Origin of the sequence: Streptomyces sp. NPDC058145, from assembly GCF_042884245.1 — a bacterium.
Classification (GTDB): domain Bacteria; phylum Actinomycetota; class Actinomycetes; order Streptomycetales; family Streptomycetaceae; genus Streptomyces.
In genome coordinates, this window is the sequence record NZ_JBHVUH010000004.1 from 1 (window position 1) to 55,383 (window position 55,383).

Here is a 55,383-nt window from a genome sequence, read left to right on the forward strand (position 1 = left end):
GTGGCCGACCACCGCTTCGTGGCCGCATACGGCTACCGGGGCCGCGTCACCGCGGCGGTGAGCTTCAACAACGCGAAGTGGCTCGACCACTACCGCCGACTGATCGAGACGGCCGCGCCCTTCCCGCCGCCCAGCCCCACACCCGACCAGCCCGTCGACATGAAGCCCGTACCCGTCGACTTCCCCGGCCCCCAACTACTCGCCCAGGGCGCCACCGTGGTCGTCACCGGTCACGACCCGGGCGAACGCCGCGTCACGGCCGCGTACCAGCACCACCGGTAGGAGGGACAGCGAGATGACCACGACTCAGAGGCCCGACACGCTGCACCGGATCCTCGACTACTCCTCCCGGCCCGACCCGTACCCCCTGTACGCCGAACTGCGCGAGACGCCGGTGGCCCAGCAGGAGGACGGCAGCTACGTCGTCAGCACCTACCGCGAGATCGCGGACCTGCTGCACAATCCGCACCTCAGCTCCGACGTCCGCAATCTGGCGCATCCGATGCCCACGCACGAGGGGGAGGCCACGCCGGCGTTCATCAACCTCGATCCGCCGGAGCACGACCGCCTCCGGCGCATGGCGATGCGTCACTTCGGCCCCCCGCACGCCCCCGGGCTGGTGGCCGGTATGGAAGGCGATATGACCGCCGTCGTCAACAGTCTGGTCGAGGGCTTTGCGGGCAAGGAGCAGATCGACGTCGTCGACGACTTCGCCTACCCGTTCCCCGTCACCGTGATCTGCCACCTGCTCGGCGTGCCACGCGAGGACGAACCGCGATTCCATCTGTGGGTGGACGCCCTCGTCAACTCGATCGACTACAACCCGAAGACCGACCCGAAGGAAAAACTGGAAAACGGGCTGCGGGCCCGTAAGGACATGCGTCACTACCTCGGCGGACTGCTGGAGCAACGCCACGGGCAACCGGGCGACGACCTGCTGACACGGCTGGCCAACGACGACGGTCCTGACGGGCGGATGACCGACGAGGAGATCGTCTCCACCGCCCACCTGTTGCTGATCGCCGGCCACGAGACCACCGTCAACCTCATCACCAACGGCATGCTGACACTGCTGCGTCACCCACAGGTGCTGCAGCGACTGCGTGACGACCCGGGCCTCGTCGTCCCGCTGGTGGAGGAACTGCTGCGCTACGAGCCGCCCGTGCACATCATTCCGTGGCGGGCGGCGTACAGCGACATCACCGTCGCCGACACCGTCATCCCCAAGGGCTCGCAGATCATGCTCATGCTGGCCTCGGGCAGCCGCGACCCGGACCGCTTCCACGAGCCCGACCGCTTCGACCCCGACCGGCGGGACAACCAGCACCTCGGCTTCGGCAGCGGCATCCACCTGTGCTTCGGCGGTCCGATGGCCCGGCTGGAGACCCAGATCGCGCTGACCGAACTCGTACGCCGTCTCGACCGACCCAGGCTGGTGGCCGACCCACCGCCGTACCGGCAAAGCCCCATCCTGCGAGGACCCATTCATCTCCCCGTCGAGCAGAGCTGATGGTGAACGCGGCAGCCGCACGCTTCCGGCCAGGCTGCGGTCTGCGCGGTTGATCTTGCGTCGCCGGCGGTGATCGACTCCTGTGACGATCCGCAACACACGACGGGTCCTGCCGCGTCACGAACGGCGATCGCGACGCGGCCTTGGTGAAACTGTTGTCCAACCATCCGTGGCCATCGCCGTGACCACCGCCTGCAGGCTCGTCAGCCAGATGGCGGCGTCGACGGCGTAGTACCCTCGCCGGTGATCAGGATGACCCGCTGGGCGTCCTGGGCGGCGACGGCCGCGCCGACCGCGGCGGGGGTGGCCCAGCCGATCGAGCCCCATAGGGTCTGGTTCTCAAGGGTGGCACCGCTGGGCAGCTTGGCGAACGCCATGCCCATGGAGGCGGTTCCGGTCAGGTTTCGTCGGCCACAGTCCTGCCGCCCGCGAGCACGTCGTAGCGCTCGCCGGCCGCCCGATCATCGGGCGGCAACCGGGTGCCCGTCCCGTCGCACCGTCCCACTGCTCCTGGCACACCAGCCAGGTCTTTCACGGCAGCCCACGCCCGCCCCGGCCGCCTGACCGTCGAATCGTCGACCGCGCCCACTGGTAAGGAGCGTGACACCAAGAGTATGGTCTCTTGTATGGCGACAAAGAAGGTGACTGTGACGATTCCCGAGGATCTCCTGGACGAGATCCGCGCGGAGGCGGCAGAGCGGGGCCTGTCGGCGTACGTCGCCGAGGCGTTGCGCTTCAAGCGTGACCGGGACCGGCTCCAGGAACTGGTCGGCTGGTTGCAGGAAGAACACGGCCCCGTCACTGAGGACGAGCATGCGGCAGCCCTCGACGAGCTGGAGGAACTCGACACCGAACACGAGCGGCGTCGAACCGCCGAAAAGCACAACGCCGGAGAGGCTGCGTGAAGAAGCGAGCCGGTGAGCGGGGACAGCGGCCGCTCCGTGTCTTCGTGCTGGACTGTGAAGCCCTGTCCCTTGCGGTGCGTGGCGACCGGAAGATGATCGCCTGGCTCGACCTCGCTGCGCGAGGAGAAGCCGAGGTGGTGACGTCCCCGATGACGCTGGTCGAGGCGTACGACGGCAGAACCACCGAGCAGCGTTGGGACTGGGTGCTTTCCCGGCTCAAGGTCGCCGACATCGGGAAGGACGAGGCCCGCCAGGCCCGCCGCCTCCTGACTGATGCCAAGCTGCACGGCCACAAGTACGCGATCGACGCCGTGCTGGCCGTCATCGCGCGACAGCAGAAAGGGCTGGTCACCGTCTTCACCTCGGACGTCGACGACCTGGAGAAACTGGTGCCGGACACCATCGTCGTCAAGAAGGTGTGACCCGGCCCCTTTCCGGGCCGCAGCCAGGGTTCGCGTGAGACCGGGCGTCGCTGTCGAAGTGAAACGCCCTACTTCATGCTCTGCCGCCGCTTCGATACCTGCAACCGGTTCGCCCTGCCTCCACGGCGGCCTGATGTCACCAGCACCTTTCTCGGGCAGGGGCAGTGTCCGGAGCGCGTGCCGGACGCGTGCCGGACGGCGCCGACGAACCGCTTGGAGCACCTCGTCCCCGAGCGCTTCCGAGATCGGGAGGAAGACACGGGATACCTGACCGCAGTCGACGCTCGATCCAGCCGTCCGGCTCGACGCGCGCCACCAGCCAGGCGTGCCTACGCTTTAGTGGCAACCTCCGGTTGTGCAGGGGGGATTCCCGCTTGGCGGGTGATATCTCAATTCCCTACATCGCGAGGAGGCAGGCCGACCATGGCTACTGCACCTGAGACTCCGGTACTCGACACGATCGCCGCCATGACGATCGACTCCATCGAGCACTGCCACATGGACGAGCGGACACTCATCCTTTCCCGCATCGCAGCACTCGTGGCCATGGACGCACCAGCGATCTCCTACCTGGCCCACATCAACCCCGCGGTCAAGGCCGATTTCACCGTCGAGCAGCTGCAAGACCTTCTCGTCGCCATCGCCCCCGTCGTCGGGACAGCACGCGTCATGTCGGCCGCAGGCCACATAGCGCATGCGTTCGGTGTCGCACTCGAGCTGGCCGAGAGCGAAGCCGAAGCCATCGCCCAGGCCGAAGCCGACAGCCGTACCGCCTCCTAGAGACCCCCGGGCTTTCGCTGGAAGTCGGCCTCGACCGGTCCGGCGTCGAGTTCACCGAAAGGCCACCGCTGGGCGTTCACGCCCCGGGCGGTGGCCTTCGTCGGTGATCCGACGGCTAGTTGGAGAAGTACAGGTACTTCCAGGAGCCGTACGTCGTCGTGTTGACGGTGTCGCCCGAGGAGCCGTTGAGGTACGACGAGCGCACGCGGGCCTTGAGGCCGGACTGGCCGGGGGCGCCCAGGTTCACGGCGCACTTGCCGTTCGAGGCGAGCTTGAAGTACTGCGAGCTGCCCTCCGTGGAGTACCACTCGCCCTGGTAGTAGACCTGCAGGTCGACGCGCTCCTTGCGGCCCGGGTAGTACGACATGGTCGTGGTGATCACCGGGGCGCTGTTCTTGTGAAACCAGTAGTACGTCGTCGAGCCGATCTTGGCCTTCTTGTAGTGCTTCGACACCACGGTGGCGTTCTTCACCTTGGCGTAGCCCGTGGACTTGACCGTCTTCGGCTTGTAGCGGGCGTCGCCCTTGAAGACCGCGGTGACGTCGGTGTCGCGGGTCATGTCGACCGTCGCGGAGATGTTGCCGTGGGAGTCGACCTTGCCGGTCCTGAGCAGCTTGTTGGGCTTGTCGCCGCCGTAGGGATTGGCCCAGATCTCGACCGTGCGGTTCTTGTACGTCGTACCGAGGTGCGCCGTGAACTTCACGTCGGCGCCGTAGGCGTACACCTTGCCGTTGTTGTTCAGGCTCAGCGAGGTCGAGGCGCGGGAGACGTCGACCTTGTCGGCCGCGGTGACCGCTGAGTGCGCGGCGTCGCCCGTGTACGTCACCTTGTAGGTGACCGTGCCGCCGGCGGGCGGGGTGTCGGAGAAGGAGTACGTGCCGTCCGACTTCACCGTGACGGCGGGCAGTGCCTTGCCGCTCGGGGAGTCCAGGTCGGTGCGGGTGACCTGGAGCTTCACGCCGGCCGGCAGCGGGACCGACGCGGTCAGCTTGCCGGTGACGGTGAGCGCCTTGGCACGGGTCGCGGTCGCCGGGGCCTTGACCGTCAGGGTCGGGCTGTTCAGCGCGGGGTCGGTGAGGGCCTTGAGGGTGTAACCGCCGCTCTCGGTGCCCGTGCCGACCAGCGCGAAGACCCGGGAGTCGTCCGGCGCCCAGGCGAGGTCGACCGTGCGGGAGGTGCTGCCCTGGTCGTAGGTGTGCAGCGGCAGGGTGGCGCTGGGCTGATACGTGAGGACCTTGGTGCCGCTGACCTGGGCGAGGAGGCCGTTGGAGGCGATGTCGGCGAGCCGGCCGCCGGGGTAGGAGCCGGCGGCCGTGAACCTGCCGTCCGCGTAGGCGTCCCGGTTCTTGCCGTTGACCAGCACCTGCTTGCCGCCGGGCACGAGGTCGATGTCCCCGATGCCGTCGTTCAGCGAGTAGTCGCCGTGGTGCCAGGCGATCAGGGTGGGCTTGCCACTGGAGACGTCGAGCACGCCCATCGAGTCCGTGGACAGCCCGGTCTCGCCGACGGCGAGGATGCCCGGCTGGTTAGGGTCGGTGTCCAGCAGGGCCTGGCCCCAGACCTTCAACGGGAACTGCCCCAGCGTCACCGGGTCGGTGCCGCTCGCCGGGTCCACCGTCGGATCGACGGAGCCGAGGTCGCCGTCCCACTGGTCGCCGTAGGAGAACCACACCTTGCCGCCGCTGAAGGCGACATGGACCGGGCCGTCGTTGGTGGAGACGGTGTAGCGGGCCTGCACGGCGAGGGTGCTCGCGTCGATGGCCCAGATCTCGTGGATCTGCGGCGCCGCCGCGTACACGGTCGACCCGTCGTCCGAGACCGCGAGGTCGCTGACGCCGGTGACTCCGCCGACCGAACCGAGGACCGTACCGGAGTAGTCGGTGGCCGCGACGGTGCCCTCGGTGCTGTCGCCGACGAACACCCGCTTGACGGCACCGTCCACCGCGAGGCCGCCGGGCGAGGTGACACGGGCGGCCGAAGCCGCCGAGGCGGTGCCGGCCACGCCGACGCTCAGCGCCGCCGAGCCGAAGAGGACCGCGAGAGCTGTCGCGGTCGAGATGCTGCGCATACGCACAGTGCTGTTACCCCCACGAGGAAACCCGGTGCGCGACCGGGGAGACGAGTGCGCCGCGCAGCGCCCGGACATGACCGCTTGACTGCGGTGACGCGCGGGGCGCGGCTGCTGGAGGCAGCGTATGGCATGCCTGTGACAATTGAGGAGGGGGTTTCGAGGATGAGGAGATCCAGTGTGCGTGCTTGCCGCCTCACGCACGCGACGATCTCCGGCGGTACCAGCCAGAGGGGGCTCGACCTCGTAAGAGTCGCCCCGTCAAGGGTTCACCACGTCGCTCGCCCGTTTCAGCGCCCACACTCGCCATTCGGGTGACATATGCGGCACCCGCTGTCGATTTACGACCATTTGTTCCACTCTGGGAAGGTCGCGAGGCACGAAACAAGATCACGGAGAGGATCGCCCATGACCACGACGATGCAGGACGTCATCACCACCAAGCTCGAGCGCAGCTTCGATGCCGTGGACGTCAACCACGACGGGTATCTGGACTGGACGGACTACCAGAAACTCGCCGACCGCTACATCCAGGCCTACAGGCTCGACAAGAACGACCGCCGGGCCAGGGCGATCCAGGTCTTCTGCCAGATCTACTGGCTGGAGCTGCTGCGGCACGCGGGCGTGGACGGGGACCGGCTGACGAAGGACCAGTTCGTCACCGCCAACCGTCTCGCGGTCATCGACACCAGCCGGCTCAACGTGACCGAGGGCGGCGGCCACGCGATCTTCGACGTCATCGACGTCGACGGGGACAACGAGATCAGCAAGGACGAGTTCGCGCGCTTCCTGCGGGACGTGTGGAAGAGCGACGCGCCCGACGCGATGGACTCGTTCACCAAGCTGGACACCGACGGGGACGGCGCCATCTCGCGCCAGGAGTTCATCCGCGCGATCCGTGAGCACTTCCTGTCGAACGACCCGGACGCTCCCGGCAGCATGTTCTTCGGGCGCGTCTGAGGATCGATCGCTCCGAGTGATTCGCCGGCTTCGGCCGGAGGACTGAAGCGGAGCCGCAGCCTGAGACGGCCGCCCCTGGACCCTGTTCCCCGTGGGCGGCCGTCACTCTGCCCGTGGCTTCCCGGTGCCGGGCGCCGGGCCGATCGTGCTCCTACGAACAAGCAGCCGAGCACGGCGGACGCAGCACCTGCCGTCAGGACTGGACCGACATCACCGACGCCTCCAACGGCGCGGACGCCACGCCCTGGCAGCAGCCGGCGTCCTGCCCGATCACCTCAAGCTCTTGTTTCGACATGCCTCTATGTTGACGTTTCTCGAATCAGGGCGCAAGGTTGTATCGAAAAGCATCGATACAGGCCGTTCCGAAGTCATGGAGGAAGCCATGCGCGAGCAGTCCACCGAGCTGCGGGAAACCGTCCGCCGGCGATACGCGGACGCGGCCGCGAAGGTCACCGAGGGCGGGACCGGTTGTTGCGGCCCGCAGCCGGTCGAGGTCGACGAGAACTTCGGCTCCACCCTCTACGCCGCCGACGAGCGGGACGCTCTTCCCGCCGAGGCCGTCGCCGCCTCCCTCGGCTGCGGCAATCCGGCCGCGGTCGCCGAGCTCCGCGACGGCGAGCGCGTCCTCGACCTCGGCTCCGGCGGCGGCATCGACGTCCTGCTCTCCGCGCGCCGCGTCGGCCCGGCCGGCAAGGCGTACGGGCTGGACATGACCGAGGAGATGCTGGCCCTGGCCCTGGCCAACGCCGAGAAGGCGGGCGCCACCAACGTGGAGTTCCTCAAGGGCACCATCGAGGCCGTCCCGCTGCCCGCGGGCACCATCGACGTGGTCATCTCCAACTGCGTGATCAACCTGTCCGTCGACAAACCCGCCGTCTTCGCCGAGACCTTCCGCGTGCTGCGACCCGGCGGCCGACTCGGCATCTCCGACGTCGTCGCCGACGACACCCTCACCCCGCTCCAGCGGGCCGAGCGCGGCGACTACGTCGGCTGCATCGCGGGCGCGCTCTCCTTCGCCGAGTACCGGGCGGGTCTGGAGGCCGCCGGCTTCGCGGACATCGAGATCACCCCGACCCACGCGGTCGCCGACGGCATGCACTCCGCCATCGTCCGCGCCCGCAAGCCGGTGCACTCCGAGGCGGCCGCCGGTACCGCCACGTCGGCCAGCACCTGTTGCGGCGTCAACTCCTGCTGCACGCACGCCGAGACGGCTGTCGACCCGGCTCTCGGCGTGGCCGAGGCCAAGTCGGCGTCGGGATGCGGTTGCCGGAGCTGACACCGGCGGAAGTGGTCGCGGAGCGCGACCAGTTCCGCCGTCCGTGTGGCACGATCGCCGATGTGGAGTGGGGGAGTCTGGTGGGGACCGGGATGGGGGCCGTGCTCGGCGTAGGGGCCACGCTGGCCGGCGAGCACGTGCGGTGGCGGCGCGCCAGCAGGGAGACGAGGCTGCGAGACCGGCAGACCGCGTACGTGGACTGTCTCGTCGCCTTCCGCCGGGCGCACGAGGCCATGCGGCTGGCCGCGGATGAGAACCACGCGAGCCCTCAGGTCAGGGGTACCAGGATCAGGCAGGCGTTCCAGGCGTCCGGGTGCGATGAGGCCCGGGAGCGGCTGATACTCACGGCGACCGAGGACGTGGCCACGGCGATCGACGCGTCGTACCACTCGCTGCGCGAGGTCCGCGAGGTACTCGCCTCGGGCCGCGGCATCACATCCGCCGACTATCACGCCGCCAGAGAGGCACACGGCGACGCGACCCGCGCGGCCCGTACGGTTCTGCGACGCGACCTGAGCAGTCAGGAAGCCTGACCTGCCGGGTGACGGGAACCCCGCCGCTGGTTTCCACGTTGCCGTAGAAGATGCGGTCGCCCTTTTGGTGGCCGCAACGCCGTCTACCGCATGTGGAGTTGGTTGGCATGGCCCTGTGGGATCGCGTCAAGGAGTCCGCGTCTCAGATGCAGACCCAGTTGGTGGCGAAGAAGAACGACCTCAAGAGCGGTGCCTTCCGCGACGCGAGCATGGCCATGTGCGCGCTGGTCGCGGCTGCCGACGGGACCGTCGATCCCTCCGAGCGGCAGCGCGTGGCCCAGCTCATCGGTACCAACGAGGTGCTGCAGAACTTCCCCGCCGACGATCTGCGCCGGCGCTTCGAGGAGAACCTGAACAAGCTCACCGCCGACTTCGCCTTCGGCAAGGTCAGCGTCATGCAGGAGATCGCCAAGGCGAAGAAGAAGCCCGCCGAGGCCCGGGCGGTGATCCAGATCGGCATCGTCATCGGCGGTGCCGACGGCGACTTCGACAAGGACGAGCAGGCCGTCGTGCGGGAGGCGTGCTACGCGCTGGATCTGCCGCCGCACGAGTTCGACCTCTGACGGCTCGGCCCTGAGGCGGAGGACGCCAGTACGGCCTGCCGGTCGCTCTTGGCGTCCAGCACCGTGCGCATCTTCCGCGCGGCCAGGTCCGCCTCGTCCGAGACGGGCGTCCAGGCGCAGGACCGACCGGCCCGCCCGCTCCCTCGTGACCGCGCCCTGGCCAGCAGCCGGGTGAGGATCGTGACCACCGTCGTACAGGCGAAGTCCCCGCCCAAGGCGCTCCTGCACCCGGCCGGCCGTCGCGGGCCCGCACGCCTCCCGCAGCGCCGACAGGACCTGCGCCTCAACTCGGCCTGCCCGCGCCGGGAACGCCGCCGGTCAGCCGTCACACCCTGTCTCCCGGCCGCTGCCCCATATGTCATGGGCGGTACACCGTGGGGACATGGACTACGTCGACACCTCCGCCCAGACCGTCTTGCCCATGGGATGACGGGGTGTCCAGCCCCAGCGTGCGGCCAGGACGTCCACGAGGAGCAGGCCGCGGCCCGACTCGCCCTCCGGGTACGAGGAAGGCGGGGCGGAAGGCGGTCGTTTCGCGGTGGCGGCGTCGGACACCTCGATCCGCACCAGGGCCGAAGCCTCGTCGAGGTCGAGACGGAGCCGGAAGTCGTGGCCCATGACGCGGCCGTGCTGGACGGCGTTCGCGGTGAGTTCGCCGACGACGAGGGCGACCGCGCACGACGTGTCCGAGGCCGGCGGATACCCCCACTCCTCCAAGCGCCGCACGCTCATGCGCCGGGCGAGACGCGCGCCGCGGGGTGTCGACGCGAACTGCGCCGTGAGCACGAGCCGCGGGTCCTCGGCCGAGGTGGTCGTTCCTGTCAGCACGCCGTGTCCGTCCTTGCCAGTCGAGCCGTCGGACGCCCCGCGCCGTACGCGAGTCGTCACGTTCCGTACTCAAGGTTGGCCGGGCGGCCCTACGCTCGGAAGGGGACGCAGCCTTACCTTTCGGCTCGTAAGGAACGGAAGTGACGCCTTGGCCAACGGAATCGACCCCAGTACGTCGATGGCGGCGCTCTTCGGCGCACGGGTACGCAGACTCCGTACGGCGGCCGGGCTGACCCAGGCCGAACTGGGCGCGAAGACGCATGTGGTGAGCACCCGCATCACGCAGATCGAACGGGCCTCCGGGGCGAAGCCGACACTGGAGCTGGCGCGAGCGCTGGACGCTGCGCTGGGCGCGGACAATCTGTTGGTCGAGCTGTGGCCCTACGTCTACCGGGAGGCGTTTCCGGACTGGTCGAGGGCGTTCATGGCCCACTCGGAGCGGGCGGTGTCCGTCGGCGAGTACGCGGCGCATGTGGTGCCGGGTCTGCTTCAGACCGAGGAGTACGCGCGAGCCGTCTTGAGCGTCGGCCTGACGTTGAGCAGCGAGGCGCAGTTGGAGGAGAGGCTGACCGCCCGCCTGGGACGCCAGGAGCGGCTTGACTCAGTGGATCGGCCTGCGTTGTGGGTCGTCCTTGACGAGGCGGTGCTGAGGCGGCCGGTCGGGGGCAGTGCGGTGATGCGTGAGCAGTTGGAGCGACTGCTCGAAGCCGCGGCGGAACCTCACATCACCCTGCAGGTACTGCCGTTCGACCAGGGCGCGCACGACGCGATGGGCGGCTCGCTGACGATTCTCGTGCTGCCCGACAGCTCGGAAGTGGCCTACACGGAAGGCGCGCACTATGGCCAACTCATCGAGGATCCAGCCGAGGTGAGCCGGTTCGCACTCACCTACGATCGGTTACGGGCAGCAGCCCTGCCCCCGCTCATGTCGCTCGACATGATCCGATCCGTGATGGAGGGCAGCCACCGTGGAGCGAAGGTTCCGTCCCGAACTGAACGGCGCCGAGTGGCGCAGGAGCAGTCACAGCAATCAGGAGGGCGGCAACTGCGTCGAGGTCGCGGACGGAGTCCCCGGCATCGTCCCGGTCCGTGACAGCAAGGTTCCGCATGGGCCCGCTCTGACCTTCGAGGTCGGCTCCTGGGCAGCGTTCATAGGTGAGTTGAAGGCCGGTCGGCGCCGGGGCTGAGTGCGCCGGATTCCGGTCGGAGGCCGTTCTCCGGGGCCGCCGGGTCCTTGTCAGCGAGGGTCCGGCGGGCCGCCGTTCTCCGGAAAGAACCGGGGGAAAGAACCACCCGCCCACCCACCCTCCCTGCCATGTCACCCGTCCGAGTGACCAGCTTGCAGGGGCGGGATACGGACGGTTACGTTCACGGCAACAACCGCAAACAGATACGGCCCCCGGCCGGGACTGGCATCCCGATCGAGGGCCTGACCGATCAGGAAGCGATACCTTCCCGATGGCTGACTCGCAGTCTAACGCGCGCCTGCGCGCCGACGCCGGAGCTCCGACCTCCGGCGTGATCCACGTACGCACCCGGCTCGCCGCCGACTTCACCGTGCTCTCCAACGCCCTCGCGCAGCGGCGCGGGAGCGCGGTCACGATCGGCGTCGCGGCCTACATCCTCTCCCTGCCCGACGGCTCCCCCGTGAGCATCGCCGCCCTGTGCGAGCACTTCACCGAGGGCGAGATCCTGATCTCGCGGGCACTGAGGGAGCTCGAAGCGGCCGGCTATCTGGAGCGGCGGCGCGAGCGGCTGTCCTCCGGGCAGATCCGCACCCGGACGTACCTGTACGACGTTCCCGGCGGTGATCCGGGCCCCGATGGGCCGCCCGGGCCGCCCGGGCCGCCGAAGCCGCATCGGCGGCCGGTCCGGTCGCGCCCCGCACCGGCGCGGGCCGAGCCCACGCCCGCCCCGGCCGAGCAGCGGTCACCGGCCCCGCCGGCTGACCCCGAGGCCGAGAGCGAGGCACCGGATCCGGCCCCGCTCGCGGACGCCGATCCGCGGGCGATCGCCGTGCTCGCCGCGCTGCGCCGGGTCGATCCGCGGCTGGTGCTCTCGGGGCGGGAGGCCGCGCGGCTCGCCCCGGCCGTCGCCGAGTGGCTGGCGACGGGGCTGGACTCCGCTCAGATCACCGGGCTGCTCACGGCAGGACTCCCCGGCAGTCTGCGGGCGCGCCCGGCCCACATCCTCGCCTTCCGTCTCCGCGAGACACCCCTGCCCGCCCCGCCCGAGCCGTCGCACCCGGTGGCACGCCCAGCCGCCTCGCCGCTCCAGAACTGCGACGGCTGCGACCGCGCCTTCCGCGCCCCGACCCCCGGCCACTGCCGCGACTGTCGGCCCGGGGTCCTCCTGAGCAGGGCCTGCTGAGCCCGTCGGCCGGGTGCGTGCGCGGGCGCCGTCGGTGTCCTCCTCAGCCGAACATGCCCGGCTCGTAGTCGCCGGCCGGCTGCTGGACGATGACGTTCATGCGGTTGTAGGCGTTGATCAGGGCGATCAGGCAGACCAGGGCGCCGAGCTGGTCCTCGTCGTAGTGCTTGGCGGCGTCGGCCCAGGCCTCGTCGCTGACGCCGCCGGCCGCGTCGGCGATGCGGGTGCCCTGCTCCACCAGTTCCAGGGCGGCGCGCTCGGCGTCCGTGAAGACCTTCGCCTCCCTCCAGGCGGCGACCAGGTTGAGGCGGATCGCGGTCTCCCCCGCGTGCGCGGCGTCCTTGCTGTGCATGTCGGTGCAGAAGCCGCAGCCGTTGATCTGGCTGGCGCGCAGCTTCACCAGTTCCTGCGTCGCGAGCGGCAGCGTCGAGTCCGACAGGACCTTCCCGGCCGAGTTGATGTAACGGAAGAACTTGCCGGCGACCGGGTTTCCGAAGAGGTTCAAGCGAGCGTCCATGACGTCCTCCAGTGCGGTTGCTGTTGGCTACACCTCATTGACGGAGTGGGCCGGAGAGATGTGACTGCAACAGTTGTGACCTGGGTCACTTTGCGCAGGCGGGGTGCTGAAACCGGCGATCCCGAGTCGGTCATGGATCCGCAGGAAATGTGTGCAGGAGCGCCACACAGGCCGCACACAGTCTGCGGAATGCCTCGTTACCTTTGCCGTTCGATCTCCCGTAAGAACGTGAACAGGCCCCGGCCGTGGCCGCAGGCGCCGCCGACTCAGGAAGACCGTAAATGGACTACTGCTCCTCGTGCCGTCGGCATCTGAACGGCGCCCTGGTGTGTCCCGGGTGCGGCGCCTACGCCCCCGACATCGCTCCGCCGGTGGCGGTGAGCACCCCCGGTGCGACGCCGGGCATACCGACGGCGGGGGCGGAGACGCATCCGTTCGACGCGTTCGGCACCGGTGACTGGTACGACGACTCCGTGGACGCCGACGAAGAGCCCGTGCCGGCCGGTGCGGGCGGGGCGCCCCGGTTCCAGCCGTCCGGCGAGGTGGCGGTTCGTCCTGCCGCGTCGCAGGGGCGGGCGGCCCGGCGCCGGCAGCTCGCGCGCTGGAAGAAGAACAAGCGCCGGGCGGCGGTCGCGACCGCCTTCGCGATCGTCGGCGGCGGGCTCACAATGGCATCCATGGACCGGCAGTCCGGCGACCGGGCCCAGGCGGCCTCGGCAGCCGACAACCACAGCATGGGCATCGCGGAGCGGCAGACCTCCGCCGAGTCCCAACCCGACGCGACACCGCCCACCGGCCGCCATCGGGCTTCGCGCCCGGCGCACACCCCGGCGGCGCCCGCACACGCCGACACCCGTCGCTCCGCGCCCGACGGGCAGGGCCGGCACACCATGGCCGCCGGGACGCGGACCACCGCGCCGAACCGGCCGGACGCCGCCGCCTCACCGCTTCCGGCGGTGACCCGGGCCGTGACGCAGACCGTCGGCTCGGTGTCCGGGTCTGCTTCCGGGTCCGGGGCCGAGTCCGGCTCTGGTTCCGGGTCCGCTTCCGGGAGCACCGGTTCGGCGGCTCAGGCGCCGGCCACGTCGACGCCCACGAACGGCGGGGGTACCGGCTCGGGCACGTCCCGGACGAGCCCCTCGCCGGCGGCCACCTCGCCCTCCCAGCTCTGCCTGCTCGTGGTGTGCCTCGGCTGACCCTGAGTTCACCCGGTTGCTGGAACCACCTATCGGCGTGCGGCAGTCTTCTTCCTCGTGGCGAGCGTTCCGAACCAAGGTGGGCCCGGCGCCGGGACGGCGGCGATGGTGGTGTGCGGTGACGACGGTCTCGCGCACCGGCTGACCGCCGAGTTGCGCACCGTCCACGGCGAGCAGGTCACCCTCGTCGTGCCGCCGAGCGAGCGCCTGACCCGGCCCCCGGTGGTCGGACGGGCGCGTGCCGCCTCGGCCGCGCTGCTCGACCGGATGGTCAGCGCCGCCGTCGGACGGACCGGCAGCGGCGGCAGCAGCAATGGGCTCGCCGGGGCCGGTGTGGGTGCGCAAAGCGTCGACGGCGTACGGGTGTTGGAGGCCGTCGATGTCACCGAGGCCGTACTCGCCGAGGCCGGGGTGGAGCGGGCCGCCGCGCTGGCGCTCGTGTACGACGACGACGAGACCAACATCCGGGCCGCGCTGACCGCCCGCCGGCTCAACCCCCGCCTCCGGCTCGTCCTGCGGCTGTACAACCGGCGGCTGGGCCAGCACATCGAGGAACTCCTCGACCAGGCGGCGACGTTGGCCTCCGGCGAGGGACCCGACGGCGGGCCGGACGCCTCCACGACCGTGCTGTCCGACGCCGACACCGCCGCGCCCGCGCTGGCCGCGGCCGCCGTCGCCGGCACCACCAAGGTCGTACAGACCGGTGGACTGCTGCTGCGGTCCGTCGAACGGCCGCCGGCACGCGACGGACAGCTCTCTGACCAGGGGCTGTGCACGCTGGCCCTGCTCTCCGCGAACGGCGGCGGACCCGGGGGAACGGGCCGGGCCGACGGGAGTGGGCACGGTGGGGAGCAGGAGCCCCGGTTGCTGCCGGACGACGACGAGGTGCGGCTTGCCCGCGGGCGGTCCGCCCTGGTGCTGGAGCAGGTGTCGGCCGTCGGCGGGGCCGCACCGGACGCGGCGGGGCGGGGTGTCGGCGTGGGGGGCGGGGTCGTACCGCCACTCGCCTCCCTCTTCTCGCGGCGGCTGCGGTGGTCGCTGGCCGGAATGGTGGCGTGTGTGGTCGCGCTCGCCGTCGCGCTGTGGGTGGTCACCGACATCGGTGCCTTGCAGGCCTTCTATCTGACGCTGCTGGATCTGTTCGCCATCGACGATCCCGCGATCGGGCAGTCGCTCGGGCGGCAGGTTCTTCAACTCCTCTCGGGGCTTGCCGGGTTGCTGCTTCTGCCGGTATTGCTGGCGGCCGTTCTCGAGGCGCTGGGCACCTTCCGGAGCGCCTCCGCGCTGCGAAAGCCGCCGCGCGGGCTCGGGGGGCATGTGGTGCTGCTGGGGCTGGGGAAGATCGGTACGCGGGTGCTGACGCGGCTGCGGGAGCTGAACATCCCGGTGGTGTGCGTGGAGGCCGACCCGGAGGCGCGAGGACTGGCGACGGCCCGGCGGCTGCGGGTGCCGGTGGTGCTGGGGGATGTGACGCAGGAAGGGGTGCTGGAGGCCGCCAAGATCCACCGGGCGTACGCGCTGCTCGCGGTGACCAGCGCGGACACGACCAATCTGGAGGCCGCGCTGTACGCCCGGTCGGTGCGGCCGGATCTGCGGGTGGTGCTGCGGCTGTACGACGACGACTTCGCCACGGCGGTGTACCGGACGCTGCGGGCCGCGCATCCCGGTGCCCCGACGCGGAGCCGGAGTGTGTCGCACCTCTCGGCGCCCGCGTTCGCGGGGGCGATGCTGGGGCGGCAGGTGCTCGGGGCTCTGCCGGTGGAGCGGAGGGTGTTGCTGTTCGCCTCGGTGTCGGTGGCCGGGCATCCGGAGTTGGAGGGGCGGACGGTGAGGGCGGCGTTCCGGGCCGGGGCGTGGCGGGTGCTGGCGGTGGAGGGGCAGGCCGATGTGGGCCCGGAGTACGCGTTGCGGGCTGGTGATCGGGTCGTCGTTGCCGCTACCCGCCGGGGGCTGGCGGAGTTGGGTTGAGCGCACCCCACACCCACCCGTCCCGGTCGGTTGTGAAGGGCCCGGACCCGGCCGGAGCGTAGAGGGCCGGTCGGTTCAGCCGAGGCGGGTGGGTGGGTGGGTGGGTGGTCGGTCGGTTGTGAAGGGCCCGGACCCGGCCGGGGTACATGAGGCTAAGCGTCGTTCAGGTGGCGGTTGGCGAAGGCCAGTTCCAGGCTTACCTGCTTGATCCGTTCGTCGACCACCAGGGAGCCGTGGCCCGCGTCGTAGCGGTAGACCTCGTGGAGCGCGTCGCGGGCCTGGAGGCGCTGGACGTAGTTGTCGATCTGGCGGATGGGGCAGCGGGGGTCGTTGACGCCCGCCGAGATGTACACCGGGGCCTTGACCTGGTCGACGTAGGTCAGCGGGGAGGACGCCTCGAAGCGGTCCGGGACCTCCTCCGGGGTGCCGCCCAGCAGGGTGCGGTCCATGGCCTTCAGGGCTTCCATCTCGTCGTGGTACGCCGTGACGTAGTCCGCGACCGGCACCACCGCGATGCCCACCGCCCACGCCTCCGGCTGGGTGCCGAGGCCGAGGAGGGTGAGGTAGCCGCCCCAGGAGCCGCCGGTGAGGACCAGGCGGGCCGGGTCGGCGAGGCCGGAGGAGACCGCCCAGTCGCGCACGGCGGCCACGTCCTCCAGCTCGATCAGGCCGACCCGGTGCTTCAGGGCGTCCGTCCAGGCGCGGCCGTAGCCGGTGGAGCCCCGGTAGTTGACGCGGATCACGGCGTACCCCTGGTCCACCCAGGCGGCCGGGCCCGCGGCGAAGGCGTCGCTGTCGTGCCAGGTCGGGCCGCCGTGCAGGTCGAAGACCGTGGGGAGCGGACCCGTCGCGCCCGCCGGCTTCTGGATCAGGGCGTGGATGCGGCCGCCGGGACCCTCCACCCAGGCGTCCTCCACCGGCACCGACGGCGGGCACTTCATGCCGGGCGGGTCCAGGACGACGCGGCCGGAGGTGGAGCGCACCGCGGGCGGCTCGGCGGCCGACGACCACAGGTACTCCACGCTGCCGTCGGGCCGGGCCGTGGCCCCGGAGACCATGCCGGGCGGGGTGGGGATGCGGGTCAGCTCGCCGGCGGCCAGGTCGTAGCGGAACAGCTCGCTGCGGGCCTCGTAGCTGTGGACGACGAGCAGGGCGGTGCCGTCCGGGTACCACTCGGCGCTCACGTCGCCGGGCAGGTCGAGGCAGAGGTCCGTCTCCGTTCCCGCCGCCACGTCCCACACCAGGGGCTCCCAGCGGCCCCGGCGCTGGTGGCCGATGAGCAGCCGGGTGTCGCCGTCCACGGGGGCGAAGCCCAGGACTTCGAGGCCGAGCTCCTCGGTGCCGCCCTTGGTGTCGTCCAGTTCGGCGACGGTCGTGCCGTCCGGGCGCAGCACGCGCAGGGCCGCGTGCATCGCGTCGCCGTGCTCGGTGTGCTCGATGGCGATCAGCGTGCCGTCGTGGGAGAGGTCGCCGACGCCGGCCGACTCGCGGTGGCGGTAGATCTCCACCGTGGCCTCACCCTCGCGGGCGAGGTGGATGGTCGTGCCCTCGTCGTCCGTGGAGCGGCCGACCACCGCCGTACGGCCGTCCCGGGCCAGGGCCAGACCGGCCGGGTAGGAGGGTTCGAGGCCGGGGACGGCCGTCTCGTCCGCGCCGCCCGTGAACGGCTGGCGGCGCCAGACGCCGAACTCGTCGCCGTCCTTGTCGTCGAACCACCAGATCCACGCGCCGTCCGGGGCGAGCACGCCGTCCGTCGTGCCGTTCGGCCGGTCCGTGGCCTGCCGCTGCCCGCCCGTCGTCCGGTCCCAGGCGTACAGCTCGTACGTGCCCGTCGCGTTCGACACGAACAGGGAGCGGTCCGGCGCGTCCTCGGCCCAGTCGGGCAGCGAGACCCGCGGCGCCCGGAAGCGCTTCTCCCAGTCCGGCATGTCCGGTGTGTCCGGCGTCCTGCTCTCACTCATCGCCCCAGTCATGAGCCCATAGTGCCTGGCCCGACCGACAATCCGCTGACGGTGCACCCAGCCTGTGGACAACTTCCCGATCATGCCCACGTCGTCCGCACACGCATACGCACACATGTACGTACACAGGTCCGCACGCGCGGGTGGCCGACCCCGGGACGGGCCGGTCGCACCGGCGCCGTACCGTTGTGGGCGTGTACCGGTTTCTGCTGACTCCCCGCTGGTGGGGCATCAACGTCTTCGTGCTGCTCGCCATCCCGTTCTGCGTCTTCATGGGGTCCTGGCAGCTGAGCCGGTTCGAGGGGCGGGTGCAGGACCACCGCACCGCGACCGGACAGGCCGCGTCGGACCGGCACGAGACCGCCAGGCCCCTGGACTCGATGCTGCCCGTCGACAAGAGCACCTCGGGACGGCGGGTCACCGCGAGCGGCCGGTACGGCAAGCAGTTCCTGGTGCCCGGCCGGGAGCTGGACGGCAGGAGCGGCTTCTACGTGCTGACGCTGCTGCGCACCGACTCCGGCCGGTCCCTGCCCGTGGTGCGCGGCTGGCTGCCGGGCACGGCGGACGCGGCGAAGGTGCCCGCCGCGCCGGGCGGCGAGGTCACCGTGACCGGTGCGCTGCAGGCGTCCGAGACGCCGGGGGACAACGGCGCCGGCGCCCAGGGCGGGCTGCCCGCCGGGCAGACGGCGGCGATCAGCTCCGCCACGCTGGTGAACCTGGTGCCGGACCGGCTGTACGACGCCTGGGTCACCCTCGACCGGGCCGACGCGGGGATGAAGGCCGTGCCCGCGACCGCGCCCGACGGCACCGGTCTCGACCTGAAGGCCTTCCAGAACCTCGGCTACACCGGGGAGTGGTTCGTCTTCGCGGGCTTCGTGGTCTTCATGTGGTTCCGGCTGCTGCGCCGCGAGGTGGAGTTCCAGCGGGACGCGGCGCTCGGTCTGGTGCAGGAGCAGGAGCGGGAGGACGAGGAGCAGGGGAACTCCGCTGCTCCGACCGCCGTCTGACACCGCCGCGGCCGCGGGCGGCTTCCCTGCCGGTCGCCGCCCGCCGTCCGAGGCCCGTCCGCCGTCCGAGGGCTACGACGCCGCCAGCACCCCGGTGTAGTACACCGTGCCCGCGCACGCGTTGGACACCGTCGTGGACGTCGACGGGGAGCCCGTCTCGCCGGTGTAGCCGACGAGGACGCTGCCGTCGGCCGTGCCCTCCTCGGTGGCGAGCTGGGTGGTGGTGCCCGATGTGGCGCCGGTGTCCGTGCCGCCGCCGGCGCTCGCGTCCTGCGAGGGCGACGGGTCGGGCGACGGGTCTCCGCCGCCGTCGGAGCCGCCGGTGGAGGTGGAGCCGCCACTCGCGGGGCAGGTCTCGGAGGGTACGAAAGCGAACCGTTCCTCGTAGGCCCCGCCGGGCTGCAGGACCAGCTTGGCGACCTCGAGCGAGGGGTCGGGCAGCGCGGCCGCCGCGTCCCCGGCCACATGCCGGACGACGCCGATCTTGGCCTGGTCCGCCGCCCCCTGCGCCGTCGCGCTGACCACGACCCCGCCGGTCACGGTGCAGGCGGCGCCCGAGGTGTTGGTGACGCGGAAGGTGCCGTAGACGACGCCCGTCGAGTCCGGGGCGTCGGCGCTGCCGGTGACGGAGCTCAGTTGGGCCGCCGTGCACAGCCCGGCGCCCGAGGCCGTGGGGGCGGACGGGTCGGCGCCACCGGTGGAGCCGTTGCCGCTGCCGGTCGTCCCCCGCTCACCGGTCTTGCCGTTGTCCTTGTCCCGCCCGGGGGTGCTGCCGCGGGAGCCGCCGGTGCCGCCGGTGCCGGCCTGCGGATCCTTCCCCTGGCTCGCGCCGCCCTGCGCCTCGGAGGACTGGCCCGCCATGGCGGTGTTGGGGTCGGTGCCGCCGGAGTTCGAGACGTGGACGAGGGCGGGGATGGCGGTGCCGATGAACAGGGCCGCGGCGGCCATGCCGACGGCGGCCTGGCGCTTGCGGGCCCGGCGGGCCGGTACCGCCCGGCGCAGGTGGTCGAGGGTGCCGGTGCGCGGTTCGATGTCGTCGACCACCGAGTGCAGCAGACCGCGCAGGGCCTGCTCGTCCGAGCCGGGCCCGTCGAGCGCGTCGAGGCCCGTGCCGGGCTCCTGGGAGCCCTTTTCGTCGGGGCCGTGGTTCACAGTTCCGTTCCCAGCGTGCGATTGCGGGTGCTCTTGCTCGTGACCCTTCGTCGGCTCGTGCCAGGCGTAGGGTTCGTGACGCTCGTGCGAGAGGTTCTCGGGCGAGAGGTCCTCGTGCGGGACGCCCTCGTCGCCGTGCTCCGTGTGCTCGCTCATGCCAACGCCTCCATGGACACCCGCAGCGCGGCGATGCCCCGGGAGCCGTACGCCTTCACCGAGCCCAGCGATATCCCGAGCGTCTCGGCGACCTGGGCCTCGGTCATGTCCGCGAAGTAGCGCAGCACCAGGACCTCGCGCTGGCGGCGCTGCAGGCCCTTCATCGCCTTGATGAGGTCGCGGCGCTCGAGCTGGTCGTAGGCGCCCTCCTCCGCGCTCGCCATGTCCGGCATCGGCTTGGAGAGCAGCTTCAGGCCGAGGATGCGGCGGCGCAGGGCGGAGCGGGACAGGTTGACGACCGTCTGCCGCAGGTAGGCGAGGGTCTTCTCGGGGTCGCGGACGCGTTTGCGGGCCGAGTGGACGCGGATGAACGCCTCCTGGACGACGTCCTCGCAGGAGGCGGTGTCGTCGAGGAGCAGCGCGGCGAGACCGAGCAGCGAGCGGTAGTGCGCCCGGTAGGTCTCGGTGAGGTGGTCGACGGTGGTGCCGGCGGCCACGGTGTCCGCGGCCGGCGCGGCGGCCGCGGTCTCGTCGGAGCCGTCACGCTGACTGGGGATGCGGGTGGGCCGCGCTGCGGGCATGGGCGCAATCACCGGCATGCCGCCGGGCATGCGCGGCCGGAGCGCCGCACGGGGCGGTCGGAGGGCCGCGGTGCCGCGGGCCGCACTGAGTTCGAGTACCTCTGCCACGCCAGTTGGACACGCTTCCCCCCAGAAGGGTTGTACGTGCCGGACGTCACATGTGCGACAACCGACGGATCCTCAACTGCCGTCATGCGCCCCGCTCTTCCTTTATGTCCCATTCGAACGGGCGTCCCCCGCACCCAGGATCACGGCGTCCCCACGCCGGGATCCTCACGCCCACGCCTCGCAAGGGTCACTGCAAAGACGCTCCCCGCCCTCCGCACGGTTGCGAGGGACGGGGAGGAAAATCCTCTGTCGCCGGGGAGCGCGGATCAAGTGGTTTGGACCATGCTCCCGGCACATTTCTTACATGGATCCTACAAATGTTCTAGCCGCGGGTGACAGTCTCTCCTGTGATCTCCGCCGCAATCAGCTCCGCGATCTGCGCGGTGTTCAGCGCGGCGCCCTTGCGCAGGTTGTCCCCGCACACGAAGAGTTCCAGCGCGGTCGGGTCGTCCAGCGCGCGCCGGACCCGCCCCACCCAGGTGGGATCGGTGCCCACCACGTCGGCGGGCGTGGGGAACTCGCCGGCGGCCGGGTCGTCGCACAGCACCACACCGGGCGCGGTGGCGAGGATCTCGCGGGCGCCGTCGACGGTCACCTCGCCCTGGAAGCGGGCGTGGACCGTGAGGGAGTGCGTGGTGATCACCGGCACCCGCACACACGTGACGGCGACCGGCAGCGCGGGCAGCCCGAGGATCTTGCGGGACTCGTCCCGCACCTTCATCTCCTCCGAGGACCAGCCGTCCTCCCGCAGCGACCCCGCCCACGGGACCACGTTGAGCGCGACCGGCTCCGGGAACGGCCCGGTGCCGTCCCCGACGGCCCGCCGTACGTCACCCGGCTTGGTGCCCAGCTCGGTCCCGGCGACCAGGGACAACTGGGCCCGCAGGGTGTCCACCCCGGCCCGCCCGGCGCCGCTCACCGCCTGGTACGACGACACCACCAGCTCGCGCAGCCCGAACTCGGCGTTCAGCGCCCCCAGGGCGACGATCATCGACAGGGTGGTGCAGTTGGGGTTGGCGACGATCCCGCGGGGCCGGCTGCGCACCGCGTGCGCGTTGACCTCGGGCACGACGAGCGGGACGTCGGGGTCCATCCGGAAGGCACCTGAGTTGTCGACGACGACCGCACCGCGCGCGGCGGCGATCGGCGCCCACTCGGCGGCGACCTCGTCGGGCACGTCGAACATCGCCACGTCGACCCCGGCGAAGGCGTCCTCCGTCAGGGCCGACACCTCGACCTCCTCCCCCCGCACGGCCAGCTTGCGGCCGGCCGAGCGCGGGGAGGCGATCAGACGGATCTCGCCCCAGACGTCCGCGCGCTGGGACAGGATCTGGAGCATGACCGCGCCGACGGCTCCGGTCGCTCCCACGACCGCGAGCGTCGGCTTGCCGGTCATCGGCCGGTGCCTCCGTAGACGACGGCCTCGTCGGTGTCGGAGTCGAGTCCGAAGGCGGTGTGGACGGCGCGGACGGCCTCCGGCACGTCGTCCTTGCGGGTGACGACCGAGATACGGATCTCCGAGGTCGAGATCAGCTCGATGTTCACGCCCGCGTCGCTCAGCGCCTCGAAGAACGAGGCCGTGACGCCCGGGTTGGTCTTCATACCGGCGCCGACCAGGGAGATCTTGCCGATCTGGTCGTCGTAGCGCAGGGAGTCGAAGCCGATGCCGCCCTTGTTGCGCTCCAGGGCGTCGATGGCCTTGCGGCCCTCGGTCTTCGGCAGGGTGAAGGAGATGTCCGTCAGACCGGTGGAGGCCGCGGACACGTTCTGCACGACCATGTCGATGTTGATCTGGGCGTCCGCGATGGTCCGGAAGATCGCGGCGGCCTCGCCCGGCTTGTCCGGGACGCCGACGACCGTGATCTTGGCTTCGGAGGTGTCGTGCGCGACGCCCGAGATGATGGCCTGCTCCACCTTCTTGTCCCCTTGCTGAATCGGCTCGCTGCTGACCCACGTGCCCTGCAACCCGCTGAACGAGGAGCGGACGTGGATCGGGATGTTGTAGCGGCGGGCGTACTCCACACACCGGTGGAGCAGCACCTTTGAACCGGAGGCCGCGAGCTCCAGCATGTCCTCGAAGGAGATCCAGTCGATCTTCTTCGCCTTCTTCACCACGCGCGGGTCGGCGGTGAACACGCCGTCGACGTCGGTGTAGATCTCGCACACCTCGGCGTCGAGGGCGGCCGCCAGGGCCACCGCCGTGGTGTCGGACCCACCGCGGCCGAGCGTGGTGATGTCCTTCTTGTCCTGGCTGACGCCCTGGAACCCGGCGACGATGGCGATGTTGCCCTCGTCCAGCGCGGTGCGGATACGCCCCGGCGTGACGTCGATGATCCGGGCTTTGTTGTGGACCGAGTCGGTGATGACGCCTGCCTGGCTGCCGGTGAACGACTGGGCCTCGTGCCCCAGGTTCTTGATCGCCATGGCCAGCAGCGCCATGGAGATGCGCTCACCGGCGGTCAGCAGCATGTCGAACTCCCGGCCGGCAGGCATCGGTGAAACCTGCTCGGCGAGATCGATCAGCTCGTCCGTCGTGTCGCCCATCGCGGAAACGACGACAACCACCTGGTTGCCGTTCTTCTTCGCTTCCACGATCCGCTTGGCGACGCGCTTGATGCCCTCGGCATCGGCTACGGAGGAGCCTCCGTACTTCTGCACGACAAGGCCCACGTGCGCTCCTCGCTCGGTTCGTTTATGTCGGCTCAGTTTACCGAGCGTCCGTTTTCCGCCCCCCTGCTCCCGCATGGTGAGACACCGGACGCCCGCAAGCGGCACCTGCCCAGCAGGGCGCGGAGCACGCGCAAAGTGCCCCGCGTCACAGCGCGACGGCTACTTGCCCGGGCCCATGCCGAGGGGGCCGCCGATCTCCTCGGCCATGACACGGCCCGCTTCGAACTCCAGGGTCTCGTCGCCCATGCCCTGATCGGTGTCGAGGCCGTCGAGCTCCTCGAGGGGCTGGTCGAGGCGGACGTGGATGAGAACGGACTGGAGGGCGCGCAAAACGGCGGAGGCGGTGGGACCCCAGTTGGAGAAGTAGGAGAACTGCCACCACCACAGGGCCTCCGTGATGCGGCCCGAGCGGTAGTGGGCCATGCCGTGGCGGAGGTCGGCGATGATGCCGGCGATGTCGTCGGAGATCCGGGCCGGCACGGAGGCCTTGCGGGGCTCGTAGGGGTCGAAGACCTCGGAGTAGACGTCGACGGGGTCCAGCAGACGAGCCAGGTTCTCACGGAGTGTGTCCACGTCCGCCTCGGGGCCGAGGTCGGGCTCGTAGCGCTCCTCCGGGACGATGTCCTCGTGAGCGCCGAGACGGCCGCCGGCCAGCAGGAGCTGGGAGATCTCCAGGAGAAGGAAGGGCACGGTCGAGCCGGGCTCGTCCCCCCTCGCCACCTCCGTGACGGCGACCAGGAAGCTCTCGACCTGGTCCGCGATCTGGACCGAGAAGTCGTCCGGGTCCCGCGTCGAGTCGTGCAGCGTGGCGTCAGACATCTAGGAGTCGTCTCCCCTCGAAGGCGCGGCCGAGAGTGACCTCGTCCGCGTATTCCAGGTCGCCGCCCACCGGGAGGCCGCTGGCCAGGCGGGTGACCTTCAGGCCCATGGGTTTGATCATGCGAGCGAGGTACGTGGCCGTCGCCTCGCCTTCGAGATTGGGGTCGGTGGCGAGGATCAGCTCGGTGACCGTGCCGTCCGCCAGCCGGGCCAGGAGTTCCCTGATGCGCAGGTCGTCGGGGCCCACACCCTCGATCGGGCTGATCGCGCCGCCCAGGACGTGGTAGCGGCCGCGGAACTCACGGGTGCGCTCGATCGCGACGACGTCCTTCGGCTCCTCCACCACACAGATGACGGACAGGTCGCGACGCGGGTCGCGGCAGATGTTGCACAGCTCCTCCTGCGCCACGTTGCCGCAGGCCGCGCAGAAGCGGACCTTCGCCTTGACCTCCAGGAGCGCCTGCGCGAGCCGCTTCACGTCGGCCGGCTCCGCCTGCAGGATGTGGAAGGCGATCCGCTGCGCGCTCTTGGGACCGACGCCGGGCAACCGCCCCAGCTCGTCGATGAGGTCCTGAACCACGCCTTCGTACAACGGACTGCCCTTCCTGGAGACCTTTCGGTACGTACGGTAGTTGGCTGCCGCCTGTCCTTGGAAGGCGGAGGGGGTTTCGCTCAGGCGGCGGGCACCGGAACGGCCGGCGGATCAGAAGGGCAGACCCGGGATGCCGCTGCCGCCGCCGAGGCCCTGGGCCAGCGGGCCGAGCTTCTGCTGCTGCAGCGTCTGCGCGTTCTCGTTGGCCGCCTGCACGGCCGCCACGATCAGGTCCGCGAGGGTGTCGGTGTCCTCGGGGTCCACCGCCTTCGGGTCGATCTTGAGCGCCCGCAGCTCGCCGGAACCGGTGACGGTGGCCCGCACCAGACCGCCGCCCGCCTGCCCGTCGACCTCCGTGTTCGCCAGTTCCTCCTGCGCCTGCTGGAGGTCCTGCTGCATCTTCTGGGCCTGCTGGAGCAGCTGCTGCATGTTGGGCTGGCCACCACCGGGAATCACGATCAGCTCCTGGTTCCTCGTCCACTGCGTTGTCGTTCGCTGTGCACGAGCCTACGTGGTCTGCCCGGCCATCGCCCCGCCACTCTTTCGAGTGATAACGACGGCAGTTCTATACCTGATCAAGGCCCTCTTCCGGGCGGAAAAGACGGCAAAGCTACGTCCGTGCCACCCATTGGGCGGTAGGAAGGGGGCCGCGCGTCGGCATCCGATGTCACACGGTGTGACGGGGGTGCGCAGTGCCGTGTTCGGTGTCGTGTTCAGTAGGGAGTGCCGGGTGGGTCAGCCGGAGATGCAGCCCGAGGGTCCGCCTCAGGACGGGCGGGGCGAAGGTCCGGCCGGACCGAGGCCGGGCGATCTGACCGGGCGGACCTTCCCGCTCGGGGACTGGGGAGAGCCCGCCGAACGCCTCGACGAGCTGTACCGGTGGGTGGAGCGGGGGGCACTGCACACGGCTGCCTGGTACCTCGAGGACCGGGTGTGGAAGCGGCGGGGCGCGCGGGCGCTGCGGGCCGGGGCGGCGACCGGGGCGGTCCTCGGGGCCGCGCTGCCCCTGCTGGACATGACCGGGGTGGTCGGCGGGGTCGCGCCCTGGGGGTATCTGGCACTGCTGCTCGCGGTGGCCTGCGTCGGCGCCGACCGGTTCTTCGGGGTCACCTCCGGGTGGATAAGGGACGTGGCCACCGCGCAGGCCGTGCAGCGGCGGTTGCAGGTGCTGCAGTTCGACTGGGCGTCGGAGAGCGTCCGGGAGGTGCTGGGCCCCGCGGAGGGCACGGCGAGCGAGGCCGCCGAGCGGTGTCTGGGGGTGCTCCGGCGCTTCTCGGAGGACGTGCAGGACCTGGTGCGCACGGAGACGGCCGACTGGATGGTGGCGTTCCGCACGGGGGCGGCGCCGCTCGGCATCCAGACGGCGGTGGCGTCCGGCATGCGGGCGGAGTCGGCGGCCCCGACGGGCCGGCATCCCCTGCCGCCCGCGAACGGCGCCCGCCCGAACATGCCCCGCCAGCGGCCACCGGAGCCCCGGTAGGCCGCACCTCACCGGCACAGCCGCAGGCCCTCCGGCGTCCAGCACGGCACATGGCCATGGGTACGGACCACGTACTGCCCGTTGCCCCTGGTCAGGTACGTCAGGAAGCCCGACGCCAGGGAGTCCGCCGAGGACTGCCCGACCACCGTGCGCTGAGCGGGATTTCGGCTCACTGCTTGGTGTACGTCAGGCTCTCGCCGCCGCTTGCCTTCGCGCGCTTCAGGCGTCCGTCCGGGAGCAGGGTGACCTCGCTGGCCTCGCCCGGGGAGCAGGAGGACATCGGCTCGCCGCTGGTGACCGTGGACGGGCCGATCTCCAACGGGCCGCCGTTGTCCGGCTGTTCGGCGAGGGTCGCCTCGAAGACGCAGTGGTACGTGCCGCCGCCCTCGCCGGGGCCGTCCGCGACCAGGGTGAGGACCGGGTCGCCGACCTCGCCCTGTTCGATGGTCAGTCGGCGGGAGTTGGAGCCGTTGGCGTTGTCGATGGTGGTCTCCCAGGTGCCGAGGTAGGCAGCGGGGACGGCGCCGTCCGTGGCCGCGGAGGAGGCCGGCGCGGAGGCCGTCGGCGTGGCGGCCGGGGAGGTGACGGGCGGGGCGCTCGTGGTGCTGGTCGGCGCGGGGCCGACCGTGCCGCCGGCCGTGTCGCCGCCGCCGTGCTTCATCAGCGCGTACACCGAGCCGCCCGCGCCCAGTGCCACCACCAGCGCGATCACGACGAGCAGCGCGGTGGACCGGCCGCCCGGGCGCTCCGGCTCCGGCTGCCCGGTGAACGGCGGCGGGCCGTAGGGCGGGGTGGAACCGAGCCCGCCGTACGGGGTGTACGGCTGCTGCGGGTAGCCGTAGCCGGCGGACGGGGGCTGCGGATGCTGCTGGGCCTGCTGCGGGTAGCCGTACGGAGCGGGCGAGCCGTAGGCGGGAGGGGCCGGGGGCGCTCCGGGCGGCGGGGTCCGCCCGGCCACCACGGTCGGCAGGTGGTCGACCGCCGCACCGCCACCGGCGGCCCCGCCCGGCCGGCCCGGGGGCGGGGGCGTCGGGGCGTCGTCGGCCACGGGCGAGTGCTCGGGCGAGCCACCGGCCCCCGGCGCCTGCGCGCCGTGGGAACCCCCGGGGCCCGCGGAGGCACCCGCGCCCGCCGGCGAAGCCGAACCGGCACCCGCGGGGGCACCCGGCCCCGCCCAGGCGCCCGCGCCCGCCGCCGGGCCCTGCGCCCCACCGGCGCCACCCGCCCCCGGGGCACCCGAACCCGCATGGGCACCCGAACCCGCCGAGGCGGCCGGGCCCGCCGGGCCACCCAGACCCGCGCGGGCATCCGCGCCCGCCACCGGACCCCGCGCCCCACCAGGGCCACCCGCACCCGGACCCGCCGGCGCACCGCCGAGCGCTGGCGCACCCGGACCCACCGGCGCACCGCCGCCCGCCTCAGCACCCGAACCCGCCGACGCGGCCGGACCCACCGGGCCACCCGACCCCGAGGACGCCCCCGCCCCCGCGCCCGCCACCGGAACCTGTGCCCCACGTGAGCCACCCACGCCAGGGGCACCCGGGCCCGCTTGGGCACCCGAACCCGCCGACGCGGCCGGACCCGCCGGGCCACCCGGGCCCGAGGGCACTCCCGCGCCCGGACCCTGCGCCCCACCGGGGCCGTCCACGTCCTGGGCGCCCGTGTCCGGGCCCGACTGCGGGTCCTCCACCTCCAGGAGCCGTACCGCGTGCCGGCCGAGCTGGGCCACCAGGGCGCCGGGCAGCCAGGGGTCGCGGGAGCGGCCGCCGGACACCGTGTCCCCCGCGCCCGTCCGCTCCAGGATCCGGTCCAGCGAGGGGCGGGCGGCGGGATCCTTGCGCAGGCAGTCGCGGACCAGGTCGGCGATGCCCTCCGGCACCCCCTCGAGGTCGGGCTCCTCCTGGGCGATGCGGAACATCAGGGCGTGCACCCCGCTGTTCGCGCCGCCGAAGGGCAGCACACCGGTCGTCGCGTAGGCCAGCACGGACCCCAGGCAGAAGACGTCGCAGGCGGGCGTGACCCGGTCCCCGCGCACCTGCTCCGGCGCCATGAACCCGGGCGACCCCACCAGCGAACCGGTCCGGGTCAGGCCGTCCCCGGCCAGCGTCTCGAGCGCCCGCGCGATGCCGAAGTCGATCACGCGCGGCCCGTCGATCGTCACCAGCACGTTGGACGGCTTGAGGTCGCGGTGGACGATCCCGGCGGCGTGGATGTCCTTGAGCGCGTGCGCGAGCCCGGCCGCGAGGATGCGCACCGACCGCTCGGGCAGCGCCCCGTGATCGTGCCCGACGACCTGCTGGAGGCTCGGCCCGGCGACATACCCGGTGGCCACCCAGGGCACCGGCGCCTCGGTGTCCGCGTCCAGCACGGGCGCGGTCCAGTACCCGCCGACCCGCCGCGCGGACCCCACCTCCTGCCGGAACCGGGCCCGGAACTCCTCCTGCGCGGCCAGTTCCCGGCGGATCAGTTTCACGGCGACCGTACGGCCCCGGTCCGACCGCGCCAGGAACACCTGCCCCATGCCGCCCGCGCCCAGCCGCGCCAGCAGCCGGTACGCCCCGATCTGCCGCGGGTCCCCCGGTCCCAGCTTGTCCATCCCCGCGCCGCCTTCCCCCCATAGGTCTGCAACGGACCGAGAATAGTGCGGACGTACCGGGAGCCGCGCCGACGTGCGTCCACGGTTCGGTAACAGCCCGTCCGGGCGCCCCCCGGCCGCCGGGGGGCGCCCGCCCGGCGCACGTCGACAACCTGTCGTGAAAAGCACCCGGCCAGGGAACAGGACGCCGATGTCGCGACCGTGGCCGGGCCATCTACCCTCGGCCGCATGACCCCTCAGCCCCATCCCGAAGCCGGTGCCGCAGTGAAGGCCGCGGACCGCGCGCACGTCTTCCACTCCTGGTCCGCGCAGGACCTCATCGACCCGCTCGCCGTGGCCGGCGCCGAGGGGTCGTACTTCTGGGACTACGACGGCAAGCGGTACCTGGACTTCACCAGCGGGCTCGTCTACACCAACATCGGCTACCAGCACCCCAAGGTCGTCGCCGCGATACAGGAGCAGGCGGCGAGGATGACGACCTTCGCGCCCGCCTTCGCGATCGAGGCCCGTTCGGAGGCGGCCCGGCTGATCGCCGAGCGGACCCCCGGCGACCTGGACAAGATCTTCTTCACCAACGGCGGCGCGGACGCCGTCGAGCACGCGGTGCGCATGGCCCGGCTGCACACGGGCCGCCCGAAGGTGCTCTCGGCGTACCGCTCGTACCACGGCGGCACCGAGCAGGCGGTGAACATCACCGGTGACCCGCGCCGCTGGCCCTCCGACAGCGGCAGCGCCGGTGTCGTCCACTTCTGGGCGCCGTTCCTGTACCGCTCCCGCTTCTACGCCGAGACCGAGGAACAGGAGACCGCGCGGGCCCTGGAGCACCTGGAGACGACGATCGCCTTCGAGGGACCGGGAACGATCGCCGCGATCATCCTGGAGACCATCCCGGGCACCGCCGGGATCATGCTGCCGCCGCCCGGCTATCTGGCCGGCGTCCGCGAGCTGTGCGACAAGTACGGGATCGTCTTCGTCCTGGACGAGGTCATGGCCGGGTTCGGGCGGACCGGCGAGTGGTTCGCGGCCGACCTGTTCGGTGTGGTGCCGGACCTGATGACCTTCGCCAAGGGCGTGAACTCCGGATACGTGCCGCTCGGCGGTGTCGCCATCTCCGCGGAGATCGCCGAGACCTTCGGCAAGCGGCCCTACCCCGGCGGCCTCACCTACTCCGGGCACCCGCTGGCCTGCGCCGCCGCCGTCGCCACGATCGGCGTGATGGCGGAGGAGGGCGTCGTCGAGAACGCCGGGCGGCTCGGCGAGAGCGTGGTCGGACCGGGCCTGGCCGAGCTGGCCGCGCGGCACCCTAGCGTGGGCGAGGTCCGCGGTACCGGCATGTTCTGGGCGCTGGACCTGGTGAAGAACCGGGAGACCCGCGAGCCGCTGGTGCCGTACAACGCGGCCGGCGAGGCGAACGCCCCCATGGCCGCCTTCGCCGCCGCCGCCAAGCGGAACGGGCTGTGGCCCTTCGTGAACATGAACCGCACTCATGTGGTGCCGCCGTGCAACGTGACGGAGGCCGAGCTGAAGGAGGGCCTCGCGGCCCTGGACACGGCGCTGAGCACGGCCGACGAGTACACCGAGTAGCCACGCCACGGCTGCCGCCGGGGCGACCCGAACGCGTAAGGTGACGTGCTCGTAAAGAATGGCGAGTACGTGCGAGTACGTCACCCGTACGCGTGAGGAGAGGCCTCGACGATGCCCGGCAACGGCTCCGTGACGCGCAGCACCCTGCGCCAGCAGATCGCGGACGCGCTGCGCGACGAGGTACTGGCGGGCCGCCTCACGCCGGGCCGGGCGTTCACCGTCAAGGAGATCGCCGAACAGTACGGCGTCTCGGCGACGCCGGTCCGCGAGGCACTGGTCGACCTGTCCGCGCAGGGCATCCTGGAGGCCGACCAGCACCGGGGCTTCCGGGTCCCCGAGTACTCCCTCGCCGACTACCGCAGCATGCTCGAAGCCCGCGGTCTGGTCACCGACGGGATGTTCCAGGCGCTCACCGACGACCACCCGGCCTTCGCCGACATGGACAGCCCGCGGACGGTGGCGGCCCTCGCCGCCGTGCGCCGGCGCGGCGAGGAGGCGCAGCGGGCCGCGGCGGCCGGCGACCTCAGCGTGCTGATCGGCTACGACCTGCGCTTCTGGCGCGAGCTGAGCGGGCTGTTCGGCAACCCTTATCTCGCCGACTTCCTGCACCGGCTGCGCGTGCAGTCCTGGGTGTGCGCGGTGCAGCACCTGCGCCGGCTGCCCGACGCCCGCGGCCGGCTGTGGGCCGGGCACACCGAACTCGTCGACGCGCTGGCCCGCCGCGAGGCCGGGGCCGCCCAGGAGATCGTCGCCGCCGCCAACGCCCACTCGCTGGCCCTGCTGGAACGGCTGCCGCCGGAATGAGGCGGACGCGGAGGCTCCACGGTGAGCTCTGGGTATGGGACCCGCACGACAGGGGTTGTGCCCGGCCCGCACCGACTACCCTTCCCTGACCACCCGCTGCCGTGCGTGAGACGCGCGCCTGCCGATGCGAGGAGCTCTCTTTGGCCTGTGACCTGTGGCTGGTACCGCTGGTGGACGTGTTGTGCCACACCCCGGACAACCCGTTCGCCGAGGAGCTCGCGCACTACAACGACGCGCTGGCCGCGGCCGGGCTCCCGCCGGTGCCGGTGTACCAGTACATGCCGGGTCTGTCCGGCGAGGTCGCCCCGGTGGCCGGCTTCGACTACGACGCGCTGCACTTCCTGCGCCGGGCCCATCTGCTCCAGGTCTGCGGCCTTCCGGTGACCCCGGTGGACGAACTCGGCGGTGACTACGAGCAGTTGCTGGAGATGTTCGAGTCGACGGCCCAGCAGTCCCACCTGGTCTGGCACTACGACCACGCGGGTGCGTACGTTCCCGTCGACTTCCCGCACCCGCTGTCCAACGACGAACTCCTCGCCGGCGGCGGCCCGCTGGGCTCCTCGCAGAGCCTGCTGCGCGAGCTGGAGCACGTCGCCCCGTCGATCGGCATCGACCCGGCCAACCCCCCGGCGGCGCCGGAGCCCCCCGCCGCCCCCACGGAGCTGGAGGAGCCGGCCGTCCCCGCGCCGTACGACCCCAGCCCCTTCGCCCGGGAACGGCACGTGTGGCTCGGCCTGCACGCGGCGGCGACCCGGTCCCTGGCCCAGGGCTCGATGATCGTGTTCAGCTGAGCCGATACACACGCGGAGGGAGGGAGCACGAAGCTCCCTCCCTCCGCGCGGATCTCCGCGTCCCTCCGGTCAGAAGGTGCCGGCGTTCAGCGCCTGCTGGAGGTGCCGGGTGGTGTCCGGACCCCAGTCACCGTCGACGCCGGAGCCGACCTTCTTCTGCAGGGCCTTGATCGTGTTCGGGCCGACCGCTCCGTCCGCCGTCACCCGCAGGTAGCTCTGCAGCGCCTTCTTGGTCTGCGGCCCGAAGGCACCGTCCACGGACAGCTTCGCCCCGTGCTGGTTGAGCGCGCGCTGCATCGCGGCGCACGTCGCGGGCCCGAACTGGCCGTCGACCGAGAGCTTCCCGGAGGAGGGCGGCCGCGGGGCGGGCGGCTGCGGCCTGGTGCCGCCCTTCAGGGCGGACGCCATCATCGCCGCCGAGGCCGGCCCGTACTCGCCGTCCGACTCCAGGCCGTACTTCGTCTGGAAGGCGCGCACCGCCTTGTCGGTGGCCGGCCCGAAGTCGCCGTCGACGTCCAGCCCCGCGCCCATGACGGTGTTGAGGTTCTGCTGAAGCGTCTTCACCGCGGGCCCCGTGGAGCCCTTGCGCAGGATGCCGTCCGAGGCCGGCAGCGGGTCGGCGTCGCCATAGCTGGGGCGGCCGTAGCCGACGATCGTGGCGGCGTTGCGCAGCCGCCGCATGCACTGGTCGCTGGTGTTGCCCTCGATGGTGGTGATGGTGCCGCCCGAGTGCACCGCCTCGACGACGCCCACGTGGTCGATCGCGCCGATCGACCGGGTGCCGCTCCAGTCGAAGAAGACTATGTCACCGGCGGTGATGCCGCCGATGCCGTAGTGCCAGCGGCCGACCGACTGGAAATAGCTCGCGTGGGCGACCGTGTACGCGAACTTCTTGCCGCCGCCGACCGCGCTCAGGTTGTCCGAGTGGGCCGCGGCGTAGCTGACGGTCATGTCGCACCACGCGTCATTGAAGCCGTACCACTCGGTGACCTTGTTGTGGTTCGAGCCGGGCGGGTACTCCCCCGTGCCCAGCAGGCCGCGCATCTGCGCGAGCATTCCCGCTACGGACCCCATGTCACACCGCCCCGTTCTCGGGCAGGGCGTCGATGTCGCCCTTGACGACGACGTTCGGGTCCTGGCTCACGCCGGACTGGTCGGGGTCGACGTCGAACACCCCCGCGCCCCCGCGCGGTTCGACGGGCGGGTGGTCCTCGTTCTCAGGCATGCAGCTCCCCCATGTGTACGGGGACGGGCACGATCCGCCGTGCCTCGTCCTGCCCACGAGTCTGCTGTGCCGGTACGCGGATGTCGTTGGCGCTGCGCGCACAGTCACTTGGCGCGCAGCGCCCACGGGCCCCCGGCACACCCGCGCGGAAGCACGTCGGCGTGGTCCCGTACGCGGCCCGGAACGCCCGGCTGAAGTCGGCCGCCTGGGCGAAACCCCAGCGCGCGCCGATCACATGGACGGGCAGCCGGCTCAGCCCGGGATCGCGCAGGTCGCGCCGGCACCGCTCCAGCCGCTGCCCCTTGATCCAGGAGGCGACGGTGAGGCCCTGCCGCTGGAAGAGCCGGTGCAGGTAGCGGGTGGAGATGCAGTGCGCGGCGGCGACCCGGTCAGGGGTGAGCCCGCCGTCGGACAAGTGCCGCACGATGTACGCCTGGACGCGCGGCAGCAGCGCCGAGTCGTCGGGTTCCTCGTCGAGCAGCAGCGCGACCAGGTCGGACACCACGGTGCCGAGCCGCTGCTCGTCACCGGGCCGGTGGGGCGCGGTCTCGCCCGCCAGCCCGGCGAGAAGCCCGGCCACCAGCACGGCGAGATCGGGCCGTGCGCCCAGCTCCTGTGTCCGCGGCCGGCCGTGGGCCTGCGGCCGCCGCCCCAGATGGGCGCTGACCAGGCTGTTGGCGGCCCCGGCCAGCCGCAGCCGGTACGGCAGGCCCGAGTCGAGCAGCACGCTCCCGCCCGGCCCCGCACGCAGGGTTCGCCCCTCCTGCTCCAGCACCAGTTCCCCGTGCCGCACCAGCAGGAGATGCCAGCCTGGCCCGCGCCCGTCCCCCCGCACCGCCGCGGCGCCCCCGCACACGGACGCCACCCGGACGGCGCCCAGGTCCCGTACGACATCCAGAGGTTGCCGCCCCGAGCCTTCGCACAGCCCGCCCAGTGCCCGAGCCCATGCCTCCATGCCCCTGTCCCCCTTGGTCAGTTGAATACGCAAGGGTCAGCAGTACCAGCGGGGTCCGCGTGGCCATCGGCGGCGTACCGGTGGACCGCGGGAATGGGCTCAAGATCACTGAAAGCGGACCGCCCGCCGAGCGCACCCCGGAGGGTGCCGCCGGCGGGCGGTCGCAGCGGTTTCACGGGCGGTGCCGCCCGCGGCCTACAGGAACGAGTTGATCTCGATCGTCTCGGTCCGGCCCGGGCCCACGCCGATCGCGGAGATCGGGGCGCCGGACATGTCCTCCAGCGCCTTGACGTAGTTCTGGGCGTTCTTCGGCAGGTCGGAGAAGGACTTCGCCTTGGTGATGTCCTCGGACCAGCCGGGCAGGGTCTCGTAGACCGGCTTCGCGTGGTGGAAGTCGGATTGCGAGTAGGGCAGTTCCTCGACCCGCTTGCCGTCGATCTCGTAGGCCACGCAGACCGGGATCTGCTCCCAGCCGGTGAGGACGTCCAGCTTGGTGAGGAAGAAGTCGGTCAGACCGTTGACCCGGGTCGCGTAGCGGGCGATGACCGCGTCGAACCAGCCGCAGCGGCGGTCGCGGCCGGTGGTCACGCCCCGCTCGCCGCCGATGCGGCGCAGCGCCTCGCCGTCCTCGTCGAGGAGCTCCGTCGGGAACGGGCCGGCGCCGACGCGGGTCGTGTAAGCCTTGAGGATGCCGATCACGCGGCTGATCTTCGTCGGGCCGACGCCGGCACCCGTGCAGGCACCGCCCGCGGTCGGGTTCGAGGACGTGACGAACGGATACGTGCCGTGGTCGATGTCCAGGAGCGTGCCCTGGCCGCCCTCGAAGAGGACCACCTTGTCGTCCGCCAGCGCCTGGTTGAGGACCAGGACAGTGTCGGCGACGTACGGCTTGATCTGCTCGGCGTAGCCCAGCAGCTCCTCGACCACCTGACCCGCGGCGATCGCGCGGCGGTTGTAGAGCTTGGTGAGGATCTGGTTCTTGGCGTCGAGGGCCGCCTCGACCTTCTGGGTCAGGATCGACTCGTCGTACAGGTCCTGGACCCGGATGCCGACGCGGTTGATCTTGTCGGAGTAGGTCGGACCGATGCCGCGGCCGGTGGTGCCGATCTTGCGCTTGCCGAGGAAGCGTTCCGTCACCTTGTCGACGGTCACGTTGTACGGCGTGATGATGTGCGCGTTACCGCTGATCAGGAGCTTGGACGTGTCGACGCCACGCTCGTTCAGACCGCTCAGCTCGGAGAGCAGGACCGACGGGTCGACGACGACACCGTTACCGATGACCGGCGTACAGCCGGGCGAGAGGATTCCGGAAGGGAGAAGGTGGAGTGCATACTTCTGGTCGCCGACGACGACCGTGTGGCCGGCGTTGTTGCCGCCTTGGTATCGCACTACATAATCCACCGAGCCACCGAGCAGGTCGGTCGCCTTCCCCTTGCCTTCGTCACCCCACTGAGCACCGAGCAGCACAAGTGCGGGCACGCGCGTACACCCCTTCCGGGCGGGGCATGTCCATGGTCGGAGGCGTGGGCGTAAGGTGCATCGCCGCATACCACTGCGACCGCCTTTGGTCGCACGACCGTCGGACCGGATGCCCCGGAATAGACGAAGCCCCTGGCGCAATAGCGCAAGGGGCTCTTGCACAAAGATGCTACCCGAGGAAGCGAGGCAGGACCGAGGTGGCGACCTTCGCGACGTCCGATCAGCTGCTGGTGATCATCGATCCGGCGGCACTGCAGCGGGACGGGGAGTCCGTACGAATCGCGAAAGACGTGCTCAGCGCGGGTGCGACCACCAAGGTGTGTCTGCCGGAGGGCCCGGAGGAATTCGCCCGGGCACTCGGCCGACGGGGTTCCCGGCGGCCGGTCGTGATCGGTGACGACCGGGCGCTGGTGCGCGCGGTGACCCTGCTGCACCGGCACCGGGAGCTGACCGGGTGCGCGCTGGCCGTGGTGCCGGTCGGGGAGGCGGCGCTGGCGGAGTCCCTGGGCGTGCCGGCCGGGCCGGTGGCGGCGGCGCGGGCCGTGCTGGAGGGGGCCGAGCGGCGGCTGGACCTGCTGGTCGACGACAGTGACGGGGTGGTGCTGGGCACGCTGGGCATCCCGCCGGCGCGGGCGGCCGCCGCGCAGCCGGCGGGCGTCCCCGAGGGGCATCCCTGGCTGCGTACGCGGTACCGCTCGCTGGTCCGCACGCTGGCCCCGCGTCCCACCCGGCTCGACGCGATACCGGCGCCCGGTCCCTCCCGGCTGCGGGTGGAGGTCGACGGGGAGACGGTCGTGGATCTGGACCAGCCCGTGGAGGCGGTGTCGGTGACGCCGGGCGACGGCGGGACGGCCGCGGTCGAGGTGCGCCCGCTGCCGGGTCCCGGCGCGGAGATATCGCCGCTGCTGGCCGCGGGGCGCACGGTGACGGTCGTGGGGGCGGACTTCCGCTACCGGGCGGACGCGGTGGTGTCGGGTCCGGTGCGCCGGCGGACGTGGACGGTACGCGAGGGGGCCTGGGGGCTGACCCTGCCGGTGCCCCGCTAGTCCGCACCCCGGGGCGTCACGGGGAGCCGAAGAGCTCCTCACGCCGGGCGCGCCAGCGGACCATCATCGCGGCGACCTCGGCGTCGACGAACTCGAAGAAGGCCAGCGTCTCCGCCAGCCGGCGCCCGGCCGGGGTGGTGGCGCCGAGGCTGTCCACGCCCTCCCGCAGGGCGTGGCTCCAGCGCTTGATGACGGCCTCGCGGCTGGTCAGGGTCTCGTACCACTGGTCGCCGTGCACCCGGTACCGCTCCCGGCGCGAGCCGGGTTCGCGCTCCCGCGAGGCCATGTGCACCTGTGCCAGGTAGCGCACCGCGCCGGAGACGGCCGCGGGGCTGATGCGCAACCGCTCGCCGAGTTCGGCCGAGGTCAGGGTGCCGGAGTCGGAGGCGAGCAGCGCGGCGAAGACCCGGGCCGGCATCCGGGGCACGCCCGCCTCGACGAGCTGGGCCGCGAAGTGCTCCACGAACCGGGAGACCGCCTCCGGGTCGCGTTCCGGTGCCCGGGAGGCCTGCCGGTCCGCCGCCCCGGGCCGCTCGGCCTCGTCCGCCCGCTCCGTCATTCCCGGATCATCTCCCCTGATCAGCACCACCGTCGCACACCATCGCGACACCCATTCGCAGTTTATACGGTTCCTTAACTTCACAAATTTGTGAAAGAAGCGTACGTTGCGAAACATGACGAAGGCAATCACGGTCTCCGGGCTCAACAAGTCCTTCGGCCGTACGCACGCGCTGGACGGCCTCGACCTGGACGTCGAGACCGGAGAGGTCCACGGCTTCCTCGGCCCGAACGGCGCCGGGAAGTCCACCACCATCCGCGTCCTGCTCGGCCTGCTGCGCGCCGACGCGGGCGCCGCGCGGGTGCTGGGCCGCGACCCGTGGGCGGACGCGGTGGAGGTGCACCGCCGCATCGCCTACGTCCCCGGCGACGTGACGCTGTGGCGCAACCTGTCCGGCGGCGAGGTCATCGATCTCTACGGCCGGCTGCGCGGGGGCCTGGACCCGCGGCGGCGCGCGGAGCTGATCGAGCGGTTCGAGCTGGACCCGACCAAGAAGGGCCGCACCTACTCCAGGGGCAACCGGCAGAAGGTCGCCCTGGTCGCGGCGTTCGCCTCGGACGTGGACCTGCTGATCCTGGACGAGCCGACCTCGGGCCTGGACCCGCTGATGGAGGAGGTCTTCCAGCGGTGCGTGGAGGAGGAGCGGGACCGGGGCCGGACGGTCCTGCTCTCCTCGCACATCCTCGGCGAGGTGGAGGAACTGTGCGACCGGGTGAGCATCATCCGGGGCGGCCGCACCGTGGAGAGCGGTTCGCTGGCCGACCTGCGCCATCTCACCCGTACCAGCGTCAGCGCCGAACTCGCCGGCCCGCCGAACGGGCTGGCTGACCTCCCCGGCGTCCACGACCTCGACATCCAGGGCCGGCGGGTGCGGCTGCAGGTGGACACCGACAAGCTGGACGGGGTGCTGCGCCAGCTCGGCGAGTCGGGCGTACGGTCGCTGACCTCGACGCCGCCCACGCTGGAGGAACTGTTCCTGCGGCACTACCAGGAGGAACCGGCCGGACCGGCCGAGCGGAACGAGGTGGCGCGATGACCACGCTCGCGATGCGGGCCTCCAGCCGGTCCCGCCAACTGGCGGGCACGGGCACCCTGTTGCGCTTCGCGCTGCGCCGGGACCGGGTGACGACCCCGGTCTGGGTCGCGGTGAACGCCCTCATGGTCCTCTCCATGCCGGGCACCCTGCGCAGCCTGTACGGCACCACCGCCGAACGCGTCGGCCTGGTCGACCAGTTGGAGTCCAACGCCTCGTTCCGGGCACTGATCGGCCCGGTCTTCGACACCTCGGTCGGCGCGCTGACCGCCTGGCGGGTGGGCGTGTACGCCGCCGCGCTCGGGGCCGCGATGAGCCTGCTGATCGTCGTACGGCACACCCGGGACGAGGAGGAGAGCGGCCGGCAGGAGCTGGTGGCGTCCGGGGCGGTGGGCCGCCGGGCCCCCCTCACGGCGGCGCTGCTGGCGGCGGCCGTCGCCGACGCGGCCCTGGCACTGCTGGTCACGGCGGGCCTGGCCGGGCAGGGCGCCGGCGGCGCCCTGGCCTTCGGTCTCGGTCTCGCGGGCGTCGGCATGGTCTTCGCCACGATGGCGGCGATCGTCGCCCAGCTGACGGAGAGCGCGCGCCTGGCCCGGGGCCTGACGGCGGCCGTCCTCGGGGCCGCTTTCGTGCTGCGCGCGGCGGGCGACTCGGCGACGGACGACGGCTCCTCGCCGCTGACCTGGCTGTCGCCGCTGGGCTGGCTGGAGAACCTGCGGTCCTTCGCGGACGAACGCTGGTGGGTGCTCGCGCTGTTCGCGGCGGCGGTCGCCGCGCAGGCGGTGGTGGCGTACGCGCTCGCCGGGCGCCGGGACATCGGCATGAGCTTCCTGCCCACCCGGCCGGGGCCGGCCACCGGCCGCCTCGGCACGGCGGGCGCGCTGGCCTGGCGGCTGCAGCGGGGCGGTGTGCTGGGCTGGTCGATCGGCTTCTTCCTCGCCGGGGTCGTCTACGGCGGTCTCACCGACGGCGCGGCCGACCTGGTCCGCGACAACGACAGCGCGCGGCGGATCTTCGAGCGGATGGGCGGGCAGAGCGGCCTCACGGACGCTTTCCTGGCGTCGATGACCGGAATGCTCGGCATGATCGCGGCCCTCTACGTGGTGGCCTCGGTGCTGCGCCTGCACGGCGAGGAGACCTCGGGCCGGGTGGAACCGGTGCTGGCGTGCGCGGTGGGGCGGCTGCGCTGGGCCGCGAGCCATCTGACGATCGCCTTCGGCGGCTCGGCCCTGATCATGACCCTGGCAGGCCTGGGCTTCGCCGTCGGCTACGGCAGGGAGGTCGTACCGATCCTGGGCGCCTGCCTGGTGCAGCTCCCGGCGGTGTGGGTGATCGGCGGAGCGGCGGTGCTGCTGTACGGCGTGGCCCCCCGGCTCGCACCGGCCGCCTGGGGTGTCGCGGTGGCGGTGCTGCTGATCGGCTGGGTCGGCCCGGCCCTGGACGCACCGCGGATCGTCCTGGACCTCTCCCCCTTCGGTCACCTGCCGAAGCTGCCGGGCGGGGCGATGCAGTGGACACCGGTCCTCACCCTGACCGGCCTGGCGGTGGCGCTGGTGGCGGCGGGCCTTGCGGCCCTGCGGCGACGGGACCTGGCGGGCTGAGCGGTTCGGTCGACGTACTGCTCGCGGCCTGCCGACCGTGCGGCGGCGGAGGCACCCGGTGATCAGCCGGACGGGTGATCACCCCACCGCCACGCTCAGCCCCTCCAGCCCCCGGATCACGAAGTTCGGCTTGCGTCGTGGCTCGGTCGTCAGGGTGAGGGCCGGGGCCTGTTCCAGCAGGGCCGTCATCGAGGCGGCCAGCTCGATGCGGGCCAGCGGGGCGCCGATGCAGTAGTGGATGCCCGCGCTGAAGGAGATGTGCGGGTTGTCCCGGCGGGTGAGGTCGAGGCGGGCGGGGTCGGTGAAGACGGCCGGGTCGTGGTTGGCGGAACCGAAGAGCATGGCGATCTCCGAGCCCCTGGGGATCGTCGTCCCGGCGATCTCGATGTCGTCCAGCACCCAGCGTTCGAAGAGCTGGAGCGGGGTGTCGTAGCGCATCAGCTCCTCGATCGCGGACGGGACCAGGGAGTGGTCGGCGCGCAGGGCCGCCAGTTGGCCGGGGTCGCGGAACAGGGCCCACCAGCCGTTCACCGTGGCGTTGACCGTGGCCTCGTGGCCCGCGTTGAGCAGCAGCACCGCCGTGGAGATCATCTCCTGCTCGGTCAGCCGGTCGCCCTCGTCGTGCGCCGCGATCAGGCCCGAGATCAGGTCCTCGCCGGGCCGCTCGCGGCGGGCCGCGATCAGCTCCGCGAGGTACGCGGAGAACTCCACCGAGGCCCGGACCGCGCTCGCCGCCGTCTCCTCGGACGGGTTCAGCTCGTACATCCCGCAGATGGCCGCCGACCAGGGCCGCAGCAGCGCCCGGTCCGCCTCCGGGACGCCCAGCATCTCGGCGATCACCGCCACCGGCAGCGGTTCCGCCACGTCCGTGAGCAGATCGCCGCCGCCCGCCTCGACCAGCCTCGCCACCAGGTCGTTCGCCAGGCCGTGCACATACGGCCTCAGCCGCTCCACCGTGCGCGGGGTGAACGCCTTGGACACCAGGCGCCGGATCCGGGTGTGGTCCGGCGGCTCCAGGTCGAGCATGCCGTGGTCGTTGAGGATGTGGAACGGCTCGTGCTCCGGCGGTGGCGCGGTCCGGCCGAACTCCTCGTGGGTGAAGCGGTGCTGGTAGGTGCGGCCCAGGCGGCGGTCGCGCAGCAGCGCCGAGACGTCCGCGTGGTGCGGGACGAGCCACTGGTCGGTCGGCTCGTACCGGATCACCCGGCCACGCGCCCGCAGCTCGGTGTAGGCCGGATACGGGTCGGCGACGAACCCGGGGTCCCAGGGGTCGAAAGCGAGGTCCGCGGCAGTTGCCATGGAGGGACGCTAGCCCGGCTCAGCCCGGTGTGACCAGCCTCGCCTCGTACGCGAACACCGCCGCCTGGGTGCGGTCCCGCAGGCCCAGCTTCACCAGGATGCGGCTGACATGGGTCTTGATCGTCGACTCGGCCACCACCAGCCGCCCGGCGATCTCCGCGTTCGACAGGCCCTGCGCGATCAGCACCAGCACCTCCGTCTCCCGCTCCGTCAGCTCCCCGTACGCCGCCTGCGCCGACGGCATCAGACGCGGGGAGTCCGCGAGCCGGGAGAACTCCGTGATCAGGCGCCTGGTCACCGAGGGGGCGAGCAGGGCTTCACCGGAGGCCACCACCCTTACACCGTCCGCCAGTTGACGGGCCGAGGCGTCTTTCAGCAGGAAGCCGGAGGCCCCGGCGCGCAGCGCCTGGTACACGTACTCGTCCAGGTCGAACGTGGTCAGCACCAGCACCTTCGCCGCCCCGTCGGCGGCGACGATCTCCCTGGTGGCCTCGATGCCGTTCAGCTCGGGCATACGGATGTCCATCAGCACCACGTCCGGGGCGAGTTCACGCACCCGCTCGACCGCCTCCCGGCCGTTGACGGCCTCACCGACGACCTCGATGTCCGGCATCGCGTTCAGCAGGACCGAGAAGCCCTCGCGCACCATCATCTGGTCGTCCGCGATCAGTACGCGGATCGTCATGCCTCACCCTCGATCGCGATGTCCGCCGGCACCGGCAGGAACACCGTCACCTCGTACCCCCCGTCGGCCGCCGGGCCCGCCGTCATCTCGCCGTTCAGCATGGCGACACGCTCCCGCATGCCGGTGACGCCGTGTCCGGCCCCGGGAGACGGTTTCACAAGGTCGGGGGCGGGCGGCGGGCCGTTGACCACGCGCAGGCCCAGGCCGCCGAGCACGTACCCGATCTCCACCCGGGCGCCCGCGCCGGGCGCGTGGCGCAGGGAGTTGCTCAGCGCCTCCTGCACGATCCGGTACGCCGACAGCTCCACGCCCTGCGGCAGTTCGCGCACCGCGCCGGTCACCACCTTCTCCACGTCGAGACCGGTCTCCCGCACATTGGCCAGCAGCCGGTCCAGGTCCGCGAGGGTGGGCTGCGGGGCGTCCGGCGCCTCGTAGTCCTCCGCGCGGACCACCCCGAGGACCCGGCGCAGCTCGGTCAGCGCCGCCACCGCGTTCTCCCGGATGGTGGCGAACGCCTTCTCCAGCTCCTCCGGCGGGTTCTCCACCCGGTACGGCGCGGCCTCGGCCTGGATGGCGACCACCGACATGTGGTGCGCGACCACGTCGTGCAGCTCGCGGGCGATGGTCGTGCGCTCCTCCAGCAGGGTGCGCCGGGAGCGCTCCGCCGCGGTCACCGTCTGCTGCGCGGTCACCTCGCGCTGGGCCTGCCGGCGGATGTGCCGGACGGTGACGGCCAGCAGGATCAGCGCCGACAGGAGCAGCATCGGGGCAACGTCCGTGTCGTAGCGGTCCCAGCCGAGGAGGGAGTCGGTCACGAAGCCGTAGACCGCGGTGAGCACCCACATCCAGGCCGCCGTACGCGGGCGGGTGCGTATCGCCACGACCGTGAGCACCGCCAGGTGCGAGACGAAGCTGCCGGGCCCCCACGGCCAGTCCATTCCGGTCGCCCCGCCGACGACGGAGACGACCGTGGTCGCGGCGAGCGAGGCCCAGAACGCGCCCACCGGACGCACCAGGGTCAGCAGCACCGGCCCCAGCGCCAGCAGCCCGCACAGCAGCGACGGGAGCCCGGAGCCGCTCGTGCTCGCCAGCGCGACCAGCATCGCCAGCGCGCCGAGCCCGATGACGACGGCGTGCGGTGTCCAGCCCGTGTACCGGCTCGTACCGCCGGAGCGGCCGACGGCCCGTGTCCGAGGCAGCGGGCGGTAGGCGAAGGCGTCGTCGAACAGGTCCCGCCGCAGGCCGCGCAGGGCGTCCACGGCGAGCCGCCACTCGGGGCTGCGCGGCCGCTCGGCCGGGCCCGCCGGGGTTGTCTGCGTGTGCGTCGTCTCGGTCACGTGGGCAACGGTAGGCCGCCCCGGGGCCGCGGTCGTCACCTGGGAGAAGGGTCCTCGGGCGTCCCTCTGAAGTACTACGGCTCCGCCGGGCGTCAGTATCCGGACGGCCGCACCAGGCCCGACTCGTAGGCGAAGACGGCCGCCTGGGTACGGTCGCGCAGCCCCAGCTTCACCAGAATCCGGCCCACATGCGTCTTCACCGTCTGCTCGGCCACCACCAGCCGCCCGGCGATCTCCGCGTTCGACAGGCCCTGCGCGATCAGCGTCAGCACCTCCGTCTCCCGCTCTGTCAGGTCGCCGACCCGCCGCATGAGCGGGGGCCGGGGCGTGCCGTCCAGCCGGGAGAACTCGGCTATCAGCCGGCGGGTGATGCCCGGGGCGAGCAGCGCGTCCCCGGCGGCCACCACCCGGACCGCCTCGGCGAGCTGGTCGGCCGAGGCGTCCTTCAGCAGGAACCCGGAGGCCCCCGCGCGCAGCGCCTGGTACACGTACTCGTCGAGGTCGAAGGTGGTCAGCACCAGGACCCTGATGTCCGGGTGGTCGGTGGTGATGCGGCGGGTCGCCTCGATGCCGCCCAGCTCGGGCATCCGGATGTCCATCAGCACCACGTCGGGGGCCAGTTCGCGGACCTTGGCGATCGCGTCCAGGCCGTGCACCGCCTGTCCGACCACCTGGATGCCGGGCTTGGTGTCGAGCAGCACGGTGAAGCCCTGCCGGACCATCTGCTGGTCGTCGGCTATGAGTACGCGGATGGTGCCGGCGCCGCTCGTCATGGCGTCTGGTCTCCTGTCGTGGACGGGTGGGGCGGGTCGGGCGGATCGAGCACGTCGGGCGGGGAGGCGGGCGGGGTGCCGTCCCGCGGGAGGAAGGCCGCGACCGAGAAGCCGCCGTCCGGGGCCGCGGCGGCGGTGACACGGCCGCCGAGCATCGCCGCGCGCTCCCGCATGCCGAGCAGCCCGTGCCCGGCGCCCGGGGTGGGCGGTACGGGGCGGCGCGGGCGGGAGTTGGTCACCGCCAGCCGCAGCCCGTCCGGGCCGTGCGCGACCTCGACGCGCACCCTCGAACCCGGCGCGTGCCGCAGGGCGTTGCTCAGCGCCTCCTGCACGATCCGGTACGCCGACAGCTCCACCCCCGGGGCGCAGGGCCGCACCACACCGCTGACCTCGGCGGTCACGTCCAGTCCGGCCGCCCGGGTGTTATCGATCAGCGCGTCGAGCCGGTCGAGCGTGGGCTGGGGAGCGTCCGGTGCCGTACCGGTGCCGGGGTCGCCCAGGCCGTAGGGGTCCTCTGGGTTCTCCGAACGCAGCACGCCGAGCACCCGGCGCAGCTCGGTGAGCGCCTCCAGGGCGTTCTGCCGGATGCCCGCGAGGTTCTCGACCAGCTCCGGTGACGGATGCTCGACGAGATGCGGGGCCACCTGCGCCTGGATGGAGATGACCGACATGTGGTGCGCGACCACGTCATGCAGTTCCCGCGCGATCCGGCTGCGCTCCTCCAGCAGGGTGCGGCGGGCCCGCTCCTCGGTGGTGAGGGTGGTCTGCTCGACGAGTTCGGCGCGGGCCACCCGGCGGCCGCGCAGGGCGGCGCCGAGCACCACGACGACCGTGGACAGGATGACGGCGACGACCCCGGTGGGCTGGTATCGCGAGCCGCCCCACACGCCCTGCAGGAGCCAGGTGACCAGGGCGGTCAGGGCCAGTGCCTCGGCCGAGACCCGGGTGCGCACGCGCAGCGCGAGCAGCAGCAGGACGAGCAGGTGAGCGACGATGCCGGCCGCGGTCCAGGGCCAGGTGAACGTCACGCCGGCCACCATGGCCAGCCTGCCGTGCACCGCCACGGCGCCCACCACCGTCCCGGCCATCGACAGCCACCAGCCCGCGACGGGCCGCCACAGCGCGAGCACGATCGCACCGCCCTGCGCGAGGGCGATCACGAAGGCCGCTCCGGGCCGCAGGTGCCCGTCGTCCCCGAGCTGGGCCGTACCGCCGAGGGTGACCCCGAACGCGGCCAGGCACAGCAGGCCGTGCGGCAGCCAGCGCAGCCACACCGAGACGGGCAGCGGATCCGGCCGGAAGTCCCACAGGTCGTCGTGCAGCACCCGCATCCGGCGCCGCCACCGGCCCGCGGGCAGCGCCGGTGTCCGGCGGCCCCCCGTCTCCGTCACGCGGTCCACCCTAGGGCCTGTCGTCGAATTCCCGTCGTCCGCCCGGAGGGCGGGCCCTGCGGCGTCTGGTGCGTGCTCTCGGCGGGCCGGGCGGAAGTTCTCGTACTGGACGTACTTGGGCTTTCGCCCGGTGCGGCGAGAGTACGTGCCAGGCGTCGCGGGGCAGACGGGGATTCGACGACAGGCCCTGCCTGTCCGGGGAGCCCTGGATCCGGCGGTCCGCACCCGTGGTGCCCCGGTCGGCGGCGCGGTGCACATGGACGACCCGGGACCGGCCGGACGCGCCGCCGCTCACGGGTCGGTGGCGGGTTCCCTGCTCGCAGGAGCGGAACACCGCCCAGTACAGGGCGAGCACGGCGGTGAACACCGGGAGCCAGAGGAGCCGGGCCGCCACCCAGTCCGGGCCGTCCGGGTGGGTGTGCAGGCCGGGGAGGCGGCCGGTCAGGAGGGCGGTGGCCGTGGTGGTCATCAGGGCCGTCTGGTGCCACAGGAAGACGGTCATCGCGGAGAGGTTGACCAGGGCCACGGCCGCCCAGGCGAGCGGGCGGCCCATCGCCCGGCGCAGCCGGTCGCGCAGCAGGAGGGCGAGCCCGCACTGGGCCAGGCCGAAGGTCACGGCCGCCAGGGTCGGCGGGTTCAGGTTGGAGACGGGGGCGCCCGGCACTCCGACCATGGACGCGGGGTAGCCCGCGCACGTCACCAGCAGGACCGTGGCCGCCGTACCGCCGAGGAGCAGCACCCGGGCCGCGCGGCGGGTCTCCAGCTCACCACGGGTCCAGGCCGCGCCCAGGGTGTACGGCACCAGCCAGCCGGCCGCCACGTTCACCCAGCCCAGCCAGGAGGGGCCGGCGTGCAGGCCGAAGCGGACGATGTCCACGTGCAGGACGACCGCCAGCGGCCAGAGCGGGCTGAGCCGGACGAGCAGCGGGGTGGCGGCCGTGAGGGCGGCGAAGACCAGCAGGAACCACAGCGGGGACAGGGCCAGTTTGAGAAGCGTGTGCAGCGTCCCGAAGGGGGTGCCGGACAGCAGCAGGGCGGCGGCCGCCACCGTCCACAGGGTGAGGAGCGCGAGCACCGGCCGGAGCAGACGGGTCAGGCGGCCGCGCAGCCATACCCCGTACGACCGTCCTCGGGCCCGCGCCGAGGCGAGTCCGCGGGTCGCCACATGGCCGCCGACCAGGAAGAACACCGCGAGGGTCTGGAAGACCCAGGACACCGGGGCCAGCCACGGCAGCTGCTGCAACGGGCTCGCCGTGTGCAGTGCGCCGTCCCGCGGGACCAGGGCGGTGACCAGCCAGTGGCCGAGGACGACACCGAGGATCGCGAGGGCGCGCAGCGCGTCGACCGCGCGGTCCCGGGAGGCGGGGGTGGCGGCGTCCACGCGGTGGGCGCCCTGACGTATCGCGTGCGGCAGGCGCAGCGTGCGGCGGGGCCCTGTCGTCGCGGGGCGGGCGGGAGTCGGGCGACAGGGACTGGGAGCCGGCTCAGGCACGGGTCACCTCCGAGGTCTCGCCGAGGGTGATCCGGGCCAGGTTGGCGAGGGCGGCCGAGCCCGGGGTGAAGTAGCCGCTGTGGCCGGCGCCGGCGGCGTCGAAGATCCGGGCGCCGAAGGCCCGGGAGACCGGGTCGGTGCCGAAGCCGACGGTGGTGACCAGCAGGCCGGCCCGTACGTGCGGCACGTGGGCCACCCAGTCGCCGCTGCCGCGTGCCGCCCACACCCGGGCGTGGGTGTGCAGCCCGGCGACGGTGCCGGCGCCCGTGCCGGGGCTGCCGACCAGGACGATGTCGTCGACGCCCAGGCCGTGCGCGGCCCGGCCGCAGACGACGGAGCCGTAGGAGTGGCAGAGCAGGGAGACACGGGCACGGGCGGGGGCGAGGATGCGCAACCGCCCGGCGAGGGCGCGGAGCCGGGGCGCCGCTTCGTCGGCCCTGGCCGTGGTGGTCACCGTGGTGCTGACCGTGCCGGGGGTCCGGTAGCCGAGCCAGGCGACCACGGCGACGCGGGTGCCGGCGGGGGCGCGGTGCGTGAGGTCCTCGTACAGGGCGGCCGCCGCCCGGTGGAAGCGGGCGTAGGTGTCGATCGAGGTGTCGGAGCCGGGTACCAGGACGGCGATGCGGTCGGCCCGGCGCAGCTCGCCGAGGACCTCGGTGGCCTGGCCGGGGCCCCGGCCGTCGAAGGCGAGGAGGTCGCGGGTGGCCAGGGCCCGGTCGGCGGCGGCCCTGCGCACGTCGCCGTGGGCGGCGGCCATTGCGGCGGCCTCGGCGGCGTTGGCGCGGTTCGCCGCGTAGGCCGACCGCAGGGTGGCCGCGGTGGGCGGGGCGTGGCCGGCCGGGAGCGGGGCGGGGATCGTGGAGTGCGCGGCGGCGGTCAGGGCGACGACCGTCGCGGCGGTGAGCAGCGCCCGGCTCCGGATCCGGAACCGCCCCGGCCGCCGCCGGCCCCGGCGGGGCGGCGGCGGGTGCGGACCGGTGGCGGGTGGCGACGCTTGCCCCATGGTGGCTTCCCTTCGCAGAGCCCGGCCATCGGGCTTGTCGAGAAGGGAAGTTAGGAGTCGGAGGGCGTCGCCGGCGTCCCACCAGGGAGCTGTCCCGCGGGGTAGCTCTCAGGTACTACGGGTATGACCGGGGCGGCTCACCAGGCGAGTTGGGCGATCTCCTCGGCCACCACCGCGCAGGCGTCCGTCGACGGGTCGATGAGCGGGAAGTGACCGACGTCCGCGAGCAGGGTCAGGCCCACCAGCTCGCCCGCCTTCTCGGCGGCGTCCGCGTACGACTCGGCCACCGGCTGCGGCACGACCAGGTCGGCACGCCCCTGGACCAGCGTCGTGGCGATGCCGCTCGGGAGGAGCAGCACGGGGTCGGCGTACGGCCGGCGCTCGGCGAAGTGGTCGTGTCCGCCGAGGAGTTGCAGGGACGCGTTGCCGCAGACGTCCAGCTTCTCCGCCACGTCGAAGTCGGCGATCGGGGCGAGGGCCACCACGCCGCGCAGCGGGGCGGGGCCGTCGGTGCGCCAGGGGGCGTCGGCGGGCAGGACGTGACGGGCGGCGGCCCACAGGGCGAGGTGGCCGCCCGCCGAGTGCCCGGTGAGGACGGTGCGGCTCGGGTCGGCCTGCGGGAGCGCCTCGCGGACCAGGCCGGGGAGGGCGTCCAGGGCGGCGGCCACGTCGTCGAAGGTGTCGGGCCAGCGGCCGGCCGGCGGGGTCGCGGCTTCGGGGCCGGGCCCGGCGCCCTGGTTCCGCTCGGGGACCAGGGGCTCGCCGCCGCGCCGGTACTCGACGTTGGCCACGGCGAAGCCGGCGCGGGCCAGGTGATCCGCGAACGGGGTGACGTGGCGGCGGTCGTAGCGGGCGCGCCAGGCTCCGCCGTGCAGGACGACGACCAGGGGGGCGCCGGGGGTGTCGGTCCGCGGGGCGTAGAGGTCGATCACCTGGTCGGGGTGGTCGCCGTAGGCAACGGTGACGTCGGGGTCGACCTCGGGGTGCGAGAAGGCCGACTCCTCTTCGGCGGCGGCGCGGGCTGCTGCGGCGTCGTCCGGCATGCTCCAACCTCTCAGCGGCGGGATGGGATTGGCGGACCTGGTGGGTACGGGTCGGTACGCATCGTCGGCCGTTGGCCGGGACGGTATCAGGCGGGTGACGTGGGCCGACATGGGGATGTCACGCAGGGTGCCCGGGGTCGGGGCCGGGCCGGCCGGGGGGCGCCTGCCCGCGCTTGCGGGGTGCCTCCCCCACCCTCCCACGCGTGCCGCCCTGGGGTCCCCCAGGGCGGCACGCGTGCCCGTAGCCGGGGCGGCACGGCCGCCCGCGGCCCAGGAGCACGGGGCGTCAGCGGCCCCCGGCGTCACGTCGTCACCCGGTCCGGGCCAGCAGCTCTCCCAGTACCCGGGCCGCGCGTTCGGTGTCCGCGAAGCCCACGTACAGCGGGGTGAAGCCGAAGCGGAGGATGTCGGGGTGGCGGAAGTCGCCCACCACGCCCCGCTCGATCAGCCGCTTCATCACCTCTCCGGCGATGGGGGCACCGCCCGTTCGAGCGAGGTCGGGACCGGGGGAACAGCGCAGGGCGATCTGGCTGCCCCGCTCCGCGTGCGGCCCGGGGGTCACGCACTCGGTCCGGCCGGGCTCGGTGTACGCGGCGACGCACTCCAGGAAGAAGTCCGTCAGCGCCAGGGACTTGGCGCGGACCGCGTCGACGGAAACCCCGTCCCACACCTCAAGGGCGGCCTCCAGGGCCAGCATGGAGAGGATGTCCGGAGTGCCGACCCGGCCGCGTGCGGCGCCCGGTGCCGGGGCGAAGGACGAGCTCATGGCGAAGGGCTCGGCATGGGAGGTCCAGCCGGGCAGGGGCGAGTCGAAGCGGTCCTGCAGCTCCCGGCGCACATACAGGTACGCGGGCGAACCGGGGCCGCCGTTCAGGTACTTGTAGGTGCAGCCGACCGCCAGGTCGACCCCGTGTTCGTCCAGGCCCACCGGCAGCGCGCCCGCGCTGTGGCACAGGTCCCAGACCACGAGGGCGCCGGAGGCGTGGATCGCGGCGGTGAGGCCGGGCAGGTCGTGCAGCCGGCCGGAGCGGTAGTCGACGTGGTTGAGCAGTACCGCCGCCGTGCGGTCGCTCAGCGCGGCGGGCAGCTCCGCCGGGGTCACCGGGCGCAGGGTGCGGCCGGTCATCCGGGCCGCCGACTCGGCGATGTAGCCGTCCGTGGGGAACGTCGTCGCGTCGACGAGGAGTTCGTCGCGGCCGGCGTCCGCCATCCGGACCGCCGCCACGACCGCCTTGAAGACGTTGACGCTCGTGGAGTCGCCCACCACGATCTGGCCCGGTGCCGCGCCGACGAGCGGGGCGATCCGGTCGCCGATCCGCTCCGGCGCCGTCCACCAGCCGCCGTCCTCCCAGGAGCGGATGCGCCGCTCGCCCCACTGCCTGCGGACCACGTCAGCCACCCGGTCCGGGACGTTCACGGGCAGGGCGCCGAGGGAGTTGCCGTCCAGGTAGACCACGTCGTCGAGGACGAAACGCTCACGCAGCGGGGCCAGTGCGTCCGCCGCGTCCAGTTCCTTGGCGCGCAGGGCGAGTTCGGGACGCTCAGACATGGGACCTCGCCGTCCACAGCTCGGGGAAGACGTTCTTGCGGGCGCGCTTCTCCAGCCAGGCCACGCCCGCGGAGCCGCCCGTGCCGGCCTTCGCGCCCATCGCGCGGCGGGTGGCGACCAGGTGGTCGTTGCGCCAGCGCCAGACCAGTTCGGCCACGTCGGACAGGGCCTCGCCGAGACGCACGGGTTCGCCGTCCTGGTCGCCGGAGTAGACCGCGGCCCAGGCGGACTCGACGGCGTCCGAGTGCTCGTAGCGCCGGGAGACGTCCCGGTTCAGGACCGAGGCGGGGATCGCGTGGCCGCGGCGGGCGAGGAGCCGCAGGACCTCGTCGTACAGGCTCGGCTCGTGCAGGGCCTTCTCCAGCTCCGCGTGCGCGCGGGGGGCGCCGCGGTGCGGGACCAGCATCGACGCGGACTTCTCGCCGAGCAGGAACTCAAGACGGCGGTACATCGCCGACTGGAATCCGGATCCCTCGCCGAGGGCGCCGCGGTACGAGTTGAACTGCGCCGGGGTGAGCTGGCCGAGCGGCTTCCACGAGGCGTTCAGCGCCTCCAGCTCGCGTACGGAACGCTTCAGCGCGGCGATCGCGGTCGGCACGTCGTCCTGGCGGAGGGCCTTCGCGGCGGTCTCCCACTCGTGCACGACGACCGTGAACCACAGCTCCATGACCTGGGTCGTCACCAGGAAGACCATCTCTCCGGGGTCGTCGGAGAGGGTGTGCTGGAGGTGGGTGAGCACGTCCGCCCGGACGTAGTCCTCGTAGGGCGTCGTACCCGCGAAGTCGAGATGCGGGGTCTCGGGCTCAGCGGCCTCGTGAGGGGGGCGAGCCTGTTGCGACATCGCTGTCTCCTGTTGTTGCTCCGGGTGGCGGTCCGCCCCTGCCGATGCCGGCACGGGGGCCCCGGTCCCCACCCCGCATCCTCCGCAATCACTCCGGTCACGGCAAGGCCCGCCTGCTGCCAGACGGGCCACACAGGTGACGCCGTGGCCGGCCGGTCAGCCGAGGGTCTGGGCCGCCGCGGGCGAGGAGTCCTTCAGGAACTGGGAGCAGCGCTCGTACTCCTCCTGCTCGCCGATCGCCTGGGCGGCGCGGGCGAGGCCGTGCAGGGCGCGGAGGAAGCCGCGGTTGGGCTCGTGCTCCCAGGGCACCGGGCCGTGGCCCTTCCAGCCGCTGCGGCGCAGGGCGTCCAGGCCGCGGTGGTAGCCCGTCCGGGCGTAGGCGTACGACTCCACGACCGCGCCCCGCTCGAACGCCTCGTCGGCAAGCTGGGCCCAGGCGAGGGAGGAGGTGGGGTACTTGGCGGCGACGTCCGTGGGGGCGGTGCCGGTCGCGAGGAGTTCGCGGGGCGCCGGGTCGTCGGGGAGGTGGGTGGGGGGCGGGCCGCCGAGGAGGTTTTCGTGAATCGTCATGGCTCCAGTCTGGCGCACGTGTCGTTCTACGGCGGGGTCGTCCCGGTGTCTGCCGCTTGCCGGGTGCCCTGCGCTGGTGCGGTCGGGCTTACCCGGCGCTTCCTTGGTGCCCGGCGCCGTTGCCGCCCGGGCGGTGTTTCGCCTGCCCGCGCTCACGGGGTACCGCTGCGCCCGCCCGTGCCGCCCCTGGCGGCACGGGTGCCCGCAGCCGGGGCGGCCAGGGTGCCCGCCGCGGCGGGCGGGACCGCGACTCCCCAGGGGCGCGGGTAACCGCGCGACCAGCCCCCACGCCCCTGCGGCCGAAGCGCGACCGGCTCCACGCACCCACGGCTAAGTACGGCGCCCGGACTCCAGCGGCGGAGCCGCGACGTTGCAGAACGTCCTGCAGTCCGGGTGGCGGCAGCCGGGGGGCGGGCGGCGGATCAAGGTGAAGGCCAGCACCGCGCCCAGCAGCAGCACCCCCGCACAGATCGGCATCGCCCGGGAGAACGCCGCGTCGAAGGCCACCGGGGACCGGTACGCCTCCGGCCCCATACCCGTCAGCAGCGGCAGCGCGGCCACGGCGACCAGGCCCGCCGCCCGGGCCGCCGCGTTGTTGATGCCGCTGGCCAGGCCCGCCCGGGCGGTGTCGACGGAGGCGAGCACCGTGGCGGTCAGCGGGGCGACCAGGGTGACCATGCCGGCGCCCATGACGAGCAGCGCGGGCAGGACGTCGGTGAGGTAGTCCGCGTCCACGCCCACCCGCAGCATCAGCAGCATCGCCGCCGCGCAGAGCAGGGGCCCCACGGTGAGCGGCAGCCGCGGGCCGGTGCGGTCGGCCAGGGCGCCCGAGCGGGCCGAGAACAGCAGCATCAGGACCGTGGTCGGCAGCAGGGCCGTACCGGCCTGGAGGGGCGAGTAGCCGGACACCACCTGGAGCTGGAGCGCGGTCAGGAAGAAGAAGCCGCCGAAGGCCGCGTACACGCACAGCGTGACCAGGTTGACCGCCGTGAACCGGCGCGAGGCGAAGATGCCGGGCGGGAGCATCGGGTCCGCGCGGTGCTTCTCGACGTACACGAAGGCCACCGCCGCGGCCAGGCCGAGGACCGCGCTCACCGCCACCCCCCGCCCGCCGCCGCCCGCCTCGATCAGGGCGTACGTCAGCAGGGCCAGGGCGAGGGCCCCGAGGCCGGCGCCGAGGACGTCGAAACGGCCCTTGCCGGGGCCGGAGGCGGACTCCGGTACGTGCCGCACGGCGATCGGCGCGCACAGCAGGGCGAGCGGCACGTTGAGCAGGAACACCCAGCGCCAGCCGGGTCCGTCCACCAGCCAGCCGCCCAGGAACGGGCCGACGGCCGCGCCGACCCCGCCGAAGCCGGACCAGAGGCCGACCGCCCGGCTGCGGTCGTCCGGGTGGAAGGAGGCCTGGATGAGGGCGAGGGAGCCGGGGGTGAGCAGGGCGCCGCCGACGCCCTGCAGGGCACGGGCGGCGATCAGTACCACGGGGTCGGGTGCGAGGCCGCAGAGCAGGGAGGCGGCCGCGAACCAGACGACGCCCAGCACGAAGACCCGACGGCGGCCGTAGCGGTCCCCCAGGGAGCCGCCCAGAAGGATCAGGCCGGCCAGCGTGACCATGTACGCGTTGACCGTCCACTGCAGGGCGGCGAGGCTCGCGTCGAGATCGCGGCCGATGGTCGGCAGCGCCACGTTGACCACGGTGGAGTCCAGCATGGCCATGCTGGAGCCGAGCACCGTGGTGAGCAGGATCCACTTGCCCTGGGACGAGCCCAGCCGGACATCGGGCATGTTCCAGATATACAGCGGGCCCGGTGCCGAGGCACCGAGCCCGCCGAAGCCGCCGTACGCGACTTACTTGATCTTGTTGCCCGCCGAGCGCAGGTTCTGCGTGGCCTCGACGACGCGCGCGGCCATGCTGCCCTCCGCCAGCTTGCCCCAGGTGCGCGGGTCGTAGGTCTTCTTGTCGCCGACCTCGCCGTCGACCTTCAGGACGCCGTCGTAGTTCTTGAACATGTGGTCGGCGACCGGCCGGGTGAAGGCGTACTGGGTGTCCGTGTCGATGTTCATCTTCACGACACCGTTCTCCAGCGCGGTGAGGATCTCCTGCTCGGTGGAGCCGGAGCCGCCGTGGAAGACGAAGTCGAACGGGGCGGCCTTGCCGAACTTGGCGGACACGCCGTCGGCCAGTTCCTTCAGCAGCTCGGGGCGGAGCACGACGTTGCCCGGCTTGTAGACGCCGTGCACGTTGCCGAAGGAGGCGGCCAGCAGGTAGCGGCCCTTCTCGCCCAGGCCCAGGGCCTCGGCGGTGCGGATCGCGTCCTCGACCGTGGTGTAGAGGGAGTCGTTGATCTCGTGGGAGACGCCGTCCTCCTCGCCACCGGTCGGGGTGATCTCCACCTCGAGGATGATCTTCGCGGCGCGGGCCTGCTCCAGCAGCTCCTGAGCGATCTCCAGGTTGTCGGCGAGGGTCTCGGCGGAGCCGTCCCACATGTGCGACTGGAACAGCGGGTCGAGGCCGGCCTCGACGCGCTTGCGGGAGAGCGCCAGCAGCGGACGCACGTACCCGTCGAGCTTGTCCTTCGGGCAGTGGTCGGTGTGCAGCGCGATGTTGACCGGGTACTTCTCGGCGACGATGTGCGCGAACTCGGCGAGCGCGACGGCGCCGGTCACCATGTCCTTGCTGTACTGGCCGCCCAGGAACTCGGCGCCACCCGTGGAGATCTGGACGATGCCGTCGCTCTCCGCCTCCGCGAAGCCGCGCAGGGCGGCGTTCAGGGTCTGGCTCGAGGTGACGTTGATGGCCGGGTAGGCGAACTTGCCTGCCTTCGCCCGGTCGAGCATCTCGTTGTAGACCTCGGGGGTTGCGATGGGCATGGTCCGCTCCTTGGAGTGTGCGGGTTGGGGTTCTGCGTACTACGGCCCTGACCTAGACCTTGGGTGTGACGTCATCGTCGTCCCCATCTTTCCAGACATGAGCCGGTGCCAGGCGCTCCGGTCAAGCCACGGGCAAGTCCAGGTCAATTCCGGGCGTCAGTCCAGACCCAGTTCATCCTTCGAGAAGGCGAAACGGTACGGAACGCCCGCACCGGCCTCGATCTTCTCCGCGGCTCCGGTGGCCCGGTCGACGATGGTCGCGACGGCGACGACCTCGGCACCCGCCTCGCGCACGGCCTCCACGGCGGTGAGCGGCGAGCCGCCGGTGGTGGAGGTGTCCTCCACCACGAGCACGCGCCGGCCCGCGATCTCCGGTCCCTCCACCCGCCGCTGCAGGCCGTGCGCCTTGGCCGCCTTGCGGACGACGAACGCGT

At 72.4% G+C, this 55,383-nt stretch carries 53 protein-coding genes and 4 pseudogenes (1 of these 57 only partly in view); 23 read left to right on the forward strand and 34 right to left on the reverse strand.

What is annotated here, in order from left to right; genetic code table 11:
* Together ACFVVO_RS09950 and ACFVVO_RS09955 are read left to right on the forward strand one after the other, a co-directional pair.
* Positions 1-282: pseudogene (locus tag ACFVVO_RS09950) on the forward strand (FAD-dependent oxidoreductase); the annotation flags it as partial.
* Between the two features lie 13 nt (positions 283-295).
* Positions 296-1,510, forward strand: coding sequence for a cytochrome P450 (locus ACFVVO_RS09955; RefSeq protein WP_390053399.1), 1,215 nt, complete (start codon positions 296-298; stop codon positions 1,508-1,510).
* A gap of 203 nt (positions 1,511-1,713) precedes the next feature.
* Here ACFVVO_RS09955 and ACFVVO_RS09960 read toward each other — a convergent pair whose 3' ends face one another.
* Positions 1,714-1,893, reverse strand: a complete 180-nt coding sequence (locus ACFVVO_RS09960; RefSeq protein WP_390053401.1) for a thiamine pyrophosphate-dependent enzyme — start codon at positions 1,891-1,893, stop codon at positions 1,714-1,716.
* A 20-nt stretch (positions 1,894-1,913) separates the two neighbouring features.
* Here ACFVVO_RS09960 and ACFVVO_RS09965 point away from each other — a divergent pair.
* The 4 genes and pseudogenes from ACFVVO_RS09965 to ACFVVO_RS09980 all read left to right on the forward strand — a co-directional run.
* Positions 1,914-2,105: pseudogene (locus ACFVVO_RS09965) on the forward strand (hypothetical protein); the annotation flags it as partial.
* Positions 2,106-2,136: 31 nt separating this feature from the next.
* Positions 2,137-2,415 (forward strand): CopG family transcriptional regulator, encoded by a 279-nt coding sequence (locus tag ACFVVO_RS09970; protein WP_390053403.1) that lies wholly within the window; start codon positions 2,137-2,139, stop codon positions 2,413-2,415.
* Complete coding sequence (locus ACFVVO_RS09975) at positions 2,412-2,837, forward strand: hypothetical protein (protein ID WP_390053405.1); 426 nt, start codon at positions 2,412-2,414, stop codon at positions 2,835-2,837. The genes ACFVVO_RS09970 and ACFVVO_RS09975 overlap by 4 nt, the downstream gene beginning before the upstream one ends.
* A 423-nt stretch (positions 2,838-3,260) precedes the next feature.
* The gene (locus ACFVVO_RS09980) at positions 3,261-3,617 is read left to right on the forward strand and encodes a carboxymuconolactone decarboxylase (RefSeq protein ID WP_390053407.1); all 357 of its coding nucleotides are present in this window, start codon (positions 3,261-3,263) and stop codon (positions 3,615-3,617) included.
* A 115-nt stretch (positions 3,618-3,732) separates the two neighbouring features.
* Here the strand turns inward: ACFVVO_RS09980 and ACFVVO_RS09985 are convergent, their stop codons facing one another.
* On the reverse strand, positions 3,733-5,685 hold the full coding sequence (locus ACFVVO_RS09985) for a YncE family protein (protein WP_390053409.1): 1,953 nt from the start codon (positions 5,683-5,685) through the stop codon (positions 3,733-3,735).
* Between the two features lie 408 nt (positions 5,686-6,093).
* On the opposite strand from ACFVVO_RS09985, the gene ACFVVO_RS09990 reads away from it, so the two are divergent.
* The 4 genes from ACFVVO_RS09990 to ACFVVO_RS10005 all read left to right on the forward strand — a co-directional run bounded on the left by ACFVVO_RS09990 (position 6,094) and on the right by ACFVVO_RS10005 (position 9,017).
* Positions 6,094-6,645 (forward strand): EF-hand domain-containing protein, encoded by a 552-nt coding sequence (locus tag ACFVVO_RS09990; protein ID WP_390053411.1) that lies wholly within the window; start codon positions 6,094-6,096, stop codon positions 6,643-6,645.
* A gap of 382 nt (positions 6,646-7,027) precedes the next feature.
* Positions 7,028-7,921 carry an arsenite methyltransferase gene (gene arsM / locus ACFVVO_RS09995; RefSeq protein WP_390053412.1) on the forward strand — a complete coding sequence of 298 codons (894 nt, stop codon included), beginning with the start codon at positions 7,028-7,030 and terminating at the stop codon, positions 7,919-7,921.
* 62 nt (positions 7,922-7,983) lie between these two features.
* Positions 7,984-8,454 carry a hypothetical protein gene (locus ACFVVO_RS10000; protein ID WP_390053414.1) on the forward strand — a complete coding sequence of 157 codons (471 nt, stop codon included), beginning with the start codon at positions 7,984-7,986 and terminating at the stop codon, positions 8,452-8,454.
* Between the two features lie 107 nt (positions 8,455-8,561).
* Positions 8,562-9,017, forward strand: coding sequence for a tellurite resistance TerB family protein (locus tag ACFVVO_RS10005; protein WP_390053416.1), 456 nt, complete (start codon positions 8,562-8,564; stop codon positions 9,015-9,017).
* Here ACFVVO_RS10005 and ACFVVO_RS10010 read toward each other — a convergent pair.
* Entirely contained in the window at positions 8,978-9,379 is a 402-nt protein-coding gene (locus tag ACFVVO_RS10010) for a BlaI/MecI/CopY family transcriptional regulator (protein WP_390053418.1), read from the reverse strand. The two genes, ACFVVO_RS10005 and ACFVVO_RS10010, sit on opposite strands and share 40 nt — an antisense overlap.
* A 25-nt stretch (positions 9,380-9,404) precedes the next feature.
* Positions 9,405-9,845: an ATP-binding protein gene (locus ACFVVO_RS10015; RefSeq protein ID WP_390053420.1), complete on the reverse strand. Its 441-nt coding sequence runs from the start codon at positions 9,843-9,845 to the stop codon at positions 9,405-9,407.
* A 178-nt stretch (positions 9,846-10,023) separates the two neighbouring features.
* Between ACFVVO_RS10015 and ACFVVO_RS10020 the strand changes: the two genes are divergently transcribed.
* The 3 genes and pseudogenes from ACFVVO_RS10020 (at position 10,024) to ACFVVO_RS10030 (ending at position 12,215) form a co-directional block, all read left to right on the forward strand.
* Complete coding sequence (locus ACFVVO_RS10020; protein ID WP_390054107.1) at positions 10,024-10,938, forward strand: Scr1 family TA system antitoxin-like transcriptional regulator; 915 nt, start codon at positions 10,024-10,026, stop codon at positions 10,936-10,938.
* Positions 10,907-11,032, forward strand: a pseudogene (locus ACFVVO_RS10025) (DUF397 domain-containing protein); the annotation flags it as partial. The gene ACFVVO_RS10020 and the pseudogene ACFVVO_RS10025, both read left to right, overlap by 32 nt.
* Positions 11,033-11,303: 271 nt before the next feature.
* On the forward strand, positions 11,304-12,215 hold the full coding sequence (locus ACFVVO_RS10030; RefSeq protein WP_390053421.1) for a hypothetical protein: 912 nt from the start codon (positions 11,304-11,306) through the stop codon (positions 12,213-12,215).
* Between the two features lie 43 nt (positions 12,216-12,258).
* Here the strand turns inward: ACFVVO_RS10030 and ACFVVO_RS10035 are convergent, their stop codons facing one another.
* Complete coding sequence (locus ACFVVO_RS10035) at positions 12,259-12,732, reverse strand: carboxymuconolactone decarboxylase family protein (RefSeq protein WP_390053423.1); 474 nt, start codon at positions 12,730-12,732, stop codon at positions 12,259-12,261.
* A gap of 281 nt (positions 12,733-13,013) precedes the next feature.
* Here ACFVVO_RS10035 and ACFVVO_RS10040 point away from each other — a divergent pair, with 281 nt between their 5' ends.
* Entirely contained in the window at positions 13,014-13,928 is a 915-nt protein-coding gene (locus ACFVVO_RS10040; RefSeq protein ID WP_390053425.1) for a hypothetical protein, read from the forward strand.
* 105 nt (positions 13,929-14,033) lie between these two features.
* The gene (locus ACFVVO_RS10045) at positions 14,034-15,896 is read left to right on the forward strand and encodes an NAD-binding protein (RefSeq protein ID WP_390054108.1); all 1,863 of its coding nucleotides are present in this window, start codon (positions 14,034-14,036) and stop codon (positions 15,894-15,896) included.
* A 152-nt stretch (positions 15,897-16,048) separates the two neighbouring features.
* On the opposite strand, the gene ACFVVO_RS10050 is transcribed toward ACFVVO_RS10045, so the two are convergent.
* Positions 16,049-17,857 carry a prolyl oligopeptidase family serine peptidase gene (locus tag ACFVVO_RS10050; protein WP_390053427.1) on the reverse strand — a complete coding sequence of 603 codons (1,809 nt, stop codon included), beginning with the start codon at positions 17,855-17,857 and terminating at the stop codon, positions 16,049-16,051.
* Positions 17,858-18,051: 194 nt separating this feature from the next.
* On the opposite strand from ACFVVO_RS10050, the gene ACFVVO_RS10055 reads away from it, so the two are divergent.
* On the forward strand, positions 18,052-18,864 hold the full coding sequence (locus ACFVVO_RS10055) for an SURF1 family protein (RefSeq protein WP_390053429.1): 813 nt from the start codon (positions 18,052-18,054) through the stop codon (positions 18,862-18,864).
* Between the two features lie 72 nt (positions 18,865-18,936).
* On the opposite strand, the gene ACFVVO_RS10060 is transcribed toward ACFVVO_RS10055, so the two are convergent.
* The 7 genes from ACFVVO_RS10060 to ACFVVO_RS10090 form a co-directional block, all read right to left on the reverse strand.
* On the reverse strand, positions 18,937-20,172 hold the full coding sequence (locus ACFVVO_RS10060; RefSeq protein ID WP_390053431.1) for a hypothetical protein: 1,236 nt from the start codon (positions 20,170-20,172) through the stop codon (positions 18,937-18,939).
* Positions 20,169-20,861 (reverse strand): SigE family RNA polymerase sigma factor, encoded by a 693-nt coding sequence (locus ACFVVO_RS10065; RefSeq protein WP_390053432.1) that lies wholly within the window; start codon positions 20,859-20,861, stop codon positions 20,169-20,171. Before ACFVVO_RS10065 ends, ACFVVO_RS10060 begins: the two co-directional genes overlap by 4 nt.
* 322 nt (positions 20,862-21,183) lie before the next feature.
* Complete coding sequence (locus tag ACFVVO_RS10070; RefSeq protein ID WP_390053433.1) at positions 21,184-22,257, reverse strand: aspartate-semialdehyde dehydrogenase; 1,074 nt, start codon at positions 22,255-22,257, stop codon at positions 21,184-21,186.
* Positions 22,254-23,531: an aspartate kinase gene (locus tag ACFVVO_RS10075; protein ID WP_390053434.1), complete on the reverse strand. Its 1,278-nt coding sequence runs from the start codon at positions 23,529-23,531 to the stop codon at positions 22,254-22,256. The genes ACFVVO_RS10070 and ACFVVO_RS10075 overlap by 4 nt, the downstream gene beginning before the upstream one ends.
* A gap of 159 nt (positions 23,532-23,690) precedes the next feature.
* Positions 23,691-24,350 carry a DUF5063 domain-containing protein gene (locus ACFVVO_RS10080; protein ID WP_390053436.1) on the reverse strand — a complete coding sequence of 220 codons (660 nt, stop codon included), beginning with the start codon at positions 24,348-24,350 and terminating at the stop codon, positions 23,691-23,693.
* Complete coding sequence (gene recR, locus ACFVVO_RS10085) at positions 24,343-24,942, reverse strand: recombination mediator RecR (RefSeq protein ID WP_390053437.1); 600 nt, start codon at positions 24,940-24,942, stop codon at positions 24,343-24,345. Before recR ends, ACFVVO_RS10080 begins: the two co-directional genes overlap by 8 nt.
* Positions 24,943-25,053: 111 nt before the next feature.
* Positions 25,054-25,398 carry a YbaB/EbfC family nucleoid-associated protein gene (locus ACFVVO_RS10090; RefSeq protein WP_390053439.1) on the reverse strand — a complete coding sequence of 115 codons (345 nt, stop codon included), beginning with the start codon at positions 25,396-25,398 and terminating at the stop codon, positions 25,054-25,056.
* Positions 25,399-25,672: 274 nt separating this feature from the next.
* Here ACFVVO_RS10090 and ACFVVO_RS10095 point away from each other — a divergent pair, with 274 nt between their 5' ends.
* Positions 25,673-26,422, forward strand: a complete 750-nt coding sequence (locus ACFVVO_RS10095) for an SLATT domain-containing protein (protein WP_390053441.1) — start codon at positions 25,673-25,675, stop codon at positions 26,420-26,422.
* A gap of 8 nt (positions 26,423-26,430) precedes the next feature.
* On the opposite strand, the gene ACFVVO_RS10100 is transcribed toward ACFVVO_RS10095, so the two are convergent.
* A complete protein-coding gene (locus ACFVVO_RS10100) occupies positions 26,431-26,595 on the reverse strand; it encodes a hypothetical protein (protein ID WP_390053442.1) in 165 nt (54 codons plus the stop codon).
* Entirely contained in the window at positions 26,592-29,018 is a 2,427-nt protein-coding gene (locus tag ACFVVO_RS10105; RefSeq protein ID WP_390053444.1) for a serine/threonine-protein kinase, read from the reverse strand. The genes ACFVVO_RS10100 and ACFVVO_RS10105 overlap by 4 nt, the downstream gene beginning before the upstream one ends.
* Before the next feature lie 228 nt (positions 29,019-29,246).
* Between ACFVVO_RS10105 and ACFVVO_RS10110 the strand changes: the two genes are divergently transcribed.
* From ACFVVO_RS10110 to ACFVVO_RS10120, 3 genes are all read left to right on the forward strand, one after another.
* The gene (locus ACFVVO_RS10110) at positions 29,247-30,602 is read left to right on the forward strand and encodes an aspartate aminotransferase family protein (RefSeq protein WP_390053446.1); all 1,356 of its coding nucleotides are present in this window, start codon (positions 29,247-29,249) and stop codon (positions 30,600-30,602) included.
* Between the two features lie 111 nt (positions 30,603-30,713).
* Positions 30,714-31,406 (forward strand): GntR family transcriptional regulator, encoded by a 693-nt coding sequence (locus ACFVVO_RS10115; RefSeq protein ID WP_390053448.1) that lies wholly within the window; start codon positions 30,714-30,716, stop codon positions 31,404-31,406.
* 140 nt (positions 31,407-31,546) lie between these two features.
* Entirely contained in the window at positions 31,547-32,197 is a 651-nt protein-coding gene (locus ACFVVO_RS10120) for a hypothetical protein (RefSeq protein WP_390053449.1), read from the forward strand.
* Positions 32,198-32,266: 69 nt separating this feature from the next.
* Here the strand turns inward: ACFVVO_RS10120 and ACFVVO_RS10125 are convergent, their stop codons facing one another.
* The 4 genes from ACFVVO_RS10125 to ACFVVO_RS10140 form a co-directional block, all read right to left on the reverse strand.
* Positions 32,267-33,241 carry a peptidoglycan-binding protein gene (locus ACFVVO_RS10125; RefSeq protein ID WP_390053451.1) on the reverse strand — a complete coding sequence of 325 codons (975 nt, stop codon included), beginning with the start codon at positions 33,239-33,241 and terminating at the stop codon, positions 32,267-32,269.
* A gap of 31 nt (positions 33,242-33,272) precedes the next feature.
* Positions 33,273-33,422 carry a hypothetical protein gene (locus ACFVVO_RS10130; protein WP_390053453.1) on the reverse strand — a complete coding sequence of 50 codons (150 nt, stop codon included), beginning with the start codon at positions 33,420-33,422 and terminating at the stop codon, positions 33,273-33,275.
* Complete coding sequence (locus ACFVVO_RS10135) at positions 33,415-34,377, reverse strand: helix-turn-helix domain-containing protein (protein WP_390053455.1); 963 nt, start codon at positions 34,375-34,377, stop codon at positions 33,415-33,417. The genes ACFVVO_RS10130 and ACFVVO_RS10135 overlap by 8 nt, the downstream gene beginning before the upstream one ends.
* Positions 34,378-34,572: 195 nt before the next feature.
* Positions 34,573-35,856 (reverse strand): adenylosuccinate synthase, encoded by a 1,284-nt coding sequence (locus ACFVVO_RS10140; protein WP_390053457.1) that lies wholly within the window; start codon positions 35,854-35,856, stop codon positions 34,573-34,575.
* A 197-nt stretch (positions 35,857-36,053) separates the two neighbouring features.
* Between ACFVVO_RS10140 and ACFVVO_RS10145 the strand changes: the two genes are divergently transcribed.
* Entirely contained in the window at positions 36,054-36,902 is an 849-nt protein-coding gene (locus ACFVVO_RS10145) for a diacylglycerol kinase (RefSeq protein WP_390053459.1), read from the forward strand.
* A 16-nt stretch (positions 36,903-36,918) separates the two neighbouring features.
* On the opposite strand, the gene ACFVVO_RS10150 is transcribed toward ACFVVO_RS10145, so the two are convergent.
* The gene (locus tag ACFVVO_RS10150; RefSeq protein WP_390053461.1) at positions 36,919-37,461 is read right to left on the reverse strand and encodes a GbsR/MarR family transcriptional regulator; all 543 of its coding nucleotides are present in this window, start codon (positions 37,459-37,461) and stop codon (positions 36,919-36,921) included.
* A gap of 115 nt (positions 37,462-37,576) precedes the next feature.
* Between ACFVVO_RS10150 and ACFVVO_RS10155 the strand changes: the two genes are divergently transcribed.
* Together ACFVVO_RS10155 and ACFVVO_RS10160 are read left to right on the forward strand one after the other, a co-directional pair.
* A complete protein-coding gene (locus tag ACFVVO_RS10155) occupies positions 37,577-38,497 on the forward strand; it encodes an ATP-binding cassette domain-containing protein (protein ID WP_390053463.1) in 921 nt (306 codons plus the stop codon).
* Positions 38,494-40,095 (forward strand): ABC transporter permease, encoded by a 1,602-nt coding sequence (locus ACFVVO_RS10160; RefSeq protein ID WP_390053465.1) that lies wholly within the window; start codon positions 38,494-38,496, stop codon positions 40,093-40,095. Before ACFVVO_RS10155 ends, ACFVVO_RS10160 begins: the two co-directional genes overlap by 4 nt.
* 78 nt (positions 40,096-40,173) lie before the next feature.
* Here the strand turns inward: ACFVVO_RS10160 and ACFVVO_RS10165 are convergent, their stop codons facing one another.
* From ACFVVO_RS10165 to pyrE, 14 genes and pseudogenes are all read right to left on the reverse strand, one after another.
* Positions 40,174-41,394 (reverse strand): cytochrome P450, encoded by a 1,221-nt coding sequence (locus ACFVVO_RS10165; protein ID WP_390053466.1) that lies wholly within the window; start codon positions 41,392-41,394, stop codon positions 40,174-40,176.
* A gap of 19 nt (positions 41,395-41,413) precedes the next feature.
* The gene (locus ACFVVO_RS10170; protein WP_358933046.1) at positions 41,414-42,079 is read right to left on the reverse strand and encodes a response regulator transcription factor; all 666 of its coding nucleotides are present in this window, start codon (positions 42,077-42,079) and stop codon (positions 41,414-41,416) included.
* Positions 42,076-43,416, reverse strand: a complete 1,341-nt coding sequence (locus ACFVVO_RS10175) for a sensor histidine kinase (protein WP_390053468.1) — start codon at positions 43,414-43,416, stop codon at positions 42,076-42,078. The genes ACFVVO_RS10170 and ACFVVO_RS10175 overlap by 4 nt, the downstream gene beginning before the upstream one ends.
* A 92-nt stretch (positions 43,417-43,508) precedes the next feature.
* Positions 43,509-44,189: a response regulator gene (locus ACFVVO_RS10180; protein ID WP_390053470.1), complete on the reverse strand. Its 681-nt coding sequence runs from the start codon at positions 44,187-44,189 to the stop codon at positions 43,509-43,511.
* A complete protein-coding gene (locus ACFVVO_RS10185; RefSeq protein WP_390053472.1) occupies positions 44,186-45,580 on the reverse strand; it encodes a sensor histidine kinase in 1,395 nt (464 codons plus the stop codon). The genes ACFVVO_RS10180 and ACFVVO_RS10185 overlap by 4 nt, the downstream gene beginning before the upstream one ends.
* Before the next feature lie 208 nt (positions 45,581-45,788).
* Positions 45,789-46,982: pseudogene (locus ACFVVO_RS10190) on the reverse strand (acyltransferase); the annotation flags it as partial.
* A gap of 82 nt (positions 46,983-47,064) precedes the next feature.
* A complete protein-coding gene (locus ACFVVO_RS10195) occupies positions 47,065-48,075 on the reverse strand; it encodes an alpha/beta hydrolase (protein ID WP_390053473.1) in 1,011 nt (336 codons plus the stop codon).
* Positions 48,076-48,212: 137 nt separating this feature from the next.
* Entirely contained in the window at positions 48,213-49,118 is a 906-nt protein-coding gene (locus tag ACFVVO_RS10200) for an alpha/beta hydrolase (protein ID WP_390053475.1), read from the reverse strand.
* Between the two features lie 310 nt (positions 49,119-49,428).
* Positions 49,429-50,667, reverse strand: coding sequence for a kynureninase (gene kynU / locus ACFVVO_RS10205; protein ID WP_390053477.1), 1,239 nt, complete (start codon positions 50,665-50,667; stop codon positions 49,429-49,431).
* Positions 50,660-51,508 (reverse strand): tryptophan 2,3-dioxygenase family protein, encoded by an 849-nt coding sequence (locus ACFVVO_RS10210; RefSeq protein WP_390053478.1) that lies wholly within the window; start codon positions 51,506-51,508, stop codon positions 50,660-50,662. Before ACFVVO_RS10210 ends, kynU begins: the two co-directional genes overlap by 8 nt.
* A 156-nt stretch (positions 51,509-51,664) precedes the next feature.
* A complete protein-coding gene (locus tag ACFVVO_RS10215) occupies positions 51,665-52,078 on the reverse strand; it encodes a DUF3151 domain-containing protein (protein ID WP_390053480.1) in 414 nt (137 codons plus the stop codon).
* Positions 52,079-52,408: 330 nt separating this feature from the next.
* A complete protein-coding gene (locus ACFVVO_RS10220; protein ID WP_390053482.1) occupies positions 52,409-53,863 on the reverse strand; it encodes an MFS transporter in 1,455 nt (484 codons plus the stop codon).
* A 63-nt stretch (positions 53,864-53,926) separates the two neighbouring features.
* On the reverse strand, positions 53,927-54,949 hold the full coding sequence (gene fbaA / locus ACFVVO_RS10225; RefSeq protein ID WP_390053484.1) for a class II fructose-bisphosphate aldolase: 1,023 nt from the start codon (positions 54,947-54,949) through the stop codon (positions 53,927-53,929).
* 156 nt (positions 54,950-55,105) lie between these two features.
* Positions 55,106-55,383 carry the 3' portion of an orotate phosphoribosyltransferase gene (gene pyrE / locus ACFVVO_RS10230; RefSeq protein ID WP_390053486.1) on the reverse strand. Its footprint extends 274 nt past the window's final position, so 278 of the gene's 552 nt are visible here — the last part of the coding sequence; the start codon falls outside the window, past its right edge; its stop codon occupies positions 55,106-55,108.

Bases quoted from the DNA above. Each gene is read 5' to 3' on its own strand.
- ACFVVO_RS10210 (WP_390053478.1), bottom strand. From the start codon at position 51,508: ATGTCGCAACAGGCTCGCCCCCCTCACGAGGCCGCTGAGCCCGAGACC.
- ACFVVO_RS10070 (WP_390053433.1), bottom strand. From the start codon at position 22,257: ATGACCGGCAAGCCGACGCTCGCGGTCGTGGGAGCGACCGGAGCCGTC.
- arsM (WP_390053412.1), top strand. From the start codon at position 7,028: ATGCGCGAGCAGTCCACCGAGCTGCGGGAAACCGTCCGCCGGCGATAC.
- ACFVVO_RS09955 (WP_390053399.1), top strand. From the start codon at position 296: ATGACCACGACTCAGAGGCCCGACACGCTGCACCGGATCCTCGACTAC.
- ACFVVO_RS10040 (WP_390053425.1), top strand. From the start codon at position 13,014: ATGGACTACTGCTCCTCGTGCCGTCGGCATCTGAACGGCGCCCTGGTG.
- ACFVVO_RS10030 (WP_390053421.1), top strand. From the start codon at position 11,304: ATGGCTGACTCGCAGTCTAACGCGCGCCTGCGCGCCGACGCCGGAGCT.
- ACFVVO_RS10195 (WP_390053473.1), bottom strand. From the start codon at position 48,075: ATGGGGCAAGCGTCGCCACCCGCCACCGGTCCGCACCCGCCGCCGCCC.
- ACFVVO_RS10165 (WP_390053466.1), bottom strand. From the start codon at position 41,394: ATGGCAACTGCCGCGGACCTCGCTTTCGACCCCTGGGACCCCGGGTTC.
- ACFVVO_RS09960 (WP_390053401.1), bottom strand. From the start codon at position 1,893: ATGGGCATGGCGTTCGCCAAGCTGCCCAGCGGTGCCACCCTTGAGAAC.
- ACFVVO_RS10180 (WP_390053470.1), bottom strand. From the start codon at position 44,189: ATGACGAGCGGCGCCGGCACCATCCGCGTACTCATAGCCGACGACCAG.
- ACFVVO_RS10110 (WP_390053446.1), top strand. From the start codon at position 29,247: ATGACCCCTCAGCCCCATCCCGAAGCCGGTGCCGCAGTGAAGGCCGCG.
- ACFVVO_RS10220 (WP_390053482.1), bottom strand. From the start codon at position 53,863: ATGCCCGATGTCCGGCTGGGCTCGTCCCAGGGCAAGTGGATCCTGCTC.
- ACFVVO_RS10005 (WP_390053416.1), top strand. From the start codon at position 8,562: ATGGCCCTGTGGGATCGCGTCAAGGAGTCCGCGTCTCAGATGCAGACC.
- ACFVVO_RS10200 (WP_390053475.1), bottom strand. From the start codon at position 49,118: ATGCCGGACGACGCCGCAGCAGCCCGCGCCGCCGCCGAAGAGGAGTCG.
- ACFVVO_RS10060 (WP_390053431.1), bottom strand. From the start codon at position 20,172: ATGAGCGAGCACACGGAGCACGGCGACGAGGGCGTCCCGCACGAGGAC.
- ACFVVO_RS10115 (WP_390053448.1), top strand. From the start codon at position 30,714: ATGCCCGGCAACGGCTCCGTGACGCGCAGCACCCTGCGCCAGCAGATC.
- ACFVVO_RS10080 (WP_390053436.1), bottom strand. From the start codon at position 24,350: ATGTCTGACGCCACGCTGCACGACTCGACGCGGGACCCGGACGACTTC.
- ACFVVO_RS10170 (WP_358933046.1), bottom strand. From the start codon at position 42,079: ATGACGATCCGCGTACTGATCGCGGACGACCAGATGATGGTGCGCGAG.
- ACFVVO_RS09970 (WP_390053403.1), top strand. From the start codon at position 2,137: ATGGCGACAAAGAAGGTGACTGTGACGATTCCCGAGGATCTCCTGGAC.
- fbaA (WP_390053484.1), bottom strand. From the start codon at position 54,949: ATGCCCATCGCAACCCCCGAGGTCTACAACGAGATGCTCGACCGGGCG.
- kynU (WP_390053477.1), bottom strand. From the start codon at position 50,667: ATGTCTGAGCGTCCCGAACTCGCCCTGCGCGCCAAGGAACTGGACGCG.
- ACFVVO_RS10155 (WP_390053463.1), top strand. From the start codon at position 37,577: ATGACGAAGGCAATCACGGTCTCCGGGCTCAACAAGTCCTTCGGCCGT.
- ACFVVO_RS10020 (WP_390054107.1), top strand. From the start codon at position 10,024: ATGGCGGCGCTCTTCGGCGCACGGGTACGCAGACTCCGTACGGCGGCC.
- ACFVVO_RS10010 (WP_390053418.1), bottom strand. From the start codon at position 9,379: ATGACATATGGGGCAGCGGCCGGGAGACAGGGTGTGACGGCTGACCGG.
- ACFVVO_RS09985 (WP_390053409.1), bottom strand. From the start codon at position 5,685: ATGCGCAGCATCTCGACCGCGACAGCTCTCGCGGTCCTCTTCGGCTCG.
- ACFVVO_RS10050 (WP_390053427.1), bottom strand. From the start codon at position 17,857: ATGAGTGAGAGCAGGACGCCGGACACACCGGACATGCCGGACTGGGAG.
- ACFVVO_RS10150 (WP_390053461.1), bottom strand. From the start codon at position 37,461: ATGACGGAGCGGGCGGACGAGGCCGAGCGGCCCGGGGCGGCGGACCGG.
- ACFVVO_RS09980 (WP_390053407.1), top strand. From the start codon at position 3,261: ATGGCTACTGCACCTGAGACTCCGGTACTCGACACGATCGCCGCCATG.
- ACFVVO_RS10125 (WP_390053451.1), bottom strand. From the start codon at position 33,241: ATGCGCGGCCTGCTGGGCACGGGGGAGTACCCGCCCGGCTCGAACCAC.
- ACFVVO_RS10160 (WP_390053465.1), top strand. From the start codon at position 38,494: ATGACCACGCTCGCGATGCGGGCCTCCAGCCGGTCCCGCCAACTGGCG.
- ACFVVO_RS10130 (WP_390053453.1), bottom strand. From the start codon at position 33,422: ATGCCTGAGAACGAGGACCACCCGCCCGTCGAACCGCGCGGGGGCGCG.
- ACFVVO_RS10135 (WP_390053455.1), bottom strand. From the start codon at position 34,377: ATGGAGGCATGGGCTCGGGCACTGGGCGGGCTGTGCGAAGGCTCGGGG.
- ACFVVO_RS10035 (WP_390053423.1), bottom strand. From the start codon at position 12,732: ATGGACGCTCGCTTGAACCTCTTCGGAAACCCGGTCGCCGGCAAGTTC.
- ACFVVO_RS10045 (WP_390054108.1), top strand. From the start codon at position 14,034: ATGGTGGTGTGCGGTGACGACGGTCTCGCGCACCGGCTGACCGCCGAG.
- ACFVVO_RS10215 (WP_390053480.1), bottom strand. From the start codon at position 52,078: ATGACGATTCACGAAAACCTCCTCGGCGGCCCGCCCCCCACCCACCTC.
- ACFVVO_RS10105 (WP_390053444.1), bottom strand. From the start codon at position 29,018: ATGGACAAGCTGGGACCGGGGGACCCGCGGCAGATCGGGGCGTACCGG.
- ACFVVO_RS09990 (WP_390053411.1), top strand. From the start codon at position 6,094: ATGACCACGACGATGCAGGACGTCATCACCACCAAGCTCGAGCGCAGC.